This window comes from Dolichospermum circinale AWQC310F (assembly GCF_000426925.1).
Taxonomy (GTDB): domain Bacteria; phylum Cyanobacteriota; class Cyanobacteriia; order Cyanobacteriales; family Nostocaceae; genus Dolichospermum; species Dolichospermum circinale.
In genome coordinates this window covers 4,935-60,756 of the sequence record NZ_KE384678.1, presented here as the reverse complement: position 1 = coordinate 60,756, position 55,822 = coordinate 4,935, and the positions used below count along the sequence as shown (strand labels likewise).

Below are 55,822 nucleotides of genomic sequence, written 5' to 3'. Positions count from 1 at the left end.
TAATATCAATGATTTGTAGTCCTGCACCACCGTCGGCTACATAAGCGTAGTTACCGACTACTTGCACACGCCAAGCATTAGAAGCACCATAACTGCCCTTGAGAGTGGGGGCTGTGGGGTTGCTAATGTCTATGATTTCTATTCCGGAATACAAATCAACTAAATAAGCGTAGTTACCCACCACTTGCACATTTACAGCAAAGACATTCGTATCATAATTGCCTTTGAAGGTGGGGTTTGTGGGGTTGCTAATATCAATGATTTGTAGTCCTAAACCAGTAGCTACATAAGCGTAGTTACCGACTACTTGCACACCTCTAGCCTCGCTAGGTGTATTATAATAGCCCTTGAGGGTGGGGTTTGTGGGGTTGCTAATATCAATGATTTGTAGTCCTGAACCACCATCGGCTACATAAGCGTAGTTACCGACTACTTGCACACGCCAAGCAAAATCTGATGTATTATAATTGCCTTTGAAGGTGGGGTTTGTGGGGTTGCTAATATCAATGATTTGTAGTCCTGATTCAGAATCAGCTACATAAGCATAGTTACCCACAACTTGCACACCCCAAGCAAAGCCAGGTGTATTATAATTGCCCTTGAGGATAGGGGTTGTGGGGTTGCTAATATCAATGATTTGTAGTCCTGCACCACCGTCGGCTACATAAGCGTAGTTACCGACTACTTGCACACCATTAGCATCACTAAAAGTATCATAATAGCCCTTGAGTGTGGGGCTTGTGGGGTTGCTTATGTCTATGATTTTTATTCCTGTACCATGTCCGGCTACATAAGCGTAGTTACCCACAACTTGCACACCTCTACCACCTTCAATCTTGTAACTTCCCTTCACAACAGGTTTAGCAGGGTTACTAATATCAATGATCTCCAATCTATCCCCCACAGCGTAGGCATAGTTACCCACCACTGTCACAGCACTAGGATAGCTTAAAAAATCCCACTCTCCCACTAATGTTAATGTGGGTGCAAATACTCCCTGGTAGGTGTTAAGGGTGTCTGCAACAATATCTGACAAATGTAGAGATGTTCCATGGAATGTCTCTGTAACGGGAATATTCACCTCTAATTGCCAATTTCCCCCTAATGCTGCATTGCCGGTTTTTGTGGTGGAGGCGCTAATGGTGGCGTTGGTAATTTGATGTAATTTGTCAATAAATTCTGCCCCTGCATCTCCGGCGGCGACGTTACAGCCATATAGTAAAATATTCTGAGGTTGCCACTGTTGTAACTGTTGGGTGTAATTATGAATATTAGTTAAGTTTAATTGACTATTGCCTAAATATAAGCATCCAGGCGCACCGTGGGAAAGGATGTGAATGGTGGTGATGTGGGGATGTTGTTGTAAAATTTGGCTAATTTGCTCAATTCCGTCTTGATTTGGGGAAATAATAACTGATTTTACGTCCTCGTTAATTCCTGCTTGGAGGGTGTGATAGTCGGAAAGGGAAGCATCAATAAAAACAATTGTTGTTGCGGTTTGACAGATGAAAGAGTTGTTAGACATATTTTTTTCCTTTGCACCCGGTAGGGACTTTGATTTTATTGAGTAGGAAATGAGAAACTTGACGTTAAACCTGATACCTGCATGACTGTAATGGATTCAAATCAGAAGTACAACCGTATTTTTTTAGATTTAATCTGTGTTAATTAGAGTATGTATTAGTGTCCCATAGAGGAGACTTTGGTAAGATTTATGCTTTTACATTTGTTTGATAGCGAAGCGTGGCGTTAGCCATATCAGGATGTCCAGGATGAAAGGATGTACAGAATAAGGAGGGGGATTTTATGATAATGGTGCGTTATGCTGTCGCTAACACACCCTACTATTTGGGTGTTCCCAGTTAAGAGTTGCCTATGAAGATGGGGATTTTATGATTATGATTATGTAAATATAATTTATTATTTAATATTTCTAATTTTCTTTTCCCTGTTCCCTGCTATAAATATAGTTTTTATATATTTGGATTTTTTTGTCAATCATCGGGGAGTCAAGTCAATGAAGATATTAGTGTTGAGTTGGGAATTTCCACCCAGGATAGTCGGGGGAATTGCTCGTCACGTTGCTGAATTGTACCCGGAACTGATCAAGTTAGGCCATGACATTCACCTCATTACTCCTGAATTTGGTCAAGCAGCCCTTTATGAAGTAGTTGAGGGGATTCATATTCATCGTGTCCACGTGGCTGCTAGTAACGATTTTTTGCACTGGGTGGTGAATTTAAATGAGAGTATGGGCGCTTATGGTGGTAAGTTGTTGAGGGAAAAGGGGCCGTTTGATTTGATTCATGCCCATGATTGGTTAGTTGGTGATGCAGCGATCGCTCTTAAGTATATCTTTAAAATTCCCTTAATTGCCACCATTCACGCCACGGAACATGGACGTTATAATGGTATTCACAATGATACCCAACGCTATATTCATAATAAAGAATATACACTGGCTGAAAATGCTTGGCGGGTAATAGTTTGTAGTGAATATATGCGTCGAGAAATTCAGCGATCACTTTCTGTTTCTAGTGATAAAATTGACGTAATATATAATGGTATTCGCCCAGAAAAGAAACGACATGACAAAGATTTTCATCCTCAAGATTTTCGGCGACAATTTGCTAAAGATGATGAAAAAATTGTTTATTATCTTGGTCGCATGACCTACGAAAAAGGTGTACCTGTGTTACTTAATGCTGCTCCCAAGGTGCTTTGGGAAATGGGCGGTAATGTTAAATTTATCATAGTCGGTGGTGGTAATACTGAACATCTGAAACGTCAAGCCTGGGATTTAGGAATTTGGCACAAGTGTTACTTTACTGGGTTTCTGGCTGATGAATACTTAGATAGATTTCAAACTATTGCCGACTGTGCGGTTTTCCCCAGTCTTTATGAACCCTTTGGTATTGTTGCTTTGGAAAGTTTTGCCTCTCGCGTACCAGTGATAGTTTCCGATACGGGTGGTTTTCCTGAAGTAGTTCAACATACAAAAACGGGAATTACTACCTGGGTAAATGATCCTGACTCTGTAGCTTGGGGAATTTTAGAAGTTTTGAGAAACCCAGATTATTGTCAATGGTTAGTAAATAATGCCTATGCAGATTTAGAAAACCGATTTAGCTGGCCAAAATTAGGTAAGCAAACAGAAATGGTTTACGAAAGAACAGTCAAAGAACGAGGAGAAATTGTCTGGTAGTGATCAAAAACGGCATCAAAATCAGAACTTACAGAAAACAAAACAGAAGCAAAAGGTAATTGATGAAATCAAGGTTTATCAACCCATGCAGGTGGGTTTTGTCTGTGTAGACGCGGTTGATAATTACCCAAACTAATATTAATTAAATATTAATTTAGACTACTGCATTCATCTTCTTTCAGGAGAATTAAAGACTACTCTGATTATTAGCCGTAAAAAAACAGTACAAACCCTGTACGCTGGGAATTTAGCTCCTCAAATGCGAGAGTTAGAAATGATTGCTGTTTGCTTGACAAGATTTGAATATGACAAAAGCATTCCCAAATATATCCAGGCATTTGCAGAATGCAAAAAACAGCTTGTTGAGGGTGGTAAACCAAATTATCCGCCGTCTGACAGTAGAGTTAAAGCAGTTCCTCAAGGATATCATTGCTGATCACCAAACTCCCACCCCTGAACCTATTTATCAATTACCTAAACTAGCCGGTCCTGTTCATAACTTAGGTGGTGGTGGTACTGATGTTGATGATGCTATTCAATGGATGATTAATCAAGTCAGGGGGGGTAGTAACAGCGATATTAAAGTTAATGTTTTAGTGATTCGGGCTGCTGGTAAGGATGATTACAATCAGTTAATTTATTCCATGAAAGGTGTCAAATATGTAGAAACTCTCATCATTCGTAACCGCCAAGAAGCGAACAGAACGGATATTTTTGATAAAGTCAGAAATGCTGGGGTAATTTTCTTTGCTGGAGGTGATCAATGTGAATATATTCGTCACTGGAAAAACACTAAATTAGAAGTTGCTATCAAGTCGGTTTATGATCAAGGTGGTGCTATTGGTGGTACAAGTGCCGGCGCAATGATTCAAAGTGAATATGTTTATGATTCTTGCGCTTGTGTAGATAGCATTGAAACTTACGAAGCCCTTGATGACCCTTACAGAAATATTACCTTTACCTATAACTTTTTTCAATGGAAGCATTTGCGAGGGACTATTATTGATACCCATTTTAATGAACGCAAAAGAATGGGGAGAATTATGGTTTTTATTGCTAGACAAATTCAAGATGGTGTATCTTCAACTGCTTTAGGGATAGCAATTAGTGAAGAAACTTCTGTATTGATTGATCAATATGGTATTGCTAAAGTTATGGGTAAAGGTGCAGCATATTTTGTATTAGGAGATCATCCCCCAGAAGTTTGTGAAAAAGGAACTCCTCTCACTTATCACGACTATAAAATTTGGAGAGTTCCTCAAGGTGACAGTTTCGATTTAAATAAACTACCGTCACGAGGTTATTATCTCAGAAGTGTGAAGCGGGGAAGATTTGATTTAGATCCTTATTAAGTAAGAATTCAGGAGTATGGCTAACGCCACGCTTCGCTATCAGGAGTTCAGAATCAAGAACATTTTTGTTTTATCCTCTCTATTCCCTGCTATATCAAGTTCTCTAGACAAATCAGCCTCATTAGCCCACTCAGGTGGGCGAGGATAATCATCTAAAATTTGTGCTTCACTAATTCCTAAACGCCGAGATTCTACTAACAACCGAATAGGAATACGAGTATTAGCAATACAGGCTGTACCACTACACACTGTTGGTATACTATCGTAAAGTATTGTTAATTAGTCTGATCATTTTTTACATAATGATTGATTTTTTTTAAAAGTGATATAGAAAATTACTTTATCCATATCCTGTTGATAATTCTTTAAACCTTGATTTTATATTGTCTGTATCCTCAAAAGTTATTAACTTAATACAACTCTTAGAAAATAAGACGATGTTATTATCTCACACCTTAGAAAAATTAAAGATATCCAGGGAATAAATTCAGAGTCTAAAAGCAAAAGTCGGTTAAAACCGACTCATAAAAAATCTCTTTTCTTCTTTGCGTCTCTGCGTCTCTGCGTGAGAAAATATTTTAACTTTGATTTGCCATCCAATTTACCAAATCATCAGGATTCACACCTAAAGCCTTTAACTTTTCAGCTAGAAGTTGGGTTTTTCTCCTTTCTGCGGCTAAAGCTGTTTCTGCTTGTTCTAGAAGTTGGCAAATTTCCAGATATGAAGAAAATTTATGACCATCGGGACGATAAATTTGTAATTCTTCCCCTGATAAATCAAACTTAATTCCTAACCTGGGACTAACCCAATTTTCTATTTCCGAAATGACATCTAAACCATCTTCCGTTTTTAACCATCCTCTCAACTGATTGTTTTGAGGATTGTAAATATAATATTCTTCTACTCCATGTCTTTCATAAAATATCAATTTCCTCTCCATTTCGGTTTGGGAATTACTAGGAGAAAGAATTTCAAAAACTACCTGGGGGGCAATATTATTTTCTTGCCATTGTAAATAAGAACCGCGTTTACCTTTTGGTCGTCCAAATACAACCATAACATCTGGTGCATTGACTAGATAATTTTTCCCTTCAATGGGATACCAAAATAAATCACCAGCAACAAAAACATCAGGGTTATCTGCAAATAACCAATCTAAATTTTGTTGAATAACTAATATCCAACGAAACTGTTCTGTATTATTAGCCATTGGTTGTCCATCACTGTCTGGGTAGATGACCTCTGATGTACTTAGTGTTAGAGGTTGAGTAACCATAACTTTAAACTAGTTAGTTGTTTACTTTACCAATATTTTAGCACTAAAGAATAGATACCCTATTTTTTAGTAATATTTATCTATAGGAATAATCTTGGATTTATGAAAAGATACCTAGGGTGCGTCAGATATTACAAATCTGTTTATTGATTGAATTTACGCAGTCTGACGCACCCTACAATACCTGTTTTTTTCGGAAATTTAATATGACTTCTATACTTATTTACTGAGAAACTTTTAAAAATCCTCATCATCAACAAAAAACTCTGCATCTTCATCTATTCCAGATTGAGATTCTCCCAACTCCCAAAGAGGCTGTAAAACGGCTGTAGCTAACAAACCAACTGCGACACTAAAAGCTAACATTAACCCTAAGGGAATTTGTATTGATTGAAAAACCAAAAACTTTAAAGATACAGGAGTAGCATTTTGGACAGAAATGAGAGCGATCGCTACTACCCAAACAGCTATAATTAGTAATATTAAAAAATTGGCCAATATTTTGAATATCATAACTTAAATCTTTAAATAAATATCATCCCCCTCCTCGCTTGCGGGGAGGGGTTAGGGGTGGGGTTCTATGCTAACTTAGCAATTTCACCTTCCATGAATTTAGCAATCTGACTAAGTTTTTCTGGTGAGTTAGTTTCCATGTACACCCTCACCAAAGGTTCTGTACCAGAAGGACGCAGTAACACCCAGCTACCCTCTTCTAAATAGAGTTTGATACCATCTTTCCTTCCCACCTCTTTGACCTTAATTCCTGCCACTTCTGAGGGTGGATTTTGCGTGTAACTATTAATCACAGCGATTTTATGAGCTTCTGTGAGGTGTAAATCCAAGCGATTGTTATACAAAGGACCATCTGCTTCGGCTATAGCTTCCTGTACCAACTGACTTAAAGGCTTACCTTCATAAGCGATCGCTTCAGCCACTAGCATATCTGCTAAAACCCCATCTTTTTCAGGAATATGGCCAATGATACTTAAACCACCGGATTCTTCTCCACCAATCAAAACGGCGGTTTCCCGCATTTTCTCACCAATATATTTAAAACCCACCGCAGTTTCATAAATCTCCAGCCCATACTTAGCCGCAAAATTATCTAATAAGTGCGTAGTTGCCACAGTGCGAACGATCGCACCGCTTTTACCCTTGTTTTTAATCAAATGTCGTGCTAGGACTAACAACACTGTATTGGGAGTGAGGACATTACCTTGTTCATCAACGATACCAAAGCGATCGCTATCACCATCGGTAGCCAAACCCAAATCCGCATGATCAGCCTTGACAGCGGCCACCAACTCAACTAACTGTTCCCCTTTGGGTTCAGGCATACCACCCCCAAAAAGCACATCTCGCCAGGTGTGGAAACTTTCTAATTGACAACCACAGTGTTGCAGGACTTCATCTAAATAACCACGGGAGGTAGAATAAAGGGCATCATATTTGACCTTTAAATTTGCACTTTTAATTTTTCCCACATCCAACAAGGTGTAGATAAAATGCAAATAATCGGGTTTGGGATCAAAAGTAGAAATTGTACCAGATGGGTTACTTCCAGGTAATTCATCGGATGCCGTTTCTATATTGGCGACAATAGTATCAGTAATTTCTGGAGTTGCAGGACCCGCGTAATCGGGTATATATTTAATCCCACAATAAGGTGCGGGATTATGACTAGCAGTAAACATCAAAGCCCCTGCGGAATTGAGGAGACGGGCATTGTAGGCAATTACTGGGGTGGGACAATCCCGGTCAGTAATTTGTACATTCCAACCCAAATCTGCTAAAACTGCGGCAGATGTTTGGGCGAACTCGTCAGCTAAAAACCTGGTATCATAGGCGATTAAAACTGGTTTGTCCTTAGTATAGGCAGTTTCCAGATAACTAGCGATCGCCCTGGTTACTTTCCGCACATTTGGAAACGTAAAATCATCAGCAATAATTCCGCGCCATCCATCAGTACCAAATTTTATCTTACCGGAATTGCTAGGGTTGCTCATATTACCACTCTCTCCCGTGCATCATTATTACTATTTACTATCAGGAAATATGCTGTAAGCCTGTGGAACAGCCACTAAGCTGCAAGTATCCCCAAAGTAATTTCTCTCACTTAACAGTCCCAATGTCAACCTTAAAAAGGAGGTAATTCTTTCAGGATTGTAAACCGAATATGGTTAATAGCTAAATCACCTAGTGAAATATCTTCTTTAGTTAAGCGGACTCCATGCTGGCTTAAAGTTTCAAAGGATATACCTTTACCAATTTCGATATGATACCAGCATAAACCCATGAAAAAGCGTGTAGGATAGGGTCCACCTTCTTCGAGATCATCAGGATTAGATTCCATGGGCAACCAACCCATACCGGGAATATAAAATTCTAACCAAACATGATTAAAATCGGGTTGGAGGGGAACTCCCTGATGTTCAGCATAAACTGGACATTTGTATCTGCCAACAGTGCGACAAGGAATACCATTCAAGCGACAAAGTGCCAGTAATACACCTACATATTCTCCACAGGAACCAACACCACGCTCTAAAACCAGATCTGGCGAATCAATATGGGGTTTAATACCATAGGATAATTGATCATAGACGTAGTTGCGGATACTGTACATTTTCCGTAACAAGTTAGTTTCTGAACCAATAGCTGTCTTGGCCGCACGGATAACAAGATCCGTATCCATTGCTAAATCATCATCATCTACCAGATAGCGAGTTTTTAATTCTGGTGACAGTTCTGGTAACTTTTCCACGTCTCTGGGAGTAATGCGATATTTAATACTCCATACTTCCACAAGTGCTTTCCAGCCAAATATATGGCGTTCTCCAGGAGTGAGGGTGTCAAATTTAAAAACGGCTACCCTTTGTCCGTCAATGATTTCTTCTGTGAAGGGTAAGCCGATCGCTTCAACTTGCTTAACTTTTTGCCGTTCCGTTTCTGAGGGTAGGGCAATACGCCATTCTATATCAGTTAAATAAACCTCATCAAGGGGGGAAATTTCCTCAAGATAGGACATTTCTATGAGATAACCATTAGAAAGGGCGTAGCGTTTATCCTCCTGGTAATGATATTGTAGAGCATGAATGAATGTGCGATCGCGGTATGTTAACTCATAACAGGGATCAGCATTAGGATTATCCCGGATATAAGGTTCTTCACTGGAGTATGCCACATAAAGACGATCTTTACCTGCGTCCTCCTGTCCGTAAACAGCGATACCCGTTGGGGAATCAAAAGGAGTAAGAACACTGAAACGGACTTCCCCGGTTGCCCTATCCATAGAGTAAACAGTTTGTTCCGTGCGATCGCATATCCACAGAGTTTCTTTTGTCACTCCTAAATTTTCTATGCCGACACCAGGGGCGTAAAATCTAGTGATTTCCCTGCGGGTATCACGGTCAAAAATTAAAATATAGCCAAGTCTTTGACAACTGACATAAACGGTAGATTCCCAAACAGCAACCCCGTCAGCAGGGTATGGTAAAGTCACAAAATGTTCTAAACCTAAAGAGGCGAATTTGCAAGAGTAGACACTATTACCACGAGTTACCCAAAGATAACCTTGGGACATAGCTAACCCGGTAACTTCCTTAAATTCACGGACTTGGTGGGGATTGATAATTTTGCTGTTATCGCTGAGGGGGTCAATTTCTAATAAATGACCTTTAATTGTATCAATAGCAATAAGTCTATTTTCGGTAAAAGCGATTCCGTGCAGGGTAGCAGCAGTAATTGGCCTAATAATTCTTTGCTGTTCAAAATTTTGGTTCACTGTCAAACTGGGTAGTGGGAAACTCGTGTTATTAAGCATAGTAGTCATAAATTATTACTTTTTAACGTCAGTTGTTATTTAGGGAATAGGACTTACGCAAAATACCTCCCAAAGCCTCTCTTATTCGTGATCTTGTTACCCATTAACCAATTACCCATTACCCAATTCCACATTTTCTGACATCACTAAATTATGATCGAATTTTGCAACCATTTCCTGTAACTTACACAATGTCTGCTCATTCTTTACCTAAAGCTACCAAACACTGGCATAGTTTGGCAGTTGATAAAGCCCTAGAAATGCTAGATAGCGACGCAAACAACGGCTTAACGTCCCCAGAAGTTGAACAGCGTCGTCAAAAATATGGAACGAATGAACTAGAAGAAAATGGCGGTCGTAGCCCTTGGCAAATTCTCCTAGATCAGTTTACCAATATCATGTTATTGATGTTGATTGCAGTTGCCTTGATTTCTGGTTTTTTGGATTTGATGGCTTTGTCTAGGGGGGCATTGAAAGCCGGCGAAGTGCCATTTAAGGATACAATTGCCATTATGGCCATCGTTATCCTGAACGGTATTTTGGGCTATGTCCAAGAAAGCCGGGCGGAAAAAGCTCTAGCAGCCTTGAAAAAACTATCTTCTCCCTCGGTGCGAGTCCTGCGTGACGGTAAACTGGGGGATATAGCAGCCAAGGATCTAGTCCCAGGGGATATCATGCTACTAGAAGCGGGAGTGCAAATAGCCGCTGATGGTCGCTTAATAGAACAATCTAATTTACAAGTGCGTGAATCTGCTTTAACGGGTGAAGCTGAGGCTGTTAATAAGCAAGCTATAATCACATTACCAGAAGATGCAGCTTTAGGCGATCGCCTTAATTCAGTTTTTCAAGGTACGGAAGTTGTCCAAGGCCGCGCTAAGGTGTTGGTAACTAACACGGGAATGACTACGGAATTAGGTAAAATCGCCACCATGTTACAATCTGTGGACGGTGAACCTACACCCCTACAGCAACGCATGACTCAACTGGGTAATGTCCTGGTCAGCGGTTCTTTAATTCTTGTAGCCATAGTAGTTGGTGGTGGACTTATCCATGATCTAACTCAAGGAATAGGCTGGAAAAATTTACAAGAATTAGTGGAAGTTTCTTTAAGTATGGCTGTGGCGGTAGTTCCCGAAGGTTTACCGGCTGTAATTACCGTTACCCTGGCTTTGGGAACTCAGCGCATGGTCAAACATAATGCTTTAATTCGCAAACTTCCAGCAGTAGAAACACTCGGTTCTGTAACTACTATTTGTTCTGATAAAACCGGAACTCTGACTCAAAATAAAATGGTAGTCCAGTCGGTTTATACCAATAATTCCACCTTTCGTGTCTCTGGCGACGGTTATACTCCTATTGGTGATTTTCACTTACATGGTAAAAAAGCCAGTTTAGATGAATTTCCAGAAATTTCCGCTCTGCTTGTTCCCTGTGCTGTTTGTAATGATGCTGTTTTGCAACAACAACAAGGACAATGGGCGATTTTAGGCGACCCCACGGAAGGGGCTTTAGTTACTTTGGCTGGAAAAGCAGGAATTGAGCAAGACCAATGGTATAGTAAATTACCTCGTGTGGCAGAATTTCCCTTTTCCTCTGAACGGAAACGCATGAGTGTGATTTGTCAAATAGAAGCTGTAGCGACTGGTGAATCTTCCTTAACAGCCATTGACCCTGCTATTATTGGTTTTGTCGAATCGGAAAAATATCTCATGTTCACCAAGGGTTCACCAGAATTAACTCTGGAAAGGTGTACAAAAATCCATTTAGGTGATAAGGCGGTTCTTATCAACGCCGAACAACGCAGCCAAATTCTAGTAGCTAATGACCAAATGGCGGGTCAAGGTTTGCGGGTCTTAGGTTTTGCTTATAAACCCTTGAGGGAAGTTCCTGCCGATGGTTCAGAGGACATTTCTGAGGTAGATTTAGTTTGGTTGGGACTGGTGGGAATGTTAGACGCACCCCGGCCAGAAGTGCGGGCTGCTGTCGAAGAATGTCGCCACGCTGGTATTCGTCCGGTCATGATCACTGGCGACCATCAATTAACCGCCCAGGCGATCGCTATTGATTTAGGAATCGCCCAAAAAGGTGATAGAGTTCTTACTGGTAAGGAATTGCAACTACTAAGTGACCAGGAATTAGAAGCACAGGTAGACTTAGTGAGTATTTACGCCAGGGTCTCCCCAGAACACAAATTAAGAATTGTCCAAGCATTGCAACGTCGTGGGCGATTTGTGGCTATGACGGGCGATGGCGTGAATGATGCTCCCGCCCTCAAACAAGCCGATATAGGCATTGCCATGGGCATCACAGGTACAGATGTGAGCAAGGAAGCCAGCGACATGATCCTGCTAGATGACAATTTTGCCACCATAGTCGCTGCCACTAAGGAAGGTAGAGTTGTTTATACTAATATTCGCAGGTTTATTAAGTATATTCTTGGTAGTAATATTGGTGAAGTTCTCACCATTGCGGCCGCACCCTTGTTAGGTTTGGGCGGTGTTCCCCTCACTCCTTTACAAATTCTCTGGATGAATTTAGTTACAGATGGTTTACCAGCTTTAGCATTGGCTGTAGAACCCCCTGAACCTGATGTGATGCAGCGTCCTCCCTTTAGTCCCCGTGAAAGTATTTTTGCGAGGGGTTTGGGTGCTTACATGATTCGCATTGGGATTGTTTTCGCCATTATTACCATTATTCTCATGGAATGGGCTTATCAACATTCTCATGCACCTGGGTATCAAGGACATGAAGATACTTGGAAAACAATGGTATTTACTTCATTATGTTTAGCACAAATGGGTCATGCGATCGCCATTCGTTCTAATAATAGACTTACCATTGAAATGAATCCTTTTTCTAATATCTTTGTATTGGGGTCAGTCATTGTGACAACAATTTTGCAATTGATGTTAATTTATGTTCCCCCCCTGCGAAGTTTCTTTGGTACTCATGCACTCAGTCTTTCAGAACTGGGAATTTGTATTGCATTTAGTGCTTTAATGTTTGTCTGGATTGAAGGTGAGAAATTATTTTTCCGCTTTCGGGGCAAAAAAAATGTTTAATGGGTAAATTGTCTGATAACGTAGCCAGATCAGGATTTACAGGATTTGAAAATTACCAAGATTTAATTTCATTATCTTTGTGTTTTTTTCATTCCTGTTGATCCCTTAATTTTGTATACTTTACAGGAATATTAATTATAAATATCTGTATTTTGTGTACAATTATCACATTAATTAGGAAATAGTAGGAAATAGATATCATGGGTGAATCAAAACGTAGAAAACAACAAGATCCCAATTACGGAAAAGTTAAAAATCCTGTCAAAAATCTGATGAAAGTTTTTTGCCCGTTTTTTGAAGATTACGATAATTTACCTGATCTTAATTCTGATAATATATCATTGATGATCGCCAAGGCAGGATACAACGAAACAGGCTTGAGAGGAATAATTTTAAAAGGATTTCTAGCGGAACATTTAGTAAAAGATTATCCAGAGGAATCTGAACTAATACAAGCGTTCAAACAACATGGAAATATTTATGTAACTTCAACATTAGCCTCAGCTTATTTAGAAAATGCTATCAACAAAGAGGATAATCTGAGCAAATTTGCAACCTATAACCCGGAAAATGAATTTATACGCATTGACAGCGATTCTCAAAAGTACCAATTAGATTTGGTGACAGTACCTTAAGCAGGTTGGCGTTAAAAATTGTCGTTATAACAAGGGAACAGGGAACAGGGAACAGGGAATAGGGAATAGGGAATAGGGAACAGGGAACAGGGAACAGGGAACAGGAAGGACAGAATTGATACCTACTGAGTCTTGTATGGCTACGCCACGCAAGCTATCAAAAATCAAATAGGAGTCCTATATATGTTATATATATGTATTTAAAAACTTTACACCTGAAACAATTTCGTAATTACCAAGATCAAAAAGTTGAATTTACCGCTGCTAAAACTATTTTGGTGGGTAATAATGCTCAAGGAAAATCAAATTTATTGGAAGCTGTAGAATTATTAGCAACATTGCGATCGCACCGCATGGCACGAGATCATGATTTAATTAAAGAAGGTGAATCTACAGCCCAAATTAGTGCTAATTTACAAAGGATTCATAGCAATAGTGATTTAACCCTCACTCTCCGTCGTCAAGTCCGTCGCACTGTCGCTATTAATGGGGAAATAGTTCCCAAACAAATGAACTTTTTAGGTGTTCTCAATGCAGTAGAATTTTCTAGTTTAGATTTAGAATTAGTACGAGGTAGTCCCGATAATCGTCGTCACTGGTTAGATACATTATTAATTCAATTAGAACCAGTTTATGCCCATATTTTACATCAATATAACATAACTTTACGCCAACGTAATGCTTTCTTAAAACGCTATATCAATACACAAGAAAAGTCTCTACAATCAGAATTAGCTATCTGGAATGCACAATTAGTTACCGCTGGAACAAGAGTAATTTTGAGACGAGATAGAGCCATTCAAAGATTGTCTCCCTTAGCTTCTGCATGGCATAATAGTATTAGTGGAGCATCGGAACATCTAGAAATTAAATATGCTGCTAATGTTCCTGTAGAAAGAAATTCTCCCCATGAATTACAAGCTGCTTTTTTTGCTAAACTACAACAAAGAGCGATTCCTGAATTACATCGAGGTATAACTTTAGTTGGACCCCACCGCGATGAAATAGAATTAATTATTAATCAAACTCCGGCGCGAAAATATGGTTCTCAAGGTCAACAAAGAACTTTAGTGTTAGCTTTGAAATTAGCCGAATTACAATTAATTGAGGAAGTGATTAATGAACCACCTTTGTTATTATTAGATGATGTTTTAGCTGAATTAGATCCATCTCGTCAAGGTCAATTACTTCATGCTATTCAAGACAGATTTCAAACTTTGATTACTACTACTCATTTAGGTGCTTTTGATGCTCAATGGTTGAAATATTCCCAGGTTTTATCTGTGAGTGCGGGAAAAATATCAGAAAATGGTAATGGGTAATGGGTAATGGGTAATGGGTAATGGGTAATTGACAACTAATTAAATTTTTCTAGTCTTTTAAAAATGTGTAGAATGATTACAGTTAGAACAGCACCAATTAATCCTAATTGCCATAAACCACACCCAGCAGCAATTCCCAAAGCAGCAGATACCCAAATTGCAGCAGCAGAAGTTAATCCGTGAACTTCTGGAGATTTTGATGTTTCGGAAGATTGACGCAAAATCTCCCCAGCACCTAAAAACCCCACTCCAGCAGCGATACCTTGAACTACACGACTAATAGCATCAGCACTAAGTTGTGTTCCACCTGTTTGGATAGTAATTAGAGTAAACACAGATGAACCCAAACTGACTAGCATATGAGTTCTTAAACCAGCCGGCTTGTTTTTAATTTGCCTTTCCAGACCAATTATAGCCCCAATAAACAGGGACAAAAATAGACGCAACCCGGTATTCAACCAATCACTGCTAGTAATATAATCAGGATTTATCAAGTTCTGTAGGTGTTAAATAGTTCAACGGTGGAATATGTGAAGTTAAAAACAAAATATAGTTCATTTTTGATAGCAATTAGTAGTATAGTAACAAAAAGTATTTAATCAATAATATTAATAATTAATTTAAAATTAATTTTGTCTGACTACTTACTCACTCCCTTGTTGGTCCTACGAACGATTTTAAGGTAACACGGAATTACCAAATGAAAACTGACACCTAATGAATTGAGTGGATAAACTCTATTGGCTTGACAAAATCACACTACAAGACCGCGCTCAAGTAGGCCTTTTAGCGTTTTACTTAAGCAAAATTCAACAACGAGGCTACCCTGTTCTCCCTGGTTTTGTAGTAGCAGCGGATGTTTTAAAGCAATTCCTAGAAAATCTCAACAGTTCAGAGTCTTTAATTGCTGATTTACCCCATTCTTCTCTACACTTAGACGTAAATAATTGGCGACAACTTCAGCAGGTAGCTGGCCGCTTGCGTCAGGAAATTATCTCGGCCAGTGTCCCACCTCATTGGCTAAGGAAAATTTTTGCAGCTGCTAAACAATGGCCAGGAAGTAGTTTAATTTTGCGTCCCAGTCTGGCAATATCAAGTAATCAAGAAATGAAAAATGTGGCCGGGTTATTAGATTCGGTGTTTTGTCCTTGTGAAGAAGCGGAAATTAGCGCAGCTTTAAAGTTACTTTGGAGTCAGTTATTCCGTGCTAGAAGTTTAGTATATTGGCGGAGTGTGGGTGTTACTTTACCGCAAATTAATTTAGGGGTATTAGTACAACCAGTTGATTCTTGTATCGCCTCTGGTGTTCTGAATATTAACCCCTTGGCTTATGATATTGAAGCTACTTGGGGAGATTGTTTAGCAATTACTAATGGTGAAGTATTACCAGATGTTTACTACATAGAACCCCAAACCGGCTTGGTTTTAGAAAGACAATTGGGTAATAAAATTTTGGCTTATGGTCTTGATAATGGTACACATTTAGCTGGTGAAGAATTACAAATATCAAATCATAATTGTTTACCCGCTTATCTTTTATCAGAATCTCAACAACAAGAATATGCTTTACCTGAAGAATACTTACAGGAATTAATTGTTTTAGGAAATCGCTTAATTGCTGAACTGGGTACAACTTTAGCTGTAAAATGGCAACTTGTTCCCTCATATTTAGCCTCTAAATTCTATATTACAGAGGTTACTATTCCCCAAGCGATAAAACCGAATATCCAATTTATTCAAGGTATTGGGGCAGCTAGGGGCAGAATTATTGCTAATGCTTATATTCTCAATTCCGCACAAAAATCCCTACAAGTTCCCCAGGGTGTAATTCTGATTACATCAGTTATTACTCCTGATTATTTACCATTATTACGAGGTGTTGCTGGTATTGTTACTGAACAAGGTGGGTTAACTAGTCATGGTGCAATTTTAGCCAGAGAATTAAATATTCCTGCCGTTATTAGTGCCATTGGTGCGACGAATATTTTACAATCAGGTGAAAAATTATTACTAGATGGTGACAAAGGAGAAATATATCGTCTTACAGAAGAAGAGGAAAATTTGCCTATTGCGGAGGTGGAAAAAACAATGGATGATGATAAAATATCAGATCATCAATTTACAAATTTACCAATAATTGCCACTAAGTTAATGGTAAATTTAAGTCAACCTCAATTAATTAAACAAGTACAAAGTTTACCTATAGATGGTGTGGGATTATTACGTTCAGAATTGATGATATTAAATATTCTCAAGGGAAAACATCCTCAAGAATGGTTACTAGAAGGAAGACAAAAGGAATTATTAGAGTTATTATCTGAGCAAATTATGCAGTTTGCTCGCGCTTTTTTACCTAGACCTATTTTTTATCGTTCTTTAGATCTACCAGCCTATAATTTAACATCATTGAGTGCAGATTCCCCCTTATCACAGTCATCAATTCTCGGTGAGAGGGGTGTTTTTAATTATATGCAGTATCCGGCGATTTTTGAATTGGAATTACAAGCTTTAGCCATAGTCCAAGCATCTGGTTATAGAAATATTAATTTGCTATTACCTTTTGTCCGCACTGTGGAAGAATTTGTATTTTGTCGTCATAAAGTTGTCGAATCTGGGTTAATGAAAAACCATCAGTTTCAATTATGGATCATGGCAGAAGTTCCTAGTATACTATTTCTATTACCTGAATATATTAAAGCTGGTGTGATGGGTATTTCCATTGGCACAAATGATTTAACTCAATTATTATTAGGAGTAGATCGAGAACAGGGAAAATTTGCAACAATATTTGATGAAAGTCATCCAGTAGTGATGAAAGCAATATCTCAATTAATTCAAATGGCTAAAGATGGGGGTATTCCCTGTTCTATCTGTGGTCAAGCTCCCGTGCTTTATCCAGAAATAATTGATAAGTTAATAGAATGGGGAATTACTTCTATTTCTGTAGAACCGGAAGCTGTAGAAAGAACCTATAAAGCGATCGCTCGTGCTGAACAAAGATTAATTTTAGCAGCAGCACGCAAGCAACTAGGAAATTTGTAAATTTTCTTTAATTCTATCATCAATAATATAAAAAACAACTATTATAAATAGTATAGCAATCCCCATAGTTCATTGATTTTTATATAAATGTCTCTCTCAAAATTTCAACAACATCTGACTAATTTAATAACGACAGCAGAAACTATGCTGGCTTCATCTCGTACTGGTAAACCAGAAGAAAATACAAAAGATAGTCTGATTGTCCCTTTTCTCGATGCACTAGGTTATACACCAGAATATCGGACACTTGAAGGTGCAATTCGCAGCTTAATTGGTACTACTACATGGGTAGATTATTTATTACGTAATCAAATAGGAAAACATCCAAAATTGATGTTTGAAGCTAAAAGTTTATGGGACAAAAATATCTGGGAAACAAATACACAACAAGTTTTAGATTACTTGAGAAACTATAGTTTAGATATTGGTACACAAGAACCTGTACTATGGATTATTTTATCTAATTTTCGGGAATGGCACATTTTAAGATTACAAGATAGAAAACCTTTTTGGTCATTTACACTTGAGGATCTCAAAAATGATCCTGAACTCGTCAACAAATTATATACTTGTTTGCATCGTGAAAATTTATCTAGTAACCGTTTAGAAGCATTTTATAGTGAAAAAACTAGAGAAGAATTAGGAACGAAATTTTTAGCAGACCTGAAAATTTGGCGCGTTATTATTGCCAATGGTATTAAAAAATCCCAACCTAATTTAAGTTTAGAGAAAATTCGTCAAGCAGCGCAAATCATTTTAAATCGTTTTCTATTAATTAGACTTTTAGAGACATTTAGCCGAGAAATGCCCTTTAATTATCTGGGTAGAGTTTATTATAACTGGCAACAAACCTTTCCCAACTTGCCTTTTATCGAACAATTAAGACAGGCTTTTCGGAGTACATGGTTAGACTATAATACTGAGTTATTTCAACCTTCTTGGATTGATGAATTAACAATTAATGTTGAGTATTTAGAATCAATTATTGTCATTAATGCAGTGCCACAGGCAGGTATACTTGATACAATTACTGGAACATTAGCTAATTATCGTTCAATTTATAACTATGATTTCACCACTCTAACCCAGGATATATTAGGCACTGCTTATGAACAATTTTTAGCCCATCAATTAATTCTTGTTAACGATGTTGTGCAAATTTTAGAAAATCAAAAAACCCGCAAAAAAGAAGGTATTTTCTATACTCCTAACTATATAGTCCGTCGCATTGTTTATCAATCTTTGCAACCATTAGTAAAACCTAAAATTGATCAAGCTATTGGGTTATTAGAAATAGGTGAATTACAGCAAGCTCATGTAGTCGCAAAATCAGTTTTAGAAATTACAGTTCTTGATCCTGCTTGTGGTTCAGGTTCATTTTTATTAGGTGCATTTGATTATTTATTAACAGAAATAAAACGTTATAATCTCGCTTGTCAAAATGCAAAAATACCCGAAAATTTTGATTTATTTAGTCATGTAGCACCTCAACCAATTATTAATCCTGAAGAACAAATTTTAGTCAAAATGCTGCATGGAGTAGATCGAGATCCCCAAGCAGTATTATTAGCAAAATTATCACTATGGACAAGATTATTACGTGCGCGTCCTGGAGAATATGGTAGACGCAATGGTTCTATATATTCTCATTTACCAGCACTGACTTTAAATATTCGTGTTGGAGATAGTTTAATTCATAGTCCCACTAATTTAGAATCTTTTTCTCAACAATTAACAATAGTCGCAAATTTAGCTAATATTGCTAGAGATACTAGTCAAAGTGAAATAGAAAGAAATCAAGCAGTTAGTAATTTAGAAAATACAATTGCTGTGATTAATCAACAAGTTAATTCTGTTTTAACTGCTTTTTTTGCTAGTGATGAAAGTATCAATTCAGTAGTTTATGCAATTAAAAATAGAGAAGCTGAAGTATCAGAAATAGAAGCAATACGAGAATTGATTACAGAAAATATTAATTCTGAACAAACTTTAGAATCAACTTTAGAAAATTGGACATCTGCTGAATTAGCGAGAGTTAAATCTGAACTTATGAGTTTAGAAACTGCTCAAGAAGAGGTAATTATTAAACGTCCATTTAACTGGGAAGTTGAATTTTCCCATATTTTTGATCCGAGATTACCAAAATCGGAACAAGGTTTTTCAGTCATCATTGGTAATCCTCCTTATTTTAATGTTGATTCAACCTTTGGTAGAGGTGCATTAGAATTGAAATGGTTAAAATTTGCCTATCCTGATATTTACACTGATAAAACTGATATTTTGTTTTATTTCTTCCGTCGGGGATTTGAAATTTTAAAAGTAGATGGTTATTTAAGTTTTATTATTTCTCGTGCTTTTATTCAAGGTGATAAATCTAGAAGTTTGCGAGAATTTATTTGTAAAAATACCAAAATAGTCAATATTATTGATTTTTTAGGACATCAAGTTTTTAAAGCGGGAATTGCTACTTGTATTATTGAATTTCAAAGAAAAAAACCTCAACCAGAAGATATATTTACAACTTTCTATGTTTTGGATCTTGATGTTGTCAAAAAAACTTTTATAAGTGATGATTGTTCTTTACATTTAAGTCAAGGTGTAACTCAGGTAAATATTACTCAATATAACTTAAATGATCATCGTTGGCAAATATCTCCATATAATGATATTTTTCATAAAATTGATTCTCAAGGTGTGAAACTCAGAGAATTACCTGAATGTGATTTAGTAGAGCAGGGTATTCAAACAGGAGAAAATAAGATTTTCGCACCTGAGCAAGGTTTTCCATCTAACTTTCCCAAAGAAAAACTATACCAAATAGTTAAAAATTCGGGAATTTTAGCCTATGGCTTTATACCCGATAATTCTCAACTATTGTATATTGAAAGTAGTGAAAAATTTGAAGATTTATCAATAGCAATTCAAAAGTATTTACTTGCAAATAGAAACAAGTTAGAAAGCAGAGCAGCTTATCAGGAAGGAAGTTGTGAATGGTATGCTCTACACAGATCAAGACGTAAAGATCAACACTCTCATTTTCGACCTAAAATTTTATGTCCATATCGTGCCACTAGTAATAGATTTAGTGTTGATTTAGAAGGTAATTTAGCAGGTTTAACAGATACTACAGCTATATTCTTACGAGATATATATTGTTATGATCCAGATGATTTAAAACTTGATAAACTATACGCTTTGGTTGCTTTACTTAATTCTCAAGTCCTGAAATTTCGTTATACTGCATTAGGTGGAATTGGTAAATTGACAGGAAAAGGAATATTTGAATATTTTGAAAATCAAGTTGGTGATTTACCAATTCCTCAGTTTAATGAAGAAAATCATCATGACTATCAAGAATTAGTTAAATTAAGTCGTGAAGCCCATGATATTTGGCAAAGTCGTTATCAAATTATCACAACTTATCAAGGTAAATCTTCAGCATTTCCTAGTAAAGAAGTATCATTAAATGAATATCACAAATTATCTAGTGATTATGCTGTAGATATTGAATGGGAAAGTCCCAATGCTAATCAAGAAGGACATTTACTAGAATTAAAAATCGAACCCACTGCAAGTGGATATATTATTTGGGGAGAAGTAACAGATGATGAAGATTGGAAGGAAGGTGATAGAAAATGGATAGAAATAGCTAATGTGAATATTCGTAACCCCTATTTACGGAGATATATGTTAGCAAGATTGATTTATTTAACTGAATTTGATTCATCTTTCCGTCGTAAACAAAAATTATCGCGGGAAATAGGAAACTTGGTTAATATTACTTTTGATGTTTTAAAAGTTAATAGATATGATCAAGATAGATTTAGTAATCTTCGGGCTTTAGAAATTATTGCACAGAGAGTTAACCAAGAAGTTGGTAGATCAGATTTAGAAACAGTTTTACTTAGACAAATAGAAATCAAAAATCAAATTGACAAAAAAGCTTACCGGATGTATAAAGTAGAGGAATATGTAGATATAATTGAACAAGCTTTGAAAGTTTTTTTGTAATTTTAATCTCTAACCCCAGCGCCAGGAAGGAGGGGACTATTTTCTAATTGCATACTCTTATAGGGTGCGTTGTCCACGAAAGAAAACACACCACTAGAGATTAATATCAAATTAATATCGGCAAATAGCCGCTACTTTGACTCCGCTAGGCATTGCTTCTGGTTCAAGAGTATAAACTTTACCACCATTTAATATGGTGTGAATCACGGCAAAATCTAACATATCTTCATCATCTGGCGCTGGTTCTGAGTGTAACTCAACTGTGGCATTTGGTAAATCAAATTTACCCCATATATGTTGTTTTAGAGGCACAAACAAGGTATCAACTCTTTGATAATATGCAGCCGGAATAATTGTTTTTATGTCATTGGTAATCTTGGTACTTTCTTCCCCTGCTAATTGCAGATAAACAGCCATTATATCTTCATATTCCTGTTGAAATAAAGGAGAAACAATTTCCCAAGCTGCACGATTTAATTCTTCTGTTTTCATCAGTTCTACATTACCAGTAATACCTGTTTCTAAAAAATGTGGATAGGTATTAGCCTTTTGGTAAATTGGTAATAAATAATCTACCCCTGCTAATATTAAAGGGGCTTTTTCATCTCGTAAAGTTTCATGTAATGCAGTATCAACTGCATAACAAAAATTTAAAATCTCTCGCTCATGTTTTTCCCGATCTGAACTACCCTGTCCATGGACAGAACCCGGTTGTTGAGCGGCATAACTTACACTTCTAGGTGTACCAATTCTGTGCTGTACACCTTTTTGAAATTCATCTTCTAGAAGTGTTTCCTCCAGATTTTGCGGCATATTTTCTACTGCTATTTCATCCAATTTGTAGCGCGTTACTGAGTAAAATTTAACATGATTTTGACTCAAGGCCAAAATATAGAATTTTCCATCATTATTAATCAGTTCTAGTAAAGGTTTGATATGAAAATTTTTGCCAACAATTGCCAATTGAGGAAAGGAAATTGGTAAACAATAGTAACGAAATAGATTGGGGGAACTAAAAATTACTAATCCTTGATTTTGATTTTCCCAAAAACCAATATTATCTAATTCCATCGCTGGTTTAAGCAAATTTACCGACTCCGTAGGACGTAAACCGATTTCATCTAAGCGTTTTTCCGCTTCTCGAATTAAATTTTTAAACCGAATGGGATTTTGTCGTGTTTCTCCTCCCAATCTTTCCACAGGTAGATACAGAGAAACGCAGGGATACTGAGGATTTTGGACTAAATTTTTGAGTTCATCAAGAGAAAATATAGTCATAGATTTTATCCACAAAGGATGACTAGAGAATATAAATTCTATTCAACTCTTGATATGGCAATTTTACATCTTTCTTTTGATAAGAAATTACCCGCTTTCTCTGCCTTTTTATAGATACAGCACTTCCCGATGTTATGAGGTACAAGAACCCCACCCCCAACCCCCTCCCCGCAAGCGAGGAGGGGGCTTAAGATGTACCTCATAAGAGCGGAAACCCCTGTAGAATAAGATACGGGTGTACAAATACATACAAATTGTGATTATTTCCAGCAGGAATTATTGCTTTTTCAAAATACTGGGAATTGTTGTTAGGATGCGGGTGGCAATCTCTTCTGGTGTTTCGTCAGCAGTAATGGTAATATGTAAATCAGCTTGGGAATACTTATGTTGACGTTGTTCTAAAAGCAAGCTTAATTTACCATGAGGATCGGCATTTTGTAACAATGGTCTTGTATTATCTTCCGCCAAGCGCTCTAATATTATTTGTATTGGTACATCTAACCAAACTACCAAACCATGATGAAGATAACCCCAGTTTTGCTGCTGCATGACAATACCGCCACCGGTAGCTACAATTAACTTAGTATAGGCACAGACTTGAGCTAAAACATCACTTTCCAATTGACGAAAATCAGCTTCACCATTTTCGGTAAATATTTCGTTAATAGATTTACCCGCTGCTTTAACTATGATTTCATCTGTATCAACAAATCTATAACCGATTTCCTGTGCGAGTAATTTTCCTACTGTTGTTTTCCCAACTCCCATCATCCCAATTAAGTAGAGGTTAACCCCTTTTAATAAATTAGTCACCAGTCTTTTTCTCCTGTTAAATTATTAATTATTATGGCCTTTTTGATTAATTTTGGCAATTATGATATAAATACAAAGTTCTTATCAATTTTTGGCATTTTTAACGTAGAACTTGTGTAAGTATTCAAACAATAAACGTAACTTTTTAAACTAGCAATATTTCCGTATTGCAGGTTTGTAAATCTAATAAATCTAAATTGTATAAAATAAACACCTAAAAATAACTACTTGTTTGAAAAGTAATAACTTATCAAAAGGATTAAAAAACTATGAAAAAATTTCTCAGTAGACTAATGTTCTCATTATCCATATCTTTAGGGGTTTTGACTATTAATCCTATAGTTACTACTGCAAATGAAAATACACCCGAAAGTTCTGCTACTTTAGTTTATGATGCTCAAAAAAATATCACTGGTGTTCAAGGTATCAAGCTTGAAGGAAAGACTTATAATATCAAATTTGTCTATGGTAATTTCCAAGATAAATATCAAGGAATGCAAGACCCCCTGCTCGTAAATATTCCTAACCCAATTTTAGCCATTAATGAGATAAATTCCTTGTTAAATTCTTTGCAACCTATTCCCAAGGTTGTTTCTGAAATCCCAAAAAAACCCAAATATCCTTCTGCATACAAAACGGATATTTATATGATTCCAGTTCAAGTTATCAATAGAAGCTATGGGAAACAGACAAGTACAGAAATCTATGCAGTCTTTGGATATTTTGATAAAGAAACGGGGCGATGGACTACAGCATCTAATGAATATGTTAAACTTGGACCAAGCACGGCTGGAGTTTATACCCAATTTAGGTTGATTTTTGTTGATAATTCTGCTAAATAAAGAATTTACAGCGGTTTCCGATCTGATGAAGTACAAAGTTGAATCATGAAACTCTTGTGGTGCGGGCATCTTGCCCGCTAAATATGTACCTCATAACACCGGGAAGTGCTGTAATTTGGCGATCGCCCATAAATTTTCCTCAGAATTATTCAAACTTTTCCACAGATACCAGAACCTTATCTTTAAAGTGGGAATGAAGTTGGAAATCTCTTTTCAACAGTCTTAAATTAGCGTTTAGGCGGTTTATTTTCGTCCTTATCCTCAAAATCATCATCTTCAAAAAAATCCCAATCGTCATCATCTACTTGATTTTTGCTCGGTTCTTTATAGGGAGGAATAATTACCCGATAATCAGCATCATAAATCGCCTCGGTTTTACCGACAGCAGTATTTTTAGGTTCTTGGGAACTGTAGGAATAAACGGAACTAGTTCGGGAATTACTTGTGGGAGAAGTTTTTGGTAGTGATTCTAAATTTTCACCATCATCCCAATCATCTTGATCTTGATTTGTATTCCAATCATCTTGATCATTAAATTGACTCGCGGGAGTTTGGGGGGGACTGCTGGGGGGTGGAGTATTTTGTTTAACACCCTGGGGAGTAGTCCGTGGCGATTTGGGTATAGATTGTTGTTCTTGTAAATTCAAATTAGTAGCAAATTTTAATAACCTGGTAATTACTAAAGATGTAAAAACACCAGCGATTATACTCAATAAAACCCACAATCCTAATGGTAATGATTGACTTTGCATTCCCAAAAATACTAGGGGCAGCGATCGCCCAAAATTTTGAACTAATATGATTATTAGTCCTAGGATTGTTGTCACCAAAATAATTAAGCGAATTACATCCATAAAAAATTTAAAGTTAAAGTAGGAGTTAAAAATACATGAGGGTAAAATCGCCGATAGCATAGCGTGGCGTTAGCCATACATCAACCACTTCCACCTTAAAAATCTTATGTTTTCTCTTGTAGTGCGGGCATCTTGCCCGCTAAATATGTACCTCATAACACCGGGAAGTGCTGTAAATCATAATAAATCATAATAAATCATAAAGTTGATCAAATTTATCCATCTTTATCTGGGTTAATCTGCGGTAGTTTACTAAAAACAGAATTAAAAATTAAAAATTGAGTTCTTCTATTTTTAATTTTTAATTTTTACTGACTACAAATGACCTTGCCATCGCTGTATAGGAATACAATCAATATCCAACTGATCTAAGGCACGAGCAACCACAAAATCCACCAAATCCTCAATAGTTTGAGGATTGTGATACCAAGCAGGAATAGCGGGAACAATTCTCACGCCTGTTTCTGCTAGGGTGGTTAAGTTACGCAGATGAATTAAGCTAAAAGGAGTTTCTCTGGGGACAATTACCAGTTTACGTCCTTCTTTAATTTGTACGTCTGCGGCTCGTTCTAGTAAGTCGGAACTTAGTCCGACTGCAAGTTTGGCAACTGTACTCATACTACAAGGAATAATGATCATGCCCAAGGTGCGAAAAGAACCACTGGCAATACCCGCACCAACGTCACTCCAAGGATGACAGCGGAGTTTACCTTGTTGGGGAACTTCCGCTTGTTCTCGCCAAAATTGCTCTTGTTTATCTGGTTCTCCTGGCATTCGGATTTTCTGTTCAGCTTGCCAAACTGTGTAAGTTGATTTAGAGGCTACTAATTCAATTTCATATTCTGCTGCTAAGAGGAATTTGAGGGCGCGAACGGCGTAAATTAGACCAGAGGCCCCGGTTACGCCCAGGATTAAAGATTTGGTTTTATTGGTCATTGGTCAGTGGTCAGTGGTCATTGGTCAGTGGTCAGTGGTTATTGGTCAGTGGTTATTGGTCAGTGGTCAGTGGTCAGTGGTCAGTGGTCAGTGGTCAGTGGTCAGTGGTTATTGGTCAGTGGTCAGTGGTCAGTGGTCAGTGGTCAGTGGTTATTGGTCAGTGGTCAGTGGTCAGTGGTCAGTGGTCAGTGGTCAGTAGTCAGTGGTCAGTGGTTAGTGGTCAGTGGTCAGTAGTCAGTGGTCAGTGATCAGTGGTCAGTGGTTATTGATTCACAGCAAAGAACAACTGACAAAGAACAACTGACAAAGAACAACTGACTATTCCTGATCATCAATTTCCGGGTCAAAAGATTCTGTTTGATTTGGTGGATCAATATCTGCTGCATCGTCATCAGTCGTATTTGCGCCCGTACTTTTGGGTAAACCATCAGCACCAACGGTAACTAAATCAATTTGTTGGCGGTAATAATCAACGCTCTTGACTTGCACCATACAGCTATCGCCTAATCGGTAGGAAGCGCGATTTTTCCGCCCAAATAAAGCCTGTTGTCTAGCGCGATATTCATACCAATCGTCTTTCAGGGAACTGACGTGAACCAGTCCTTCTACCCGTAAGGTATTAGCTAAGTTGTCTTCTGTGGGCGGTTCTATTGGTACTTCAATTTCTACAAAAAATCCGTAGGATTGAACACCAGTAATTACCCCTGTAAATATTTCACCGATACGTTGTTTCATTAATGAGGCTTTTTGTAGTCCGGCTAAATCGGCTTCAGCTTCTTGAACTTCTTTTTCCCGGTCGTTAATCTGTACTAGCACTCTGGTTAAGTCACTTTGAAGTTCTTGTTGTAGTTCTGGAGGGAGAACATTCCAATTAATTTCTTCGTGACAATTAGAATGGCGCAGGTTAATCCGTTCTTTAACGCGGGTATTCCGACGATCGCGCCCATATTCTAGTAGATTATGATACACCCGTTGCAGGAGAATATCTGGATAACGACGTAAGGGGGAGGTAACGTGAACATATTGAGACAAAGCCAGTCCAAAATGAGAACTTTTAGTAGTGCTGTAGACAGAGGGTTTGAGTGTGTCCTGTAATAAATAGGTGAGAACTTGTTCCGAAGGAGAATCAGCAAAAGCAGCCGTTAAGTGTTGATAATCTAGGGGTTGGATTTCCAATTCTGGATCTAGTCCTAATTCCACACCCAAATTAACCGCTAGTTTGAGCATTTCCTGTACATCTTCCGGGTCAGGTGTGCCTTGGACTCGCCAAAGACAAGGGACTCCCAGAGCGCTCAAGTGATCGGCCATCAGTTGATTAACTAATATTACCAACTCAGTTATTAGCGATCGCCCCGGTAAGTCATTAACCACAACAGATCCCAAAGCCCCTTCATCATGGTAGGGATTATGAACGGGGGGGGAGATTCAACCGTAAGCTACCACGATTTAGGCGCACCTGTTTAATAGCAGCGGCTAAGGTTTGTAGGTCTTGTAATTGCTCCTGTACTTGGGCAGATACTTTAGTAACTTCACCTGAGAGAATGTCATGTAATTCTACTGGACTCACCTCATAGTTGACGTTGATCACACTTTCGTGGATTTCCCATTCTACCACTGCTCCCGATTGGGGATTAATGGTAATTATGAGAGTCATACTCAGGCGATCGCTACCAGGGACTAAAGAACACCGTTCCGTTACTACTGGTGGCAACATTGGTAGTAACAATTCTCCCAAATACACCGACTTACCGCGCTTGAGTGCTTCCCTGTCTAGGGATTCATCTGGTTGGATATAGTGAGAAACATCCGTAATGTGAAATAGTAATCGCCAATCATCGGGGCTGGTTTTTTCCACACTAAAGGCATTTTCAAACACAGACTCATCACCATTGACAGTTTTGATAGTGAAAGTCAAAACATCACGTAAATCTAGACGATTTTTCAGGTCTGCCTTCAGGAGTCTCTTGGGTAACTTGGATGCTGCGTCAAGGACATAATCAGGGAAAGTGCGGGATAAATCATGTTTACAAGTTACCAAATCTATATCGGCTGCGGCTTCAGCATCACTACCCAAAATTTGCACCACTCTGCCCAAGGGGGGATATTGTGCTAGGGGATAGCGGAGGATTTCCACGTGAGCTAAGTGATCAATTGCTGCTTCCAACTTCATGCTATTGAGTTGTAATTTCAGTTCAAACAGCAATCTGTCATCTAAAGGAACAGCCCGAAAACCGCCATCTACTTGCTTAATTCTTGCCAGTAAAGTGTGATTAGATCGTTCCATAATCAACTTCACCTCACCCTCTGGCGATCGCCGACGACTACCTTCCTTGAGGACTCTCACTAATACACGGTCCCCATTCCAGGCATTACTCAAATGACTTTCGCGGATGTAAATATCCTCCGAGCCTTCGCTGTCTTGAATTGCAAAGCAAAAGCCCTTACTGGAACAACGGAGTTTCGCTTCAATCAAGCCTTCCTCCGTGATGCGGCGGTATTTCCCCCGTTCCTTAACCAAAAGCCCAATTTTTTCCAAGACATCCAAAGTAATTTGTAGTTTTTCTAGACTTGCTTCATCCTCACAACCTAGTTTCTTTTCTAGAACTTTACGAGCCACCAATTTATCATCTGTGAAATTGGCAAGAAGTGTAGCGATTGAAAATTCCATGCAGTGAACCGACCTTTGGTCAAAACATCATTTTTTAGGGAATAGGGAACAGAGAACAGGGAATAGCATGATTGCCTCTTGCCTCCTCTTGGGTAACTTCATGGCAGTCTGCCTTGATGACAGGAATTACCTCTACTTCGCGCGTAGTGTTTTCTAGAGAAAGTAAGCCTGCCGATAGTGCAGCATGGCCTTAACCATAGTTGCGGTTACGGTGGGAGAAATCTCCCCCTTGGGACTTCTCACAGCACAACATTTTCAGATTTTGCTGGCGTGACCCCTAGTTTGATCTAAACAATACCCATCATGCACTCCTGATACTCAATGATTAACCATTCGGTAACTTAGATTATGGGTTAGTGAGAGACGGCTAAGAACAACTCAAGGTTAGCACCCAAAAACTATACACAGATTTAACCACAGGTGTTTAGTTCTTGAGAATGAAGGTAATTTCACGCCATCAGTATCTGATAGCATAGCGTGGCTTTAGCCATATCTTCACCCTAAGAAACTGCCGAAAACCCCCAAATTTTCCTTTATGTAGAATCGGTAACAATCAGGTAAGCAGTAAAACACCAGGAGCGAGGGCAAACCCGATCTTTATTATTGTAGATTTCGGGCGCACTTGGTGAGAAAATGCTTCTAGATATCTAATTGGGTATTTAGTATAGCATTTAAGGGTAGAGGAAAATTTATCTAGTCAGTTGACAGTTATGAGTTTTCAATTGTCTATTGTGCATTTTTCCATAAGTAGCAGGGTGTGTTATTTTTGAAAATTCAGATAAAAATGATTGGAACTATGATGTTGGCGCAATTCCATAACTTGTACCCCAACGGCAGTATAATATCAGAGCTAATAGAGATTTTTCAAGGGAAATATATCGTCCGTGTTAGTATACAACTCGAAGGTATCACCCGTGCGACGGCGATCGCCGGGGCAGAAACAGTAGAAGCAGCCGAAGATCACGCCATAAACCGAGCTTTGACGGTGTTGGGGATCAAAAATGTACCAACAGAATTGACAAAATCTCTCTCATCATCGGTTACTCTACCACAAATAAAATCTAACTTAGATGAATCAAAACCTGTTCCTGCTGTCAGTAACACACAGATACATACACCACCCTCACTAGAAGAGAAAATTGATACTAAAGTGGCAAAACCAGAAATATCTTCGGGATTTTCGAGTCCAGAACCAGAGTATCAACCCTTACCAGAAGTCTCCTCTCGTTCTCCTAGTAATGTCACACCTTTTACTCCTCGCAGTTATACCCCTGAGGAGGATACTGGTATACAGTCAACCCTTGGTAAAAAGAAGAGACAAAAAGAACCAGTAAATTTATCTGATGTCATCGCCCAAACAGATGTAGAAATTGAGCGGTTAGGCTGGACACCAGAACAAGGAAAAGATTATCTGCTCAAAACCTACGGTAAACGAGGGCGTTCTCTACTCAGTGAAGAAGAATTAAGGAGTTTTCTGACTTACCTCAAATCCCAACCAGATCCCATTGCGGGATTTTAGTTGGTTGTCAGTGGTCAGTGGTCAGTTGTCAGTTGTCAGTTGACCAATGACCACTAACTAATAACTAATAACTAAACCAGAGCCACAGGACGACTACCAGCAGCGTGACGGTCAATTACTTGGTCAATTAAGCCATATTCCCTGGCTTCATGGGGAGACATAAAGAAATCACGTTCAGTATCTTCACAAATCCGCTCATAAGGTTGACCAGTATGTTCAGCGAGATACTGATTCAGTCTTTGCTTGTGATACAAAATTTCTCTAGCTTGAATAGCGATGTCCGTGGCTTGTCCTTGAGCGCCACCGAGAGGTTGGTGAATCATAATCCGTGAATGGGGTAAACTCATGCGCTTACCTTTTGTACCAGCACTGAGGAGGAAAGCTCCCATGCTTGCTGCTAATCCAGTACAAATTGTACAGACATCGGGGCGGATATGCTTCATAGTGTCAAAAATACCCATTCCCGCTGTCACCGAACCACCAGGAGAATTAATGTACATATATATGTCCTTCTCCGCGTTCTCGGAATCTAAAAACAGGAGTTGAGCAACAATCAAGTTAGCCAGATTGCTATCCACCTGTTCTCCCAAAAAAATAATCCGCTCACGCAACAGCCGTGAATAGATATCAAAGGCGCGTTCGCCTCTACCCGATTGTTCAATAACGATAGGAATCATTTAGCGTGTTTTTAGCTATTTTCCATTTATTCTATCGGTGACAAGGGGTGATTGTGTTGAAGTTGTGAAGAGGATGCTTTAAAAGTATTTTTAGTGACACTTGTGCAAGTCCTAGAAAAGATAGTTAGCAAATATTAACAAGTTTCTGAGCATGACAAGGTATTTGCGAGAAATATCAGTATTTTTACGGTTTTTGATAATTGGGTATTCTTACGGTTTTTAACCATTAGGTAATTAGAGTACAATAAACAATCAAGGGCATAAACTTAAATATATATAAATTTATATTTTTTTATATTTTCAGGACACTTTTTCAGAAAAACAAACGTCTAAAATGATTAAGTAAATTTCAGAGTAGAGCTAGATGACATTCTTGTTAGATATTCTCGAATGATATTTACCTAATCCGATCAATCGCCAATACAAAGTGTATTAAAAATAACACCGGAAATACCATTGCTATATCCATATAAATAAAGAGAGGTACTATGCTAGAAAAACTTATGCAAGCAGCCTTTATTACATTTTTGTTGCAAATGATAGCAGTATTAAGTAATACTACTCAACTTCCGCAATCCAAAGTCATGTCAGATATTTCTCAAAAGCCAGTACCTATAATTAGTTCGACTTTTCAGGGTTCGGACTAGAACCTACGTAATAAGTAACAGGTAATGGGTAATAGGTAATAATTTTACCTTTTTAAAGGCTACTTTTGAGGTTAATTAATTTTTGTGTAATTTGCATAAACCTCAAATTTAGCCATATTTTAGTTTTAATTCCGCTCTGGAGTGCTAGTGATGATTTTACTTTTGATATTCTGATTATTTCCGCTTGTAATACTGCGGAAATACAAACTACCAATAGTGACGAGGAATAGTAAATATCCCACAAATTGAACAATATAAATTTTGTCTCGATAACCAAATAAAGATTTAAGAATGATACCGGGAAAATATTCATCAGAGAGGATTTTTTCCGTATTCCAGACTATTGGACCTAAGATACAGGAGTGAATTTTGGTAAAGTGTTCGTAATAGAAACAAAGATTTTCTGAAGAACGACTACTCAAAGCTAAATTAGCTATAGCTTCATCAAAATGATGCAACCCAGAAACCACTAAACCAGAAACAATTAATATTAATAAAACGCCCATAATTTGGAAGAATTGGCGGATATTAATTTTCACACCCCATTTAAATAATAAGACACCAATGGCTGCGGCGGCGGCTAAACCTGCAAGGGCGCCTAAAGTTGGTAATAAACCTTGTTGAAAATTAGCTGCAACAAATAAAACGGTTTCAAATCCTTCGCGGACAATGGCGACTAAAATTAAACTAAAAACTCCCCAAGCTGCATTTGTATTTTTACCTAATGCGTCGTTTACTGCTCCCTCAACTTGGGCTTTCATGAATCTGGCTTGTTTTGTCATCCAAATCAGCATCCAACTGAGCATAATTATTGCTAATATGCTAAATACACCTTCTAATGTTGGCTCAACTACAGAGGTATATTCAGGATTAATAGATGCTAGGAATTTAATGATCCCGGTAAATAAAATACCGATTAAACCACTAACAATAATACCCACGACCACACCAGCATACACCCAAAGATTGAGTTGAGATTGTTTGGCTTTTTTCAATAATGCGAGGACAATACCCACAACTAGAGCGGCTTCTACACCTTCTCGGAGGGTAATTACAAAAGTAGGTAAGGCGGTACTAAAATTCATTTTATTAGTTAGTTATCATTTGTCAGTGGTCAGTGGTCAGTCGTCAGTGGTCAGTTGTCAGTTGTCAGTTGTCAGTTGTAGATTTTGCTGCTCCTGACTTCTGACTCCTGACTCCTGCTGTATTAGCTGAAATCCCGTAACATTTTTTTGAGTTCGAGATTGTGCATTTCTTCTTGTCCGATCATACCACGGGTAAATTCTTCTAGATAAATACTAGCATTAGTGACTGTTTCTAGAAGACTTTTGTACATATCCAAAGCTTTCTTTTCATGGGATAAACTTTCTTGTAAGATGTCTTTAACATTATGTTTGAAAGTTTCTTCCATGGGAGCGATTCTTAATGTAGGATGTCCTTCTAAACCTGTGAGAATTTCTCCGACTTGTTGAGCGTGAAGTAAAGATTCTGCGGCTTGGGCTTTGAAAAATGCCACAATAGGAATACGATTAGGCCCTGTCACCATTAAGGAATAATGGGTGTAGCGAACTACCCCTGCTAGTTCAAATTCCATAATGGAATTGAGAATATCAATGGTTTTTTGGTGGTCGAGTTCTTGCATTAGTTGTTAAGTTGAGCAAAATTACATGAGCAGAGTTTTTAGATACTAATTATGAGTGAGAAGTTATATTTTTTTCTGGTTGGGAAAAATAAAAGAAAAATAAAAATATTCTCACTCTTAGCTATCAATTATTTTCTCTCTTATTTATGATTTTAAACTGTTTATTCTGGACTTCTAAATAGTGTGAAAATACTAATTCATGCTTTGACTGTGAGTTTTTGATCGCACTTTTTGAGTATTTTCCTCGATGGTTTTTACTAGTTTAGTAACATCTTCTGGAGTTTTGACTGCTTGCGCTGGGGGAATAGCAGCAGGCCAAACTTTGACTAATTCTCCAAAAGCTGTATCTATGGCTTTGTGTGCTTCGGGATTTTCTTGGATCATTTGGCTAGAAATACTTTTATATAGTTCTTGAGAATAGACTACAAAGCCACGAGAATCTTGATATTCAATGGGGGCGGTAATTTTACCTTTTGCTACTGCTGCACCATATTCTGAGTTAGCGGCATCTAATAAACTGTTGATTACTGGTAGAATAAATTCGGGTTGGCTGCGTTGTTCGGTTGGTAAAATAGTGATCGCATTATCAACAGCTTGCACAGCAGTGGTAAAATTAGTTTTTATTTTAGCATCCTTGGGATTAGATTTCACTAAATCTGTTAAACTGACTAAGTTGCTTTTAAATTCTTTAACTTTACGTTCATCTAATTGTTCTTCAATATCAATATAAATCTCTTCTACTGGATGTCCAATATGGGGTTGAGCTTGTTTCGGTTGATTTTGATCTAACAGTTCTTGGGCTACTAAAAGATGTCCTTTCATTAATCCCAATTTTGTCATATAGTCAATATCTTTGGCTTCACCTGTTAACACCACTTCCTCCACTGTCACCATATCTTTGATTTGGTCAAACTGTGGTTGAGTAATTACTTTTTTGCTGACTAAGTCTTCGGAACTAGCGTAAGGACGGTTAGCCTGAATTTTATTTGATAATGCGGGAATTCCTAATGTGGCTTCTAATTTATCTAACTGCGACAAAATTGCATTATTAATATTAATTTTAGCTTTACCACTATGACCGCTATGGGTGCTAGTTTCTGTCACTTGGGCTACAGTTGGTGTTGATTTAATATCTGATTTTACCGTCTTGTCGGTACAAGAACTCAAGGAAATTAAGGTACAAGCAGCAATAGACAAGAATAAATAACGTAATTTAATCATTTTTGCTCCAAAATAGGGGTTTAAGTCAAAGTTCTGGCTATTTTTCTCATATCCAGTCAAAAACTGATAAGTATTTGCAATAGCTGTCTATGGTAATTTATCATAAATAAAAGTTTTTATCAACTATTTTTTTCAGAGATTGAGTATAATTTGAATATTTTATTTTTATTTTTTCTTAATGCTCCGACTTCAAGTTATTAAAGCTTATAATCTAATTGGATACTCATTCCCAGGTGGCCGCCTGGAAATGAGAAATTAAAAACAAGAAAACCTAATTAGACTCCATTGCAAATGCTTGTGTCAAAGCTGCATGGGGTCTTTACTTTGCAGAATCGGAGTAAGATTTGCTTTCAGCGGGTAAAGACTTAACATGAAAGCCTTTAAACTTTTCCTTCTGGCTAACGCGCATCATAGATGTAGGATAAGTAACAGTCAAGAGAGAAAAAACCCCAACTAAAAGCCAGATATACTTGTGTAAATCTCTCCCTAGTATCTTTTCTTTGCTAGTATTCTCTGTTGTTTGTGTTTGCATAATTCAGTCCCTTGATTTTTTGCTTGATTTAGGTTAATGGTAAATAGGGAAAAAGAGGATGCCAACTCATTGCTGTAGCAGCAACCATTAAGGCAAACAGCCAGAAAAATATCGTTCTCGATTTAATCTTTTTGTTGTTCCAAAGTAGGGAAAGAATAGCCCAACTCACCAACCAACTAATAAGTAAGATTGTTTCTTTCCCAGAATAACTGCCAATATTACCCCACATTTTACTGGGGTTATGGCTGCCTGGTATCCAACTTCCCAATGACCAAAGCATTGTCTCTATGTTTTTATTAGTATCAGAAAAATGATGTGCCACCATCATTGTAAAACATCCAATTGCTGCACTAATTAAAGCTGCCGCTGCCGGTCCAGAAACCGTTGGTGGATGATTTGAACCTGCTGCTAAAAATCGGGGAAATTGTTTACATGACTGCCAAAATCTACCATATATAGGTTGTGGTTCTGGTGCGATTTCAGAAAGTTGAGATTGTTTATTCATCAAATAATCCTCAAGAATTTAATTACAAAGCTAATTACAAAGCGTGAATTTTAGCGACACCAATTCCAGTTACTAAACCACCCATGGCAAAAAACATCATGGCTATTAAAGCCACACAAGTAGCTGTGAGAACGGGACGGTTTTGTTTTTCTAAAATTGAGTCACCATATTGCCATAAAATCCAGCTACAAGCTACCCCTAATGGCAAGGTAAATAAAACGCTAAATTCGTGGTATTCCATAAGTACATATTGGACTAAAGGGGAGTTTTCTTTTAGCCAAGCTCTTGCACCACCAAATTCTATTCCAGCCCGATAACGCATATATGCTAAATTGCCTGTAGCGATACCCAAAAATGCAATTACACTAGACCAAAATGTTAGGGTACGCATCTGCGGTAATATCTTACTTGCACCTCGTAGCAAGGGAAAGGCTAAATGTCCTGTATACACAGCAACAACTGTTGCCAGCAATGCTCCTACGCCGTGAATTGTGCCTATGGAACGCTGCCAAGGACTGGGATGTAAAAGATTAAAAAATGGCAAAAATAGAAACATTCCTGCTGATAAAATACTCAATCCATACACAGCAACTTTGGCGATATCTAGCTGTTTGGGAAAGGTTTCTGAAGTTGAATTAATGCCTGAGTCTAACACTATCAATGCTCCTGTAATGATGTGATCAAAAATCCTCATTCAATTACCAAAATCTCTATTTCACCTATAACTGCTAAATTTACCCTAAATAACTCCTAAGTTAATATTTATTTGGCAATTTTTTTAGCAGAATTAACTTTGTCTGATGTGCTATTAATTTGATAATCGGATGATATTTTTGTGATTATTAAATCATACATAATTTTAGCGAAAAAGAATTTTTTAATTTTTTTAATTTTTTATATTTTCCTTTATTTATGATAAATATTACTTATGTATGAAGCTAATAAATTTGTCAGAATATGAAAATTTATAGAACTATATTTGATCTGGGAACGGGTTTTTAGATAAAGACTTGATTGCATAAATATTTTAGTCTCAATATATTTTGAAAATACAAAATTCTTAATTTTTTCAATAATCAAAGTTTTAGGAGTCTTTTTCTGAAATTACTGCAAATTGTCCCATACAACCGCTTTCAGCGATCGCATCTTGGTGAGGATGAAACATATACTTACCTGGATACTTAAAAGCAAATTCTAAAATATGTCTTTCTGCTACACCCATGGTTAAAACATCCGTTTTTACACTGGGATTCATTGTCATTCCCGAAGGATAAACATCGAAAAAATTAGCGTGAAGATGAAACGTTACAGCGGGGTCAAATTCAATAATATTCAAAACATAGGCACGAATTAACTGATTTTGATAAATTTGAATAGGATGGTGCATATAATGATGTGGCACACCATTAAAAGCATAATACTCATTGCGGTTATCATCATTTACATCATAGCCAGACATGATTAAAACTATTTCGTCAGCAGGGGGACGGGGTTTAGGAGGATCAATAATAAACATTCCATATAATCCCTTAGCAACGTGACGAGTAACCGGAGCGACATGACAGTGATATAAATGAACGCCATAGGGTTCGGCATCAAATTCATATATAGTTGCTTTACCATTACCTATGGGTTTCATGCCATCCATTTCAGCGGGATGAACTCCATGAAAGTGCAAAGAATGGGAATGTCCAGCATTATTGAGAAAAAGTATTCTTATTTTTTCTCCTTCTTTAGCCCGGAGTGTGGGGCCAGGAATGCGCCCGTTTAAATCCCAAATGTTATAGGAGACAGCACTATTAAGCTGAATGGTGGAAGTACCAGCAATTAAGCGAAATTCGCGGACTGTGCGCCCATTTTCCTGTTTAATTGTCCCATAATCAAAATCTCGTAACACCTGCATGGGGTTAGTAGCACCATTAGAAGCTGTTATTTTCATGGGTGGTATTTTGACACTGGCATAATTTTTGCTGTTTAACATTTGCCAAATTGTCCCTGTCGTGATCATGAATGCACCGGAAAATCCCAGTTGTAGCAGTTGACGACGATGCCAAATTTTATCTTTACTCTCAGTAAAGTTGTCAGACATAAGACTAATAGGGGAATGGGGGTACGGTAAATTGCAAATTATTTGCAATTAGCTTTATGTATAGTAAAGGAATCAGGAATTATTGTCAATAACTTGGAAAAATAATTTTCAGGACTATTTATGATATATTGATTTATTTACCGCTAACTAGAGAACAAATGGCACTTGCACCGAGATTGGGCATTACAGCGGATACAATGGCGACTGTGGGAAACTTTGGGCAAATTTAGCGGTTGAGGTCAAGGATAGCACTACAGGGGCAGCTATTAAAGATGTAAGATTGCGAGTAAAAGCGATCGCATTAGAAGATAATTTAACAGTGTTTGCTTATCAAGGAGTTCCTAATTCAGAAGGAAGGTTAATATGGCAAGAACAATTTTTTGATGGTTCACCTCACAAGGTAGAGGTAGAAGCAATTTCTTTACCTGAATCTCTACGTCAATTTCCAGCGGTGAAGGTAGCGCAATCTGTGGAAGTTGAGGGAATTGTACCACCAATTTATATTTGATTGATTGCGTTATTTTACTTGATGGCAATTGTGGGTATGGGAATGGCAATTGGGTTGTTAATTCAGTATGGAAAAGAATTACCAGTTAGGGAAAATTAATAGTATCTGATCATTTTTGTGAGTTTATTCATTAAAAGACTGAGAAAGTTATGAGGCTAAATCTGAATTTTAAAGAAATGCCATTTTTACCATATAATCAGCGGAAAAATTTGCCAGCAAAACCTGGTATTTATTATGTTGGTAATAGTGATTCTCCAGTAATGTATATTGGACTTTCCCATAATTTGAGAAATCGTCATATTAATCATCATCGTCAAGCAGAATTTGAAGTAATTGAAAACGCTATTATCCGTTATCAAGTTGTCACAGAAGATTTATTAAATAGAATTTCTAATCTTGCAGAAAATCTGAGGAGACTAGAAAAGCAAGCTATTAATTATTATCAACCAGAACTCAACAGAAAATCTGTACCTATTCAGTCTAAATTATCACTTGGAGGGGTTTATATTCAAACTCATCAACTTACAACAGCCGGATATTGTTCACATTTTGATGTGCAAGATGGGGAAGAATTAGCAATTAATACTAGCTATAGTAAACTATCTTTTATCACTAGAGCTATTGAAAATAATCGTCCTATTTTTCTCATAGCATCTGGAAATTATCAAGATTATGAGAGTTTAGACTATGATAACCTACACGAATTATATACCTATAAACATGAAAAAATTTATCTTTTAATTAGTCGGTTTATTCCTTATGGATATGAAATTGATGACAGTTATCAACGTGATTATATTGTATATGGCGATAATTCTAAAATATTTATTGAACCCTATATTATTCTTAACAATCAACCAGGATTTAAAGAATTTAAGAAAAGTTATTTAACGGTAGGATTTACTAATTGTGAAAAATCTGCATTTGCTCAACATTTATTAAATTTAGGTGGCTTTAAATTACTTTAAACTATCATCAAGGACTTGTAGCAACATTCCAGAAATCAGAGGAATTAACATTATATTTCTATCATTTTTCAGCTTTCTAACTGCATTTCTAATCACTGGATTTAATGGATCATTACGCTGTACAAGACGCAATAAAATATTCGTATCTACTAAATATTGCATTTTTAATAATGATCCTCATAAATACTTTCACAACTAACAGCATAATCTGACAAAATAGGCGCATTTGCACCCACAGAATCTGCAAAATCATCAGCTAATTCATCTAAAGTCTTTTCAAATTCTTCCTGAGTTATCAAAAACTCCTCTAAACCTGCTTTACTTTTCCTTTGTGCTTCTTGAATAATTAACTGTTGTAAATATTCACTCGCTGAACTATAACCACCTTCAACAATTTCGTGATCAATAAAACTTTTCAGTGATTCAGGTACAGAAATATTAATATTGGTCATAGTTTTGAACGTAGGTTTCACTAGGTTACTTATATATTAACATAATTTATGTTAATAATTGAGAGTTAATTAACTAACAGCAAAATCTGTATATTTTCGGACAGAAGGCAATTGAAAACCTAAAACAATATTTTCTTTTGGTACACCTAATTCAACCAATTCATTAGCAATTCCCACCTCTGTACCATCCTGCTGAATCCAGATTTTATCATCAATAATATCTAGATGTAAAACAGGTCCATAAATACGAGTTTGATCACGCCAACCTACATAAATTAATTGATAATGGTTATTTTCAAGATCAAAAATTGTCTGTGCTTGAATGCGTTTATCCCAAACCATACTAGCGTGTTGTTTCAGTAAGTTCTGAATATATTGCCGATATTCTTCTAATTTTGCCATTCTGCTATTACCTCTTTTTCAAAATTATAAACTACTAAATAAAGTTGATTCATTTTAATCACTGCTTGAATAAAAGGCAGTATAAAAAATTCATTGTAAACAGTAATAGGAACTGCTAAATATAAAGTCCGTTCTGGTTCTTGTTCTTGTAAAGCAAGACGATAAATTATAAATTGTCCTAATGCAGCATAAAGTTCTGTAATTTTTGAAGGATTAAGAAAACTTTTGATTTCTATAGCTATTTTTCGTCCTTCTTTTTCGGCTGCAATAACTTTTTCTGCTCCTAAATCAATATATAATTCTAATGTTCCCGCTTGCAATGGATAAGGATCATGACTGATGAACCAGCCCTCTTTTTCTAGTGCTGTTTTGACAATGTTATGAAAAGCATCTTTAGCTGGCACGGTGTTAATTCCAAAATTATAACTTGGTTTCACTAAGTTACTTATATATTAACATTTGACAGTTGGAATAAAAACTAAAAATCCATATTATAAAATTGTCTGCCTAATTCAGACGTAAATTACCAAAGCTGTAGATTGCTAATCTCTTGCAGCGGATAGAAATCTGAGAAGATGTCATAAATATTTATAAATGTTAATAATTCACAAAATAAATATATAATTTGACGTATTTTTTATTACAAAAATTCTCTAAATAAAATCCCAGAACATCTACCAATAGGGTATTCTCAAGACAGATAAATTTTAGTTTGCTATTAATTTTGTTAATTGTTACATTGCTCAAATTAGTGTAAAGACGACACAAAACTAGGACTTTTCATGCACATACCTGATGGATTTGTTTCTGTACCAGTTGCCGCAGTGACCAGTTTAGCCAGTGCGGCGGCTTTATTTGTAGCTTTTGAGCGATCGCAAACAGCTTTTGGTATTCGTCGCGCCCCCATATTAGGTTTAACCACAGCCTTTATTTTCGCCGCCCAAATGGTTAATTTTCCCGTAGCGGGGGGGACTAGCGGCCACCTATTGGGAGGGGCTTTAGCCGCGATTATCTTGGGTAGTCCTTGGGCGGGAATGTTATGTATTGCCACGGTTTTGATTATTCAAGCCGTGTTATTTGCTGATGGTGGAATTACTGCCTTGGGAGCAAATATTTTTAACATGGGAGTCATCGGCGTGTGGGTAGCTTGGGGATTAACGCAAACTTTGCAAAGACTATTTGGCGGTTTTCAAAGACTTTTACCCCTAGCAGGAGGGATAGCAGCGGGAGTAAGCGTAGTTGTCGCCGCTATGGCTTGTGCTATTGAATTAGCTCTTTCTGGGACAGCACCAGCCAACCTAGTTTTACCTACAATGACAGGTATACATATTTTGATCGGTGTTGGGGAAGGGGCGATTACCGGAGGTGTTCTAAATTACCTATCTACAACTCGTCCAGATTTGTTACCAGGTGAAGAACAGAAAATTAGAGGTTGGTTAGTTCCCGTTGTCAGTATTTTACTGATTTCTGGTGTATTATCCCTATGCGCTTCCGCTTGGCCTGATGGTTTGGAAAAGGTAGCAGAAAACTTAGGATTTATTGATTTAGCGGAAAACGTGCGGGTAATTGTCCCCACACCTTTAGCTGATTATAATATTCAGGGTTTGGGGAAAATTGGTACTAGTATTGCTGGGTTGGTAGGTGCTACAGCTTGCTTTGCTGTGGCTTTTGGCATTGCCAAAATTATCAGACCGAAAAATGCTTAATTAATTATGATGCAAATTTCCTTGCCATTACGCTTGCAATTATCCCTAATTATTGTAATTGGGGCGGCTTTTTTAAAGTATCATACTTGGTCTAATTTACTTGTCTATGGAGCGATCGCTCTTGTGTGGATTTATTTGTTACAAGTACCCCTACCCAAATTAGGCGGTCTACTGGGTGCAGAATTAATTTTTTTATCCCTCGTGGCCTTACCATTGGGATGGGAACGAGCTAGTTTTTTGCTTGTGCGTTCCCTAATTTGTTTAATTGTCATGAATGGCTTTTTATTAACCCTACCTCCCCATAGTTTGGGTATCGCTCTCAAAAGCTTACCGATACCTGCACCATTAAAGGAAAATCTGATTCTCGCTGGAGAATACTTAGAAATATTACTCTTAGAAGTGACGCGAATGCAGCGCAGCGCCCAACTACGTGGTTTAAATGGTACAGCAGGGTGGCTACGTTATGCTAGTGCTGCCATGATTGGGGCGTTGTATCTTCGCACCCTAGACAGATCGGAAAGAGTTTATGCTGCTATGGTAGCCCGTGGATATAACGGAAAATTACCTCTAGATTCCCCCCTCAAACCCAAAGAACGCTTTACCCTATTAATAGCTGGGGTGATAGCTACTTGTTTAACCCTAAGTTCCTACCTTACTGTTATTTGAGTGGTGAATCTTGACATCATTAACTTCTAATCCCCAAATTTCCCTTTCTCAACCCCATACTGCTGTTGTTGAAGTCCAAAATCTGGTTTACGCTTATCCACAACAGCACCCTGTATTACAAGAAATTTCTTTTAGCTTACAAACAGGCGATCGCGTCGCTTTAATGGGCGCTACTGGTTCAGGCAAAAGCACCTTATTAGAAAACCTAATTGGCTTAAAACATCCCCAAAGCGGCAAAATTTGGATTAACGGTGTACCGATATTGCCAAACACTTTACCGCAAATTAGGCAACAAATTGGTTTTAGCTTTCAAGATCCTCATGACCAATTATTTATGCCCACAATCCTGGAAGATATCACCTTTGGACCCCTTAACTATGGCATTTCCCCCATAGCTGCAAAGGAGAAAGCCCATCAACTATTAGCCGACTTTGGATTAGAATCCTACGCCCACCGTTCCGCTCATGAACTTTCTGGAGGACAAAGACGTTTAGCCGCCTTAGCGGCGATTTTAGCCCTAGATCCGTCAATTCTCATCTTGGACGAACCCACCAACGGACTAGATCCAGCATGGCGACGACATTTAGCCCAAGTATTATTAAAATTGCCTGTAAAAGTGATGTTAATAGCTTCCCATGATCTCCAGTGGCTAGGAAGACTCACCCAACGGGCTTTAGTTTTATCTAATGGTAAAATCCAAATAGATAGCGATATTCAACCACTGTTGCAAGATGGCAAAACCTTAGATAAACTGGGTTTGCCAGTAGATTGGTAAAGTATCGGCTGACAGGGATTTTGCTGGCCAATGAACCACGGTTTTTGTTTCGCGCAGAGGCGCGAAGTAGGAAAGGCGCGAAGAAGGAAGGTAATCTGTGGTTTAAATAGATAGGTGAACGGAAAAAACCAACATAAGTAACGAAAAGTAAAGTTACCCAAAACCTCTTCCCTGTTCCCTGTTCCCTGTTCCCTTGTCATAACGACAATTTTTAACGCCAACCTACTTAGATAAAAACTGCTGTCATATCTTTAATCTATGCTCTGCTTCCTATTTTCCTAAATTTGGGGGTTTAAATCCCTGTTTCCAACTCTCTTGAATTTTAAATTTTTAAGTTCTTAAATTCTTAAATGTTGTTTTCTCGTTATCCAGTTATTGCTCCTGTTGCTCTGAGCATTGCTTTATTAATTACTAGTTGTAGTGACAGTAAAACCTCCCAATGTCAGCGACTAATTAAAGCCGTTAATCAGGGTACATCACTGATTGATACCAAAAAAGGTCAGCAAGTATCAACTAGTTTAAAGTTATCTAAAGACTTGAAAAATGTCACTCAAGAACTTCAGAAATTGAACTTAAAAGATCCCAAATTAAAAGAATTTGAAACCAGTTTTATCAAAGTCTTTGATCATCTCAGTCAAGCCATAGGTAAAGCTGCTAAGGCTCTTGGCGATACTAAAACAGCAGAAGTATCTTCAGATGGTAAAATCAAAATTCAAAAAGCTAGAAGAGAAATTGATTCCGCACTGACAACCGCAGCCAAAACCGCTGGTAAACAAGCAGATACTTTAGCTGTTCAGTTGAATAAATATTGTAGCCAAGAACAATCAATTAAGAATTAAAAATAATCATTAACAAATGATAAGTAGGTGAACGGAAAAAACAACATAAGTAACGAAAAGTAAAGTTGTCCAAAACCTGTTCCCTGTTCCCTGTTCCCTGTTCCCTTGTCATAACGACAATTTTTAACACCAACCTACTTAATTAATTTCTACAATTATCACAATGTCCACAACGCCAATTAACAGTTGGTGTTTCAAAGCCAAAAGCATTTAATAAAAACCGCCAACGACACTGTTTAGTAGTGAGATATTCACTCAGTTTACCAGCTTGTAATTGGGTTTGTGCTGGCTTTCCTGACTGAGAAGAAATAGAATAATGAAAAGGATCAAGCCATTCCAATTGTCCGTTACTATGGAGAAGAGAAAGCGCCACCGCACTATCTGGAAATTCTTTAATTACACTATTTATTTCCCCTTGGGGTGGTAATTTCTTGACTAATTTTCGCGCTTTTTGTTGTTGTAATTGTAGTTGTTGTTCAAAAAATTTCTGTCTTTGTTTATCCCCAGGATCTAAAAATCCTGTCGGTTCACTGACCAAGGTTAAAACATCAGCAGGTTTCCCGTCTCTTCCCGCTCTCCCTATTTCTTGTACATATTCGGATAATAAATATGGTGCATGAAAATGAACCACCCAACGCACATCAGATTTATTTATCCCCATACCAAAAGCACAAGTAGAGACCACAAACAGGATTTTTCCACCTAACCAATTAGCTTCAATATTCCGGCGTTCTGTAGGGCTTAATCCTGCATGATAACTAGCAGTATGATAACCCCTTTCTATTAACCATTGGCTGAGATATTCGCTATCTTTTCGAGTTCTTACATAAATTAAACCAACTTGATTTGGTCGTTTTTGTATAAACTTTAATAATTGTTGTTTTCTTCCTCTAGGAGTCCACGCAATTCGGACAATAGGGTTTAAATTTTCTCGGTAGGGATTAATCTTAAAAATATCAGGTTTGTCTAATTTTAAAACTTGAGAAATAATCTTTTCAGCTACAGGATCAGCAGTGGCGGTAAAAGCTGCTATACTAATTTTTGTTCCTGGTGGTTTTGATTTTAGTAACGCTTCCCGCACAGTTCCCAACCGTTGGTAAGCTGGACGAAAACTATCACCCCATTGGACTAAACAATGGGCTTCATCTAGTATGAAACCATTAATTTGTAGTTGAGGATTACACAATTTTTGCCAAACTATTGGACTGAGTAAGGTTTCAGGAGCTAAATATAATAATCTTAATTCCTTTTTTTCTAAAGCTTGCAAAGTTTTCTGTCGTTGTAAAGCGGGTAATTCACTGTGCAAAAGTCCTGCTTTTTGCTGTTTTTGACGTAATTCCTCAACTTGGTTTTCCATTAGCGCCACCAAAGGAGAAATTACTAAAGTTAGTCCTGTGTTTAGTAGTGCGGGAAGTTGAAAACAAATAGATTTTCCCCCACCTGTGGGCATAATAATTAAAGCATCTTTTTTTGATATTAAACAGTTAACAATTTCCTTTTGGGGGGGACGAAAATCGTCATATCCCCAAATTGCTTTTAATGCTGTGCGAACATCATGATCAGATTGTGTTAAGGGAATATTCATTTTTTTACGACAAAATCACAAAGAAGAATAAATGGGAAAATAAGGAAAATATTTATCTTTACTCTTCCCACTGACAACTGACAACTGGCTAATGACCAATTAATTCTTGATCATTCCATTCTAAAGTATCACCAATGTTTTCTCCATTATGGTAAGCAGCCAGTAATACCTCACAGGTTTTACCATAGGATATCATGCCAGTGGCATCTAGAGCGATCGCTCCAAAATCCCTGTTATTTTTCTGCGCTTCTGTAAATGATTTCTGCATCGCATTCTGTAGAGACATTCCATCTGTTACCCTCACCACAACTTTAGCGGCTAAACACTCATCAATAATATCTTCACCAATACCTGTACAGCTAACACCCGCATGAAGATTTGCATAATTACCCGCTGGCATCGCTGAATCACTGACGCGCCCAATTCTTTCAAAGCCTTTACCACCTGTAGAAGTACCAGCAGCTAATTTACCATCACCATCTAAAGCCACAACACCAATAGTTCCACTACCCGCATTACTACTTAATGCCATCTCTGGTTCTGCTACCACCCCAGCCATAGTTCTTTGAAAATTACCTTGACGTTCTAGAGTCCATTCTTGCAAGCGCAAATCAGTTAAACCATTGTAACTAGGAATTTGTAACTCCCGCGCTAACTCAGCCGCACCATAATCAGACAAAACTCGGTCATCGGAATTTTGTAAAAATAATGCCATTTCAATCGGGTTTTTTACCCGTGACACATTAATTACACCACTAAAACGGCCAGTAGTCCCATCCATGATAGAAGCACTCATGCGAATTTGTCCATCAGATTGCAGTACAGAACCAGTACCAGCATTAAAGCGTGGCTCATCTTCTAACATTTGACAGCCTCGAACTACAGCCTCTGTTGCATTTGCACCATTCAGTAAAAGAGTATAAACATCTGCAACTATTTTAGATAGAGAGTTGCGAACCGCTATCAATCCCCCCTTACCTTGCAGAGAACTACCAGCGCCACCATGAATAATTAATTTAGGTTGTACTTGTAATGTCATGTTATTTTCTTATTTGTTCGTTATTATATTAAATGTTAATTGTCAATTAACTATTGTCAATAGGACTGATGCAAGTGTCACAAAAAATTATAGATAAAATATCATAAAATATGATAAATATAATATGATTTGTAGTCAGGGCTTTAGCCCTGATCAGTCTTACCATAGTGTTTAGCAGATAGGACTAAAGTCCTAACTACGATTTCATCTTATTATCCCAGTTGCGTCAGTCGTGGTCAATGTTCCCTAAGTCTCATCTTTAGCCTGAGAACGACGACGACGACAACGTTCCGAACAATATTTTACTTCATCCCAACAATCTTGCCATTTTTTCCGCCAAGTAAAGGCACGTTGACAGACTACACAAATTTTTTCCGGTAAATCGGATTTAGAACGAACACGGTTCATAATAATCAAAGTAATAGGTAATTGGCCATAGGTGAGTTGATTAACCTCTTCCGGCGCGAAACAAAAACCGTGGTTCATTTACATGAAAATCGCTGTAAGTAATACCTACAAAAAATAAGGGCAAAGTAATTCTGCCCTTACTATGTATTATATGCCTTATGTGACTTCACAACTCTTGCTGTTTTATGAGAGTTTCCAGAGTTGCCCAAAACGATGATTTTGGCAATTATCAACGGAATTACCAGGTTTTTTTCCACTTAACTCACATAAGCTCTATTATTGATTATTTGACTGTATTATGGTAAATTTAGTAATAAATTTTACCACCACCCCATTTTGTACCAACAACCTTTGGTTGTAAGAGAATATGTCCAGCAATTGCTTTCAAGTCTTCCTCTGTCAGATTTCGCATGACTGGGAAAATATTCGCACTCTTGATACTGGGATGGATTTCAGAAATTTCTGTTACACCATCATAGGTGGTCGGATTTTTAAGATAGTCTACCAAACCTTCAATATTATTACGGTTGGGTAAAGCACCTGCTAAAGCTTCTGGTTCAAGTCCCACGTTTTGATTAGTTTTAGTAACTCCACCCGCATGACATTGAGCGCAAGCGAAATTAAATAATCTTTTGCCTTCTTTGACCTGTTTCAAACTGAGGACAACGGTATCGCCTTGGGCATTTAATGGTACTGTGCGAATAGCTTCATCTAGTTCTACCGCTGTTGCATTACCGACAAGCAACTGTAATGTCAGTAAAATAGTAACCACAACAACCCCAATTAGTCTTCTAAACATATTTCCCCTTCAAGATTTTGATCATTAACACAAGTTTTGATAGCGATACTAAATTTCTATACCGTTCATGACTGATGGGTGATTTGTCTTTGCTAATAGCTATTAGCATTAATTATTGTTGGCAAAACTTTGGCATTACCGAAAATAGTTGAGACATAATTACCTTCATACCGTCTAACTCCAGTGGAGTCGGATGCTATTCATAGGTAATTAAGAGTTGGTTAGACAAAAAACAATCCTTCTACAGAATGACTGTAGTAGGCTGTTATCTCTGCTATTAATAGCTTTGGACAACCCATAACATTTGTGAACTTATCATAGAAATTGAGTCACTGTAATACCAATATCATGTTAGGAGTCCAATTTGTTGCCAAAACTTGAGACTCTCATAATCTGATTGCTGCAAATAATCTCAGCCAAGATTGGCGTGAGTCTATTATACTTAGTAATCCACAAGGATACTGACTATAGTTGCCCAGATCAGATTACCACCCCACAAAATTTATCCGGTAACAAAGCTAAAATTGTTACTTTTGTTGTTGTTGTGAAATAGAAAGGGTATAATTATGATTCTGTTTTGATAATTCACCCACATACACTGAGTATTTTCCCTTAGTCCAGTAACCAGAAAGTTTTGGTTTACTTTTCAGATCATCATTACTAAGTACACAGAACCGACCCCCTGGACCATCAATTAATAGCGTTGCTTGTCCTTCACTCTCTAATCTTAACTGTAGATATGGTACTGAATCTGTGATTTCAATCAGTTGACTAGGTGTAGTGGAAATATACCCGCAATCAGTATTAACTGTTCCCCCGGACATACCAGTTAAAATTATTGGGTCTATCTGGAGAGGATTTTTAATTTCAGTAATTGGGGGTTTGGCAAAACTAGCCTCATTAAGCAATAAACTTATTGCTAACCCCAAGGGAACAATTGTCAATGGTCTCAAAGTCTTCATGTTATTTCTACACCCCTTTAGGTTGATAACGTAATTTGTCAATGAACTTACCCAAAACAGAGCAGAAGTAGGGTAATTCATGAGCTACCCCACCTATATAATAACGTTTATAGCTACGCCACCCGCGCTATCAGCTACATTTTGCATAAATCCTCTAGTCTTAGTTAGACTAAAGTTAGTAGCTAGTTAGTGATTTGCCAAACTGAGAAACTGTGTAGTATTAGAGGATGTTTAGTCGGAGTACGGGAAATATTGGAAAGCTTACGTTAGGCTAGATAAAACTGCAAAATAACGGATTATTTCATCCGTGTAAATCCTGATCAAATTTCCTGATGTTAAAACTGCAACATCTTCAAAAGACTAATACAGGGTGGTCATTGGATCAACGAGATCCAAAGTTCATCGAATCTATGATGCCCATATTGGGCTTGTTATATAACTTTTACTTTCGAGTCCAAACCAGTGGCTGGGAAAATGTCCCAGATGAAAAAATTCTCGTTGTCGGTTCTCATAATGGCGGACTAGCATCTCCAGACACATCAATGATGTTATATGATTGGTATCGTCGCTTTGGTGTACAACGCCAGATTTATGGGTTAATGCACCCCAAGGTTTGGGATGTCTTCCCTCCAGCAGCAGAAATGGCGATGAAAGCCGGTGCAGTCAGAGCGCATCCCAAAATGGCTTACACGGCTTTGCGGGCTGGTGCTAGTGTCTTAGTTTATCCTGGTGGTGCTGAGGATGTCTTTCGCCCCCATGCAATGCGAGATAAAATTTACTTTGCTCAACGTCAGGGGTTTATTAAGTTAGCTCTGCGGGAAAATGTCCCTATTGTTCCGGCGATTTCCTGGGGTTCACATGATACCCTGATTGTTCTAGCTGATATATATCAGATCATGCAGAAATTCCATAACATGGGGATGCCTTGGATATTTGGAGTTGACCCTTTAGTTTTCCCTATTTATCTAGGATTACCTTGGGGACTGGCTTTTGGTCCGTTACCTAATATTCCCTTACCCATATCTATCTATACTAGGGTTTGTCCCCCGATTGTGTTCCCACGCTATGGGAAACAAGCCGCAAGCGATCGCACCTATGTTAATGAATGTTATGAGTTAGTCAGAAGCAAAATGCAGCAGGAGTTAGATACTCTCATCCAACAAGCTACTTATTAACATTGGCCTGGCGGTCTCTAGTCGCCAGGTATTTTTAATTAATAACGGATTCATAATAGGTAATTGGACTCTGTTACCTGAGACTTGACGCTTAAAAAGTCAAAAATTGAGGAAATTGCACCTTAATTGTTCGGTTGTACGACTTTGACTTCTTCACACCAAGGTCTATAATCCCATGATTATAAGGTGCAAACATCTCCCTAGCCACCGTTAGCTACTGTAGCAATTCTGCAATCAAGGGACAAAAACCTATGTACAAATGGATTTTGCCAAGTCTCAAGGAAGTTTTATCTTCAAGTCAGTCTCATAAGGCTGACTGTTCCACGGCTAAGGCCGAACATCAATGGTGTGTCAGTCTCGCGGCCACAGAAAACCTGCTGTTGGGTTTTTTCCGGTCCCTGACTACGACTTTACCCCATACTAACCCAGGTTTGGTTTTAGCCGCACCTGCCCCCTTATTTAGTCACCCAGAACTAACACAACATTTACAAACGATAACTTTTTCTGCAAAACCTTTTAACCCTTTGGCTTTGATGCCGTTTATTATCCCCCCAGAAATCCTCCAGAATGTAAATAACATTAATAATATTAATAATATTAATAATATAGAAACTATTTCTCCTGAAACTCCTACTTTTCAAGAATCTATTTTACCTTTATTACCGGCTGATCCTCTCGCAGCAGAGCAGTTTTGTTTAGTCTTTACAGATGAATTTAGATTAGTGCTGGTTTTGTCTGAACTTGAAAATGGTCAGAAAGAGTTTTTATTTTCCTTTGCACCAGAAATAGTACAACAAGCTTGGCAATCTTTAGGCTCTAGGGTAGTTTTAACTAATCCAGAATTGTTTGCTGATTTAGATACTAAAGTCCAAAACTATCCTTTAGTTGCTCCAGACTATCACACTATCATGCAATTTAGTAAATTATTACTTCAGGAATTAACTATCCCAGAAAGTAATCCACAAGTTACCCATACTTTATCATCTGTTCCTTCACCTACTCCACCGCCAAAACATCCATCTCGTCCTGATGTAGAATTACTACAAGCTTTTGCCCATGAAGTCCGCACCCCTTTAACAACAATTCGCATGATGACACGGTTGCTATTAAAACACCAGGATTTACCTGTCAATGTTATCAGTCGTCTGGAAGTTATTGATCATGAATGTACTGATCAAATTGACAGAATGGAGTTATTATTTAAGGCAGCCGAATTAGAAAACTTATCCCAACAACCCCTAGTCTCAAAATTTTCCCAAGCTGTCCATGCTCAACTAACACCAATGTGTTTAGATCAAGTATTAAAGCAAAGTATTCCCCGTTGGCAACAAGCAGCAACTCGCCGTAATTTAACTTTAAATGTGGTCTTGCCTAAGCAACTGCCAACGGTGGTTAGTAATCCTGCTATGCTAGACCGGGTACTCACAGGTTTAATGGAGAATTTTACTCGCAGTTTACCCCCCGGAAGTTGTATTCAAGTCCAAGTAATGACCGCTGGTGATCAACTAAAATTACAATTGTCACCTCAGTTTAATTGTCAAGATCCCCAAAGCTCCATGACAACACCACCAATTCGTAAATCTTTAGGTCAATTATTAATGTTCCAACCAGAAACAGGCGTAATTACTTTAAATATAGCTGCAACTAAACATTTATTTCAAGCAATTGGTGGCAAGTTGATTGTCCGTCAACGTCCTCAAAATGGCGAAGTGTTGACGATTTTCTTGCCTGTAGAAAGTTAAATAACTCGGAATTTTTCTCTGTCATAGGCAATTCTTATTTTGGGAAATTTTCTTCTCGACGCTGGTAACAAAAAATAAACAACAGAAGTGTTTACAAATATGATAAAGTTAACAATACCTTGTCCATTTTTTGTAGGTCTGGTTAAGCAACAGCGCAACCCGACGCTCATGTTGGGTTATGGCTTCGCCACACTTCGTGAACGTACCTCAACCCAACCTACAAATCAAGACTTTTTTCAATTTGGACAAGGTATTGAATTAAAAAACTTAATTCTTTTATTCCCCATGATTACAACATTAGTTAGTCTCTTAGTTGGTTTAGAAGTTTTGAACTCAAAAATTGTATTAGCAAAACCCATAAAAAGTCCAATTATTAAAGGATCTTGTGGGGGGAAACAAAAATGCGAAACATTGTTTAAACAATTAACTAAACTCTATCCAGAATATATCAAAGGATATAAAAAGCAATGTCCAGCTAATAAAATTATCGGTTTAGAAGTTTTTGATGAAAAGAAAAAAGTTTCTCTTACTTGTTGGGATGCTAAAAAACTTAAAGATGGTAGTCGTGAGGGATTTTCTTTAGGTAAATTACCAACTCTAGGAAACGAATATAAATTTTTAACACCCTTACCCACCGATCCACCCTATGCTAAATATCTACAAGAAAAATACAGTAATCAAGTCAAAAAAGCTCAATTTGAATGTGCTACAAAATGGGGAGCTTTCAACTTTTTAATATCAGAAGATAAAAAATTCATAGAACTCCAATGTTATTTTCAAGGTGGAGTAGGTTTCACAGATGATAATAATGATTGGGTAAAAGACGGTGAAACCAGAGGTGCTGGAGTTGATGAAATTTTAGGAACTTTTCCCCTACCTACTGCAAATAAATAGTCAAATTGAGAACTCTATGGCAAATTTAGCAAAAAGTAAATCCCACCAGCGACTAAAACGCCAACTACTCATCGTGATGTTAGTGATTTTTGGCTCAAGTGTGGCTATGGGCTGTATATTCGGATTCGCCACCAGCGCCCACGGTGCAAATCCTGTAAACTCTTAACTTTGTGCCTTTGTGCGAAACATAATTTCTCACGGCAAAATGTGACGATTAGGCAGTTTCAATATTAAAATAATAATTAAAACCACTGATTGTATATAAGTGATCAGTTTTTTAATTCGGTTTTTGAGTAAATTCTCATTTTCCACCCACCCATAAGCAAAGCGGCTGGGTGAGATTAAACGTCTATAATCATATAGCCAAAGCTTGAATCTCCATCCTTCCTGATTTAATTCTATAAACTGCCATGCTAAAACTTTTGTTGGGCGATCCCAACGCTCGTAAACTTAAAAAATACCAACCTGACATTACAGAAATTAACCTCTTAGAGGAAGATATTAAACCGCTTTCTGATGAACAGTTAAGGGCTAAAACCGTCGAGTTTAAACAACGACTATCTAAGGGTGAGACCCTAGATGATATTTTACCAGAAGCTTTTGCTGTGGTTCGGGAATCAGGTCGACGTGTTTTGGGATTGCGCCACTTTGATGTTCAATTACAAGGCGGTATAATCCTTCACAATGGGCAAATCGCTGAAATGAAAACCGGTGAGGGAAAAACCTTGGTAGCGACTTTACCAAGTTACTTAAATGCCTTGACTGGTAAGGGCGCTCACGTAATTACCGTTAACGATTATCTAGCCCGTCGGGACGCAGAATGGATGGGTCAAGTACATCGGTTCTTGGGTTTGAGTGTGGGGCTAATTCAGTCTACAATGACCCCCAGTGAACGCAAAAAAAATTATGATTGTGACATTACTTATGTAACAAATAGTGAAATAGGTTTTGATTACCTGCGGGATAATATGGCTACCTCTATGTCCGAGGTGGTGCAACGGCCATTTAATTTCTGCGTCATTGACGAGGTAGATTCAATTTTAGTTGATGAAGCCCGGACACCCCTGATTATTTCTGGTCAGGTGGAAAGACCTACGGAAAAATATTTACAAGCTGCGGAAATTTCTTTTACTCTCAAAAAAGATGAACATTACGAAGTTAATGAAAAGGATCGTAATGTTCTTTTGACAGATGAGGGTTTTGCTGAAGCAGAAAATCAACTAGGTGTGACAGATTTATTTGACCCGGAAGACCCTTGGGCGCATTTTATCTTTAATGCAATTAAAGCGAAGGAATTGTTCCTCAAAGATGTCAATTATATTGTCCGCAATGATGAAGTTGTGATTGTAGACGAATTTACGGGGCGGGTATTGCCCGGTAGGCGTTGGAGTGATGGATTACACCAGGCAATTGAGGCGAAAGAACGGGTAGAAATTCAGCCAGAAACCCAAACTTTGGCGACCATTACCTATCAAAACCTGTTTTTGCTGTATCCCAAGTTGGGGGGAATGACGGGAACTGCAAAAACCGAAGAGGTGGAATTTGAAAAGATTTATAAACGAGAAGTTACAATTATCCCCACAAATCAGCCCAGAAGACGGGAAGATTTATCTGATATGGTGTTTAAAACCGAATCAGGGAAATGGAGAGCGATCGCTAAAGAATGTGCCGAAATGCACGAAAATGGTAGACCTGTGTTAGTGGGGACAACTAGTGTCGAAAAATCTGAACTCCTGAGCCGACTCCTCAAAGAAATGGAAATTCCCCATGAGTTACTCAACGCTAGACCAGAAAACGTAGAACGAGAAGCGGAAATTATCGCCCAAGCTGGACGCAGTGGGGCTGTAACTATCGCTACTAATATGGCGGGACGTGGTACAGATATCATTCTCGGTGGTAACTCTGAGTATATGGCCAGGTTGAAACTGCGGGAATATTTTATGCCCCGCATTGTCACACCGGAAGATGATGATAGTTTTGGTATCCAGAGGGCTTCTGGATTACCTATAGGTGGTAGCGGTGGTGGACAGGGTTTTGTTCCAGGAAAAAAGGTGAAAACTTGGCGGGCTTCTCCAGAAATTTTCCCCACCCAATTAACAAAGGAAACAGAACAGCTTTTAAAAGCGGCGGTAGAGGCGGCTGTCAAGGCTTACGGCGAACGTAGTTTACCGGAGTTGGAAGCAGAAGATAAAGTGGCTGTAGCGGCGGAAAAAGCCCCTACGGATGATGTGGTAATTCAGAAATTGCGGGCGGCCTACCAAGAGATTAAACGTGAATATGAGGAATTTACCAGCCGCGAACATGATCAAGTAGTAGCACGAGGGGGTTTGCACGTCATTGGTACAGAGCGCCACGAATCACGACGCATTGATAATCAATTACGCGGACGGGCGGGAAGACAAGGCGACCCCGGAACTACAAGATTTTTCCTCAGTTTAGAAGATAACCTATTACGCATCTTTGGAGGCGATCGCGTTGCTGGATTGATGAATGCGTTTCAAGTCGAAGAAGATATGCCTATTGAATCGGGTATGTTGACTCGCAGCTTAGAAGGCGCACAGAAAAAGGTAGAAACCTATTACTACGATATCCGTAAACAGGTATTTGAGTATGACGAGGTGATGAATAACCAACGTCGGGCTATTTATGCGGAACGTCGTCGGGTCTTGGAAGGCGAAGATTTGAAGGAACAGGTGATCAAATACGCACACCAAACCATGGACGACATCGTTGATTATTACATTAACCCTGATTTACCTTCGGAAGAATGGGAATTGGAGAAGTTAGTGAGTAAGGTAAAAGAGTTTGTTTACCTGTTGGCTGATATGCAGTCTAGCCAGTTGGAAGATATGGGAATTTTGGAAATTAAAGCTTTCCTCCATGAACAAGCGCGAATTGCTTATGATCTCAAAGAAGCGCAAATTGACCAGATTCAACCAGGATTAATGCG

52 protein-coding genes and 3 pseudogenes are annotated in these 55,822 nt (G+C 37.9%); 24 read left to right on the top strand and 31 right to left on the bottom strand.

Going from position 1 to position 55,822, the window contains the following annotated elements; translation table 11 throughout:
- The coding region (locus ACIR310F_RS24855; RefSeq protein WP_035367850.1) for a DUF4347 domain-containing protein at window positions 1-1,525 on the bottom strand (1,525 nt) is incomplete at its 3' end.
- A gap of 492 nt (window positions 1,526-2,017) precedes the next feature.
- On the opposite strand from ACIR310F_RS24855, the gene ACIR310F_RS0110110 reads away from it, so the two are divergent.
- From ACIR310F_RS0110110 to ACIR310F_RS0110100, 3 genes are all read left to right on the top strand, one after another.
- Window positions 2,018-3,205, top strand: a complete 1,188-nt coding sequence (locus ACIR310F_RS0110110) for a glycosyltransferase family 4 protein (RefSeq protein WP_028083737.1) — start codon at window positions 2,018-2,020, stop codon at window positions 3,203-3,205.
- Window positions 3,195-3,341, top strand: coding sequence for a hypothetical protein (locus ACIR310F_RS25480; RefSeq protein WP_155963156.1), 147 nt, complete (start codon window positions 3,195-3,197; stop codon window positions 3,339-3,341). The genes ACIR310F_RS0110110 and ACIR310F_RS25480 overlap by 11 nt, the downstream gene beginning before the upstream one ends.
- Window positions 3,342-3,510: 169 nt before the next feature.
- Entirely contained in the window at window positions 3,511-4,557 is a 1,047-nt protein-coding gene (locus ACIR310F_RS0110100; protein ID WP_028083736.1) for a cyanophycinase, read from the top strand.
- A 39-nt stretch (window positions 4,558-4,596) separates the two neighbouring features.
- Here ACIR310F_RS0110100 and ACIR310F_RS27595 read toward each other — a convergent pair whose 3' ends face one another.
- From ACIR310F_RS27595 to ACIR310F_RS0110075, 5 genes are all read right to left on the bottom strand, one after another.
- Window positions 4,597-4,806, bottom strand: coding sequence for a DUF433 domain-containing protein (locus tag ACIR310F_RS27595; protein ID WP_028083735.1), 210 nt, complete (start codon window positions 4,804-4,806; stop codon window positions 4,597-4,599).
- Window positions 4,807-5,135: 329 nt separating this feature from the next.
- The gene (locus tag ACIR310F_RS0110090) at window positions 5,136-5,834 is read right to left on the bottom strand and encodes a Uma2 family endonuclease (protein WP_028083734.1); all 699 of its coding nucleotides are present in this window, start codon (window positions 5,832-5,834) and stop codon (window positions 5,136-5,138) included.
- A gap of 237 nt (window positions 5,835-6,071) precedes the next feature.
- Window positions 6,072-6,347, bottom strand: coding sequence for a LapA family protein (locus ACIR310F_RS0110085; protein WP_028083733.1), 276 nt, complete (start codon window positions 6,345-6,347; stop codon window positions 6,072-6,074).
- Between the two features lie 65 nt (window positions 6,348-6,412).
- A complete protein-coding gene (locus ACIR310F_RS0110080; protein WP_028083732.1) occupies window positions 6,413-7,840 on the bottom strand; it encodes a phosphoglucomutase/phosphomannomutase family protein in 1,428 nt (475 codons plus the stop codon).
- Window positions 7,841-7,971: 131 nt separating this feature from the next.
- Window positions 7,972-9,657, bottom strand: a complete 1,686-nt coding sequence (locus ACIR310F_RS0110075) for a transglutaminase domain-containing protein (RefSeq protein ID WP_028083731.1) — start codon at window positions 9,655-9,657, stop codon at window positions 7,972-7,974.
- Between the two features lie 191 nt (window positions 9,658-9,848).
- Between ACIR310F_RS0110075 and ACIR310F_RS0110070 the strand changes: the two genes are divergently transcribed.
- From ACIR310F_RS0110070 to recF, 3 genes are all read left to right on the top strand, one after another.
- Window positions 9,849-12,719 carry a cation-translocating P-type ATPase gene (locus tag ACIR310F_RS0110070; RefSeq protein ID WP_028083730.1) on the top strand — a complete coding sequence of 957 codons (2,871 nt, stop codon included), beginning with the start codon at window positions 9,849-9,851 and terminating at the stop codon, window positions 12,717-12,719.
- 200 nt (window positions 12,720-12,919) lie between these two features.
- Window positions 12,920-13,354, top strand: coding sequence for a hypothetical protein (locus ACIR310F_RS0110065; protein ID WP_028083729.1), 435 nt, complete (start codon window positions 12,920-12,922; stop codon window positions 13,352-13,354).
- A gap of 194 nt (window positions 13,355-13,548) precedes the next feature.
- Window positions 13,549-14,676: a DNA replication/repair protein RecF gene (recF, locus tag ACIR310F_RS0110060; protein WP_028083728.1), complete on the top strand. Its 1,128-nt coding sequence runs from the start codon at window positions 13,549-13,551 to the stop codon at window positions 14,674-14,676.
- A 35-nt stretch (window positions 14,677-14,711) separates the two neighbouring features.
- On the opposite strand, the gene ACIR310F_RS0110055 is transcribed toward recF, so the two are convergent.
- Entirely contained in the window at window positions 14,712-15,170 is a 459-nt protein-coding gene (locus ACIR310F_RS0110055) for an MgtC/SapB family protein (protein WP_028083727.1), read from the bottom strand.
- A 232-nt stretch (window positions 15,171-15,402) separates the two neighbouring features.
- On the opposite strand from ACIR310F_RS0110055, the gene ACIR310F_RS0110050 reads away from it, so the two are divergent.
- Complete coding sequence (locus ACIR310F_RS0110050; protein WP_028083726.1) at window positions 15,403-17,718, top strand: putative PEP-binding protein; 2,316 nt, start codon at window positions 15,403-15,405, stop codon at window positions 17,716-17,718.
- An 87-nt stretch (window positions 17,719-17,805) separates the two neighbouring features.
- Entirely contained in the window at window positions 17,806-21,729 is a 3,924-nt protein-coding gene (locus tag ACIR310F_RS0110045) for an Eco57I restriction-modification methylase domain-containing protein (RefSeq protein ID WP_028083725.1), read from the top strand.
- Window positions 21,730-21,840: 111 nt separating this feature from the next.
- Here the strand turns inward: ACIR310F_RS0110045 and ACIR310F_RS0110040 are convergent, their stop codons facing one another.
- On the bottom strand, window positions 21,841-23,007 hold the full coding sequence (locus ACIR310F_RS0110040) for a baeRF7 domain-containing protein (RefSeq protein WP_028083724.1): 1,167 nt from the start codon (window positions 23,005-23,007) through the stop codon (window positions 21,841-21,843).
- Window positions 23,008-23,283: 276 nt separating this feature from the next.
- Window positions 23,284-23,820, bottom strand: a complete 537-nt coding sequence (locus ACIR310F_RS0110035; protein ID WP_028083723.1) for a shikimate kinase — start codon at window positions 23,818-23,820, stop codon at window positions 23,284-23,286.
- Between the two features lie 269 nt (window positions 23,821-24,089).
- Between ACIR310F_RS0110035 and ACIR310F_RS0110030 the strand changes: the two genes are divergently transcribed.
- Window positions 24,090-24,662: a hypothetical protein gene (locus ACIR310F_RS0110030; RefSeq protein WP_035367848.1), complete on the top strand. Its 573-nt coding sequence runs from the start codon at window positions 24,090-24,092 to the stop codon at window positions 24,660-24,662.
- 227 nt (window positions 24,663-24,889) lie between these two features.
- Here ACIR310F_RS0110030 and ACIR310F_RS0110025 read toward each other — a convergent pair whose 3' ends face one another.
- Both ACIR310F_RS0110025 and ACIR310F_RS0110020 read right to left on the bottom strand, forming a co-directional pair.
- On the bottom strand, window positions 24,890-25,516 hold the full coding sequence (locus ACIR310F_RS0110025; RefSeq protein ID WP_028083721.1) for a LapA family protein: 627 nt from the start codon (window positions 25,514-25,516) through the stop codon (window positions 24,890-24,892).
- 315 nt (window positions 25,517-25,831) lie between these two features.
- Entirely contained in the window at window positions 25,832-26,452 is a 621-nt protein-coding gene (locus ACIR310F_RS0110020) for a flavin prenyltransferase UbiX (RefSeq protein WP_028083720.1), read from the bottom strand.
- 6 nt (window positions 26,453-26,458) lie between these two features.
- Between ACIR310F_RS0110020 and ACIR310F_RS27470 the strand changes: the two are divergent.
- Window positions 26,459-26,557: pseudogene (locus tag ACIR310F_RS27470) on the top strand (hypothetical protein); the annotation flags it as partial.
- Window positions 26,520-26,651: pseudogene (locus ACIR310F_RS0110015) on the top strand (hypothetical protein); the annotation flags it as partial. The pseudogenes ACIR310F_RS27470 and ACIR310F_RS0110015, both read left to right, overlap by 38 nt.
- A 119-nt stretch (window positions 26,652-26,770) precedes the next feature.
- On the opposite strand, the pseudogene ACIR310F_RS22040 reads toward ACIR310F_RS0110015, so the two are convergent.
- A pseudogene (locus ACIR310F_RS22040) lies at window positions 26,771-29,120 on the bottom strand (ribonuclease R family protein).
- Between the two features lie 799 nt (window positions 29,121-29,919).
- On the opposite strand from ACIR310F_RS22040, the gene ACIR310F_RS0110005 reads away from it, so the two are divergent.
- Window positions 29,920-30,639, top strand: coding sequence for a hypothetical protein (locus tag ACIR310F_RS0110005; RefSeq protein ID WP_028083718.1), 720 nt, complete (start codon window positions 29,920-29,922; stop codon window positions 30,637-30,639).
- Window positions 30,640-30,710: 71 nt separating this feature from the next.
- On the opposite strand, the gene clpP is transcribed toward ACIR310F_RS0110005, so the two are convergent.
- Window positions 30,711-31,316 carry an ATP-dependent Clp endopeptidase proteolytic subunit ClpP gene (clpP, locus tag ACIR310F_RS0110000; RefSeq protein WP_028083717.1) on the bottom strand — a complete coding sequence of 202 codons (606 nt, stop codon included), beginning with the start codon at window positions 31,314-31,316 and terminating at the stop codon, window positions 30,711-30,713.
- A gap of 488 nt (window positions 31,317-31,804) precedes the next feature.
- Here clpP and ACIR310F_RS26160 point away from each other — a divergent pair, with 488 nt between their 5' ends.
- Window positions 31,805-31,963 (top strand): hypothetical protein, encoded by a 159-nt coding sequence (locus tag ACIR310F_RS26160; RefSeq protein WP_196803197.1) that lies wholly within the window; start codon window positions 31,805-31,807, stop codon window positions 31,961-31,963.
- A 125-nt stretch (window positions 31,964-32,088) separates the two neighbouring features.
- On the opposite strand, the gene ACIR310F_RS0109990 is transcribed toward ACIR310F_RS26160, so the two are convergent.
- The 7 genes from ACIR310F_RS0109990 to ACIR310F_RS0109960 all read right to left on the bottom strand — a co-directional run bounded on the left by ACIR310F_RS0109990 (window position 32,089) and on the right by ACIR310F_RS0109960 (window position 37,952).
- Window positions 32,089-33,048, bottom strand: coding sequence for an FTR1 family iron permease (locus ACIR310F_RS0109990; protein ID WP_028083716.1), 960 nt, complete (start codon window positions 33,046-33,048; stop codon window positions 32,089-32,091).
- 122 nt (window positions 33,049-33,170) lie between these two features.
- A complete protein-coding gene (locus ACIR310F_RS0109985) occupies window positions 33,171-33,605 on the bottom strand; it encodes a ferritin-like domain-containing protein (protein WP_028083715.1) in 435 nt (144 codons plus the stop codon).
- 192 nt (window positions 33,606-33,797) lie between these two features.
- A complete protein-coding gene (locus ACIR310F_RS0109980; protein WP_028083714.1) occupies window positions 33,798-34,826 on the bottom strand; it encodes a ComEA family DNA-binding protein in 1,029 nt (342 codons plus the stop codon).
- A 319-nt stretch (window positions 34,827-35,145) separates the two neighbouring features.
- Complete coding sequence (locus ACIR310F_RS22035; RefSeq protein ID WP_035367847.1) at window positions 35,146-35,358, bottom strand: hypothetical protein; 213 nt, start codon at window positions 35,356-35,358, stop codon at window positions 35,146-35,148.
- 28 nt (window positions 35,359-35,386) lie between these two features.
- Window positions 35,387-35,863: a hypothetical protein gene (locus ACIR310F_RS0109970; protein ID WP_028083713.1), complete on the bottom strand. Its 477-nt coding sequence runs from the start codon at window positions 35,861-35,863 to the stop codon at window positions 35,387-35,389.
- Window positions 35,864-35,897: 34 nt separating this feature from the next.
- Window positions 35,898-36,518, bottom strand: coding sequence for a hypothetical protein (locus ACIR310F_RS0109965; protein ID WP_155963742.1), 621 nt, complete (start codon window positions 36,516-36,518; stop codon window positions 35,898-35,900).
- Between the two features lie 429 nt (window positions 36,519-36,947).
- On the bottom strand, window positions 36,948-37,952 hold the full coding sequence (locus ACIR310F_RS0109960; protein WP_028083711.1) for a multicopper oxidase domain-containing protein: 1,005 nt from the start codon (window positions 37,950-37,952) through the stop codon (window positions 36,948-36,950).
- Between the two features lie 280 nt (window positions 37,953-38,232).
- On the opposite strand from ACIR310F_RS0109960, the gene ACIR310F_RS26155 reads away from it, so the two are divergent.
- Both ACIR310F_RS26155 and ACIR310F_RS0109945 read left to right on the top strand, forming a co-directional pair.
- Window positions 38,233-38,460, top strand: coding sequence for a hypothetical protein (locus tag ACIR310F_RS26155; RefSeq protein WP_028083710.1), 228 nt, complete (start codon window positions 38,233-38,235; stop codon window positions 38,458-38,460).
- A 149-nt stretch (window positions 38,461-38,609) separates the two neighbouring features.
- On the top strand, window positions 38,610-39,428 hold the full coding sequence (locus tag ACIR310F_RS0109945) for an excinuclease ABC subunit UvrC (RefSeq protein WP_155963740.1): 819 nt from the start codon (window positions 38,610-38,612) through the stop codon (window positions 39,426-39,428).
- Here the strand turns inward: ACIR310F_RS0109945 and ACIR310F_RS26150 are convergent.
- From ACIR310F_RS26150 to ACIR310F_RS0109925, 4 genes are all read right to left on the bottom strand, one after another.
- On the bottom strand, window positions 39,420-39,590 hold the full coding sequence (locus ACIR310F_RS26150) for a hypothetical protein (RefSeq protein ID WP_193847728.1): 171 nt from the start codon (window positions 39,588-39,590) through the stop codon (window positions 39,420-39,422). The genes ACIR310F_RS0109945 and ACIR310F_RS26150 overlap by 9 nt on opposite strands.
- Window positions 39,591-39,592: 2 nt before the next feature.
- Window positions 39,593-39,880 (bottom strand): ribbon-helix-helix domain-containing protein, encoded by a 288-nt coding sequence (locus tag ACIR310F_RS0109935; RefSeq protein ID WP_028083708.1) that lies wholly within the window; start codon window positions 39,878-39,880, stop codon window positions 39,593-39,595.
- A 69-nt stretch (window positions 39,881-39,949) separates the two neighbouring features.
- Window positions 39,950-40,282, bottom strand: coding sequence for a XisI protein (locus tag ACIR310F_RS0109930; protein ID WP_028083707.1), 333 nt, complete (start codon window positions 40,280-40,282; stop codon window positions 39,950-39,952).
- Window positions 40,270-40,686 carry a XisH family protein gene (locus tag ACIR310F_RS0109925; RefSeq protein ID WP_028083706.1) on the bottom strand — a complete coding sequence of 139 codons (417 nt, stop codon included), beginning with the start codon at window positions 40,684-40,686 and terminating at the stop codon, window positions 40,270-40,272. The genes ACIR310F_RS0109930 and ACIR310F_RS0109925 overlap by 13 nt, the downstream gene beginning before the upstream one ends.
- Before the next feature lie 378 nt (window positions 40,687-41,064).
- Between ACIR310F_RS0109925 and ACIR310F_RS0109920 the strand changes: the two genes are divergently transcribed.
- From ACIR310F_RS0109920 to ACIR310F_RS0109910, 3 genes are read left to right on the top strand one after another with little or no spacing between them, the layout of a single operon-like run.
- Complete coding sequence (locus ACIR310F_RS0109920) at window positions 41,065-41,988, top strand: energy-coupling factor ABC transporter permease (protein WP_028083705.1); 924 nt, start codon at window positions 41,065-41,067, stop codon at window positions 41,986-41,988.
- 6 nt (window positions 41,989-41,994) lie between these two features.
- Window positions 41,995-42,654, top strand: a complete 660-nt coding sequence (locus tag ACIR310F_RS0109915) for an energy-coupling factor transporter transmembrane component T family protein (protein WP_028083704.1) — start codon at window positions 41,995-41,997, stop codon at window positions 42,652-42,654.
- 10 nt (window positions 42,655-42,664) lie between these two features.
- Entirely contained in the window at window positions 42,665-43,429 is a 765-nt protein-coding gene (locus ACIR310F_RS0109910; protein ID WP_028083703.1) for an energy-coupling factor ABC transporter ATP-binding protein, read from the top strand.
- On the opposite strand, the gene ACIR310F_RS25475 is transcribed toward ACIR310F_RS0109910, so the two are convergent.
- Window positions 43,369-43,629, bottom strand: coding sequence for a hypothetical protein (locus ACIR310F_RS25475; protein ID WP_155963738.1), 261 nt, complete (start codon window positions 43,627-43,629; stop codon window positions 43,369-43,371). The genes ACIR310F_RS0109910 and ACIR310F_RS25475 overlap by 61 nt on opposite strands.
- Before the next feature lie 150 nt (window positions 43,630-43,779).
- Here ACIR310F_RS25475 and ACIR310F_RS0109905 point away from each other — a divergent pair, with 150 nt between their 5' ends.
- Window positions 43,780-44,268: a hypothetical protein gene (locus tag ACIR310F_RS0109905; RefSeq protein WP_028083702.1), complete on the top strand. Its 489-nt coding sequence runs from the start codon at window positions 43,780-43,782 to the stop codon at window positions 44,266-44,268.
- Here the strand turns inward: ACIR310F_RS0109905 and ACIR310F_RS27320 are convergent.
- The 6 genes from ACIR310F_RS27320 to ACIR310F_RS0109880 form a co-directional block, all read right to left on the bottom strand.
- Window positions 44,258-44,380: a hypothetical protein gene (locus ACIR310F_RS27320; protein WP_269208353.1), complete on the bottom strand. Its 123-nt coding sequence runs from the start codon at window positions 44,378-44,380 to the stop codon at window positions 44,258-44,260. The genes ACIR310F_RS0109905 and ACIR310F_RS27320 overlap by 11 nt on opposite strands.
- Window positions 44,381-44,410: 30 nt before the next feature.
- Window positions 44,411-45,853, bottom strand: a complete 1,443-nt coding sequence (locus tag ACIR310F_RS0109900; protein WP_028083701.1) for a RecQ family ATP-dependent DNA helicase — start codon at window positions 45,851-45,853, stop codon at window positions 44,411-44,413.
- 88 nt (window positions 45,854-45,941) lie between these two features.
- On the bottom strand, window positions 45,942-46,892 hold the full coding sequence (locus tag ACIR310F_RS0109895; protein WP_028083700.1) for an isoaspartyl peptidase/L-asparaginase: 951 nt from the start codon (window positions 46,890-46,892) through the stop codon (window positions 45,942-45,944).
- 246 nt (window positions 46,893-47,138) lie between these two features.
- Window positions 47,139-47,300, bottom strand: coding sequence for a DUF2256 domain-containing protein (locus tag ACIR310F_RS22030; RefSeq protein ID WP_071604815.1), 162 nt, complete (start codon window positions 47,298-47,300; stop codon window positions 47,139-47,141).
- Window positions 47,301-47,607: 307 nt separating this feature from the next.
- Window positions 47,608-48,099, bottom strand: coding sequence for a photosystem II cytochrome c-550 (gene psbV, locus ACIR310F_RS0109885; protein ID WP_028083699.1), 492 nt, complete (start codon window positions 48,097-48,099; stop codon window positions 47,608-47,610).
- Between the two features lie 527 nt (window positions 48,100-48,626).
- The gene (locus ACIR310F_RS0109880; protein WP_028083698.1) at window positions 48,627-49,061 is read right to left on the bottom strand and encodes a hypothetical protein; all 435 of its coding nucleotides are present in this window, start codon (window positions 49,059-49,061) and stop codon (window positions 48,627-48,629) included.
- 332 nt (window positions 49,062-49,393) lie between these two features.
- Between ACIR310F_RS0109880 and ACIR310F_RS0109875 the strand changes: the two genes are divergently transcribed.
- From ACIR310F_RS0109875 to secA, 5 genes are all read left to right on the top strand, one after another.
- On the top strand, window positions 49,394-50,236 hold the full coding sequence (locus ACIR310F_RS0109875; protein WP_028083697.1) for a lysophospholipid acyltransferase family protein: 843 nt from the start codon (window positions 49,394-49,396) through the stop codon (window positions 50,234-50,236).
- Between the two features lie 251 nt (window positions 50,237-50,487).
- Complete coding sequence (locus tag ACIR310F_RS0109870; RefSeq protein WP_028083696.1) at window positions 50,488-51,978, top strand: sensor histidine kinase; 1,491 nt, start codon at window positions 50,488-50,490, stop codon at window positions 51,976-51,978.
- Window positions 51,979-52,077: 99 nt separating this feature from the next.
- Window positions 52,078-52,872 (top strand): hypothetical protein, encoded by a 795-nt coding sequence (locus tag ACIR310F_RS22025; protein ID WP_155963736.1) that lies wholly within the window; start codon window positions 52,078-52,080, stop codon window positions 52,870-52,872.
- 16 nt (window positions 52,873-52,888) lie between these two features.
- Window positions 52,889-53,038: a hypothetical protein gene (locus ACIR310F_RS24840; protein ID WP_196803196.1), complete on the top strand. Its 150-nt coding sequence runs from the start codon at window positions 52,889-52,891 to the stop codon at window positions 53,036-53,038.
- Between the two features lie 244 nt (window positions 53,039-53,282).
- The coding region (secA, locus tag ACIR310F_RS22020; protein WP_231387460.1) for a preprotein translocase subunit SecA at window positions 53,283-55,822 on the top strand (2,540 nt) is incomplete at its 3' end.

What these genes read in the sequence shown, in the direction of transcription:
- ACIR310F_RS0110110 (WP_028083737.1), top strand. Translation starts at nt 2,018, where the DNA reads ATGAAGATATTAGTGTTGAGTTGGGAATTTCCACCCAGGATAGTCGGG.
- ACIR310F_RS0110100 (WP_028083736.1), top strand. Translation starts at nt 3,511, where the DNA reads ATGACAAAAGCATTCCCAAATATATCCAGGCATTTGCAGAATGCAAAA.
- ACIR310F_RS0110090 (WP_028083734.1), bottom strand. Translation starts at nt 5,834, where the DNA reads ATGGTTACTCAACCTCTAACACTAAGTACATCAGAGGTCATCTACCCA.
- ACIR310F_RS0110085 (WP_028083733.1), bottom strand. Translation starts at nt 6,347, where the DNA reads ATGATATTCAAAATATTGGCCAATTTTTTAATATTACTAATTATAGCT.
- ACIR310F_RS0110080 (WP_028083732.1), bottom strand. Translation starts at nt 7,840, where the DNA reads ATGAGCAACCCTAGCAATTCCGGTAAGATAAAATTTGGTACTGATGGA.
- ACIR310F_RS0110075 (WP_028083731.1), bottom strand. Translation starts at nt 9,657, where the DNA reads ATGCTTAATAACACGAGTTTCCCACTACCCAGTTTGACAGTGAACCAA.
- ACIR310F_RS0110070 (WP_028083730.1), top strand. Translation starts at nt 9,849, where the DNA reads ATGTCTGCTCATTCTTTACCTAAAGCTACCAAACACTGGCATAGTTTG.
- ACIR310F_RS0110065 (WP_028083729.1), top strand. Translation starts at nt 12,920, where the DNA reads ATGGGTGAATCAAAACGTAGAAAACAACAAGATCCCAATTACGGAAAA.
- recF (WP_028083728.1), top strand. Translation starts at nt 13,549, where the DNA reads ATGTATTTAAAAACTTTACACCTGAAACAATTTCGTAATTACCAAGAT.
- ACIR310F_RS0110045 (WP_028083725.1), top strand. Translation starts at nt 17,806, where the DNA reads ATGTCTCTCTCAAAATTTCAACAACATCTGACTAATTTAATAACGACA.
- ACIR310F_RS0110040 (WP_028083724.1), bottom strand. Translation starts at nt 23,007, where the DNA reads ATGACTATATTTTCTCTTGATGAACTCAAAAATTTAGTCCAAAATCCT.
- ACIR310F_RS0110030 (WP_035367848.1), top strand. Translation starts at nt 24,090, where the DNA reads ATGAAAAAATTTCTCAGTAGACTAATGTTCTCATTATCCATATCTTTA.
- ACIR310F_RS0110025 (WP_028083721.1), bottom strand. Translation starts at nt 25,516, where the DNA reads ATGGATGTAATTCGCTTAATTATTTTGGTGACAACAATCCTAGGACTA.
- ACIR310F_RS0110020 (WP_028083720.1), bottom strand. Translation starts at nt 26,452, where the DNA reads ATGACCAATAAAACCAAATCTTTAATCCTGGGCGTAACCGGGGCCTCT.
- ACIR310F_RS0110005 (WP_028083718.1), top strand. Translation starts at nt 29,920, where the DNA reads ATGTTGGCGCAATTCCATAACTTGTACCCCAACGGCAGTATAATATCA.
- clpP (WP_028083717.1), bottom strand. Translation starts at nt 31,316, where the DNA reads ATGATTCCTATCGTTATTGAACAATCGGGTAGAGGCGAACGCGCCTTT.
- ACIR310F_RS26160 (WP_196803197.1), top strand. Translation starts at nt 31,805, where the DNA reads ATGCTAGAAAAACTTATGCAAGCAGCCTTTATTACATTTTTGTTGCAA.
- ACIR310F_RS0109990 (WP_028083716.1), bottom strand. Translation starts at nt 33,048, where the DNA reads ATGAATTTTAGTACCGCCTTACCTACTTTTGTAATTACCCTCCGAGAA.
- ACIR310F_RS0109985 (WP_028083715.1), bottom strand. Translation starts at nt 33,605, where the DNA reads ATGCAAGAACTCGACCACCAAAAAACCATTGATATTCTCAATTCCATT.
- ACIR310F_RS0109980 (WP_028083714.1), bottom strand. Translation starts at nt 34,826, where the DNA reads ATGATTAAATTACGTTATTTATTCTTGTCTATTGCTGCTTGTACCTTA.
- ACIR310F_RS22035 (WP_035367847.1), bottom strand. Translation starts at nt 35,358, where the DNA reads ATGCAAACACAAACAACAGAGAATACTAGCAAAGAAAAGATACTAGGG.
- ACIR310F_RS0109970 (WP_028083713.1), bottom strand. Translation starts at nt 35,863, where the DNA reads ATGAATAAACAATCTCAACTTTCTGAAATCGCACCAGAACCACAACCT.
- ACIR310F_RS0109960 (WP_028083711.1), bottom strand. Translation starts at nt 37,952, where the DNA reads ATGTCTGACAACTTTACTGAGAGTAAAGATAAAATTTGGCATCGTCGT.
- ACIR310F_RS0109945 (WP_155963740.1), top strand. Translation starts at nt 38,610, where the DNA reads ATGAGGCTAAATCTGAATTTTAAAGAAATGCCATTTTTACCATATAAT.
- ACIR310F_RS26150 (WP_193847728.1), bottom strand. Translation starts at nt 39,590, where the DNA reads ATGCAATATTTAGTAGATACGAATATTTTATTGCGTCTTGTACAGCGT.
- ACIR310F_RS0109935 (WP_028083708.1), bottom strand. Translation starts at nt 39,880, where the DNA reads ATGACCAATATTAATATTTCTGTACCTGAATCACTGAAAAGTTTTATT.
- ACIR310F_RS0109930 (WP_028083707.1), bottom strand. Translation starts at nt 40,282, where the DNA reads ATGGCAAAATTAGAAGAATATCGGCAATATATTCAGAACTTACTGAAA.
- ACIR310F_RS0109920 (WP_028083705.1), top strand. Translation starts at nt 41,065, where the DNA reads ATGCACATACCTGATGGATTTGTTTCTGTACCAGTTGCCGCAGTGACC.
- ACIR310F_RS0109915 (WP_028083704.1), top strand. Translation starts at nt 41,995, where the DNA reads ATGATGCAAATTTCCTTGCCATTACGCTTGCAATTATCCCTAATTATT.
- ACIR310F_RS25475 (WP_155963738.1), bottom strand. Translation starts at nt 43,629, where the DNA reads ATGACAAGGGAACAGGGAACAGGGAACAGGGAAGAGGTTTTGGGTAAC.
- ACIR310F_RS0109905 (WP_028083702.1), top strand. Translation starts at nt 43,780, where the DNA reads ATGTTGTTTTCTCGTTATCCAGTTATTGCTCCTGTTGCTCTGAGCATT.
- ACIR310F_RS27320 (WP_269208353.1), bottom strand. Translation starts at nt 44,380, where the DNA reads ATGACAAGGGAACAGGGAACAGGGAACAGGGAACAGGTTTTGGACAAC.
- ACIR310F_RS0109900 (WP_028083701.1), bottom strand. Translation starts at nt 45,853, where the DNA reads ATGAATATTCCCTTAACACAATCTGATCATGATGTTCGCACAGCATTA.
- ACIR310F_RS0109895 (WP_028083700.1), bottom strand. Translation starts at nt 46,892, where the DNA reads ATGACATTACAAGTACAACCTAAATTAATTATTCATGGTGGCGCTGGT.
- ACIR310F_RS22030 (WP_071604815.1), bottom strand. Translation starts at nt 47,300, where the DNA reads ATGAACCGTGTTCGTTCTAAATCCGATTTACCGGAAAAAATTTGTGTA.
- psbV (WP_028083699.1), bottom strand. Translation starts at nt 48,099, where the DNA reads ATGTTTAGAAGACTAATTGGGGTTGTTGTGGTTACTATTTTACTGACA.
- ACIR310F_RS0109880 (WP_028083698.1), bottom strand. Translation starts at nt 49,061, where the DNA reads ATGAAGACTTTGAGACCATTGACAATTGTTCCCTTGGGGTTAGCAATA.
- ACIR310F_RS0109875 (WP_028083697.1), top strand. Translation starts at nt 49,394, where the DNA reads ATGTTAAAACTGCAACATCTTCAAAAGACTAATACAGGGTGGTCATTG.
- ACIR310F_RS0109870 (WP_028083696.1), top strand. Translation starts at nt 50,488, where the DNA reads ATGTACAAATGGATTTTGCCAAGTCTCAAGGAAGTTTTATCTTCAAGT.
- ACIR310F_RS22025 (WP_155963736.1), top strand. Translation starts at nt 52,078, where the DNA reads ATGATAAAGTTAACAATACCTTGTCCATTTTTTGTAGGTCTGGTTAAG.
- ACIR310F_RS24840 (WP_196803196.1), top strand. Translation starts at nt 52,889, where the DNA reads ATGGCAAATTTAGCAAAAAGTAAATCCCACCAGCGACTAAAACGCCAA.